Annotated in this window: 51 protein-coding genes (2 of these 51 cut by a window edge); 20 read left to right on the top strand and 31 right to left on the bottom strand. The window is 62.4% G+C overall.

What is annotated here, in order from left to right; genetic code table 11:
* The 5 genes from HX830_RS08225 to HX830_RS08205 form a co-directional block, all read left to right on the top strand.
* A protein-coding gene (locus tag HX830_RS08225) for an ABC transporter permease (RefSeq protein WP_152740188.1) crosses the window boundary here: on the top strand, positions 1–801 show its 3' portion. The gene continues 24 nt to the left of window position 1, outside the view; only the last 801 of its 825 coding nucleotides appear in the window; the start codon falls outside the window, past its left edge; its stop codon occupies positions 799–801.
* A 59-nt stretch (positions 802–860) separates the two neighbouring features.
* Positions 861–2,285: a gamma-aminobutyraldehyde dehydrogenase gene (locus HX830_RS08220; RefSeq protein WP_177099725.1), complete on the top strand. Its 1,425-nt coding sequence runs from the start codon at positions 861–863 to the stop codon at positions 2,283–2,285.
* Positions 2,286–2,386: 101 nt separating this feature from the next.
* Entirely contained in the window at positions 2,387–3,868 is a 1,482-nt protein-coding gene (locus tag HX830_RS08215; RefSeq protein ID WP_103494924.1) for an APC family permease, read from the top strand.
* Positions 3,869–4,070: 202 nt separating this feature from the next.
* A complete protein-coding gene (locus HX830_RS08210) occupies positions 4,071–4,397 on the top strand; it encodes a helix-turn-helix transcriptional regulator (protein ID WP_103494923.1) in 327 nt (108 codons plus the stop codon).
* Positions 4,387–5,688 (top strand): type II toxin-antitoxin system HipA family toxin, encoded by a 1,302-nt coding sequence (locus HX830_RS08205; RefSeq protein ID WP_177099723.1) that lies wholly within the window; start codon positions 4,387–4,389, stop codon positions 5,686–5,688. Before HX830_RS08210 ends, HX830_RS08205 begins: the two co-directional genes overlap by 11 nt.
* 134 nt (positions 5,689–5,822) lie before the next feature.
* Here the strand turns inward: HX830_RS08205 and HX830_RS08200 are convergent, their stop codons facing one another.
* The 5 genes from HX830_RS08200 to HX830_RS08180 all read right to left on the bottom strand — a co-directional run bounded on the left by HX830_RS08200 (position 5,823) and on the right by HX830_RS08180 (position 10,621).
* Positions 5,823–6,014 carry a hypothetical protein gene (locus HX830_RS08200; RefSeq protein WP_103494921.1) on the bottom strand — a complete coding sequence of 64 codons (192 nt, stop codon included), beginning with the start codon at positions 6,012–6,014 and terminating at the stop codon, positions 5,823–5,825.
* 186 nt (positions 6,015–6,200) lie between these two features.
* Positions 6,201–6,713: an AAA family ATPase gene (locus tag HX830_RS08195; RefSeq protein WP_177099721.1), complete on the bottom strand. Its 513-nt coding sequence runs from the start codon at positions 6,711–6,713 to the stop codon at positions 6,201–6,203.
* A 195-nt stretch (positions 6,714–6,908) separates the two neighbouring features.
* Complete coding sequence (locus HX830_RS08190) at positions 6,909–8,015, bottom strand: NADH:flavin oxidoreductase/NADH oxidase (protein WP_103494919.1); 1,107 nt, start codon at positions 8,013–8,015, stop codon at positions 6,909–6,911.
* A gap of 345 nt (positions 8,016–8,360) precedes the next feature.
* Complete coding sequence (recJ, locus tag HX830_RS08185) at positions 8,361–10,070, bottom strand: single-stranded-DNA-specific exonuclease RecJ (RefSeq protein WP_103494918.1); 1,710 nt, start codon at positions 10,068–10,070, stop codon at positions 8,361–8,363.
* A gap of 8 nt (positions 10,071–10,078) precedes the next feature.
* On the bottom strand, positions 10,079–10,621 hold the full coding sequence (locus HX830_RS08180) for a YaeQ family protein (RefSeq protein ID WP_100944687.1): 543 nt from the start codon (positions 10,619–10,621) through the stop codon (positions 10,079–10,081).
* Positions 10,622–10,759: 138 nt separating this feature from the next.
* Between HX830_RS08180 and HX830_RS08175 the strand changes: the two genes are divergently transcribed.
* Positions 10,760–11,959 carry a CaiB/BaiF CoA transferase family protein gene (locus HX830_RS08175; protein WP_177099719.1) on the top strand — a complete coding sequence of 400 codons (1,200 nt, stop codon included), beginning with the start codon at positions 10,760–10,762 and terminating at the stop codon, positions 11,957–11,959.
* Between the two features lie 51 nt (positions 11,960–12,010).
* Complete coding sequence (locus HX830_RS08170; RefSeq protein WP_103494916.1) at positions 12,011–12,910, top strand: TIGR02285 family protein; 900 nt, start codon at positions 12,011–12,013, stop codon at positions 12,908–12,910.
* A 162-nt stretch (positions 12,911–13,072) separates the two neighbouring features.
* On the opposite strand, the gene HX830_RS08165 is transcribed toward HX830_RS08170, so the two are convergent.
* Positions 13,073–13,363, bottom strand: a complete 291-nt coding sequence (locus HX830_RS08165) for a DUF3509 domain-containing protein (RefSeq protein ID WP_177099717.1) — start codon at positions 13,361–13,363, stop codon at positions 13,073–13,075.
* A 169-nt stretch (positions 13,364–13,532) separates the two neighbouring features.
* Here HX830_RS08165 and HX830_RS08160 point away from each other — a divergent pair, with 169 nt between their 5' ends.
* A complete protein-coding gene (locus HX830_RS08160) occupies positions 13,533–14,213 on the top strand; it encodes a response regulator transcription factor (RefSeq protein WP_177099715.1) in 681 nt (226 codons plus the stop codon).
* A 12-nt stretch (positions 14,214–14,225) separates the two neighbouring features.
* Here HX830_RS08160 and HX830_RS08155 read toward each other — a convergent pair whose 3' ends face one another.
* The 11 genes from HX830_RS08155 to ffh all read right to left on the bottom strand — a co-directional run bounded on the left by HX830_RS08155 (position 14,226) and on the right by ffh (position 27,754).
* Entirely contained in the window at positions 14,226–15,491 is a 1,266-nt protein-coding gene (locus HX830_RS08155; protein ID WP_177099713.1) for an EAL domain-containing response regulator, read from the bottom strand.
* A gap of 87 nt (positions 15,492–15,578) precedes the next feature.
* A complete protein-coding gene (locus HX830_RS08150; protein WP_442757369.1) occupies positions 15,579–19,184 on the bottom strand; it encodes an ATP-binding protein in 3,606 nt (1,201 codons plus the stop codon).
* A gap of 122 nt (positions 19,185–19,306) precedes the next feature.
* Entirely contained in the window at positions 19,307–20,716 is a 1,410-nt protein-coding gene (thrC, locus tag HX830_RS08145; protein WP_103494912.1) for a threonine synthase, read from the bottom strand.
* A gap of 30 nt (positions 20,717–20,746) precedes the next feature.
* Positions 20,747–22,051, bottom strand: a complete 1,305-nt coding sequence (locus tag HX830_RS08140; RefSeq protein ID WP_177099711.1) for a homoserine dehydrogenase — start codon at positions 22,049–22,051, stop codon at positions 20,747–20,749.
* 139 nt (positions 22,052–22,190) lie between these two features.
* Positions 22,191–22,922 (bottom strand): DsbC family protein, encoded by a 732-nt coding sequence (locus HX830_RS08135; RefSeq protein WP_177099710.1) that lies wholly within the window; start codon positions 22,920–22,922, stop codon positions 22,191–22,193.
* Positions 22,923–23,054: 132 nt separating this feature from the next.
* Positions 23,055–23,951 carry a site-specific tyrosine recombinase XerD gene (xerD, locus tag HX830_RS08130; RefSeq protein WP_152740180.1) on the bottom strand — a complete coding sequence of 299 codons (897 nt, stop codon included), beginning with the start codon at positions 23,949–23,951 and terminating at the stop codon, positions 23,055–23,057.
* A 228-nt stretch (positions 23,952–24,179) separates the two neighbouring features.
* Positions 24,180–24,530 (bottom strand): 50S ribosomal protein L19, encoded by a 351-nt coding sequence (gene rplS / locus HX830_RS08125; RefSeq protein ID WP_100944697.1) that lies wholly within the window; start codon positions 24,528–24,530, stop codon positions 24,180–24,182.
* A gap of 45 nt (positions 24,531–24,575) precedes the next feature.
* Complete coding sequence (gene trmD / locus HX830_RS08120; protein ID WP_100944698.1) at positions 24,576–25,328, bottom strand: tRNA (guanosine(37)-N1)-methyltransferase TrmD; 753 nt, start codon at positions 25,326–25,328, stop codon at positions 24,576–24,578.
* Positions 25,329–25,331: 3 nt separating this feature from the next.
* Positions 25,332–25,868 carry a ribosome maturation factor RimM gene (gene rimM / locus HX830_RS08115; RefSeq protein WP_103494908.1) on the bottom strand — a complete coding sequence of 179 codons (537 nt, stop codon included), beginning with the start codon at positions 25,866–25,868 and terminating at the stop codon, positions 25,332–25,334.
* Between the two features lie 5 nt (positions 25,869–25,873).
* On the bottom strand, positions 25,874–26,125 hold the full coding sequence (rpsP, locus tag HX830_RS08110; protein ID WP_017124058.1) for a 30S ribosomal protein S16: 252 nt from the start codon (positions 26,123–26,125) through the stop codon (positions 25,874–25,876).
* 252 nt (positions 26,126–26,377) lie between these two features.
* Complete coding sequence (gene ffh, locus HX830_RS08105; protein ID WP_100944700.1) at positions 26,378–27,754, bottom strand: signal recognition particle protein; 1,377 nt, start codon at positions 27,752–27,754, stop codon at positions 26,378–26,380.
* Between the two features lie 197 nt (positions 27,755–27,951).
* Here ffh and HX830_RS08100 point away from each other — a divergent pair, with 197 nt between their 5' ends.
* The 3 genes from HX830_RS08100 to HX830_RS08090 all read left to right on the top strand — a co-directional run bounded on the left by HX830_RS08100 (position 27,952) and on the right by HX830_RS08090 (position 31,558).
* Positions 27,952–28,764 carry a cytochrome C assembly family protein gene (locus HX830_RS08100; RefSeq protein WP_152740179.1) on the top strand — a complete coding sequence of 271 codons (813 nt, stop codon included), beginning with the start codon at positions 27,952–27,954 and terminating at the stop codon, positions 28,762–28,764.
* A gap of 15 nt (positions 28,765–28,779) precedes the next feature.
* Positions 28,780–30,015 (top strand): HlyC/CorC family transporter, encoded by a 1,236-nt coding sequence (locus HX830_RS08095; protein WP_152740178.1) that lies wholly within the window; start codon positions 28,780–28,782, stop codon positions 30,013–30,015.
* 226 nt (positions 30,016–30,241) lie between these two features.
* The gene (locus HX830_RS08090; RefSeq protein WP_177099708.1) at positions 30,242–31,558 is read left to right on the top strand and encodes an MFS transporter; all 1,317 of its coding nucleotides are present in this window, start codon (positions 30,242–30,244) and stop codon (positions 31,556–31,558) included.
* A gap of 175 nt (positions 31,559–31,733) precedes the next feature.
* Here the strand turns inward: HX830_RS08090 and purT are convergent, their stop codons facing one another.
* The 5 genes from purT to HX830_RS08065 form a co-directional block, all read right to left on the bottom strand.
* A complete protein-coding gene (gene purT / locus HX830_RS08085; protein WP_103497016.1) occupies positions 31,734–32,915 on the bottom strand; it encodes a formate-dependent phosphoribosylglycinamide formyltransferase in 1,182 nt (393 codons plus the stop codon).
* A 116-nt stretch (positions 32,916–33,031) separates the two neighbouring features.
* On the bottom strand, positions 33,032–33,499 hold the full coding sequence (locus HX830_RS08080; protein WP_103497017.1) for a VUT family protein: 468 nt from the start codon (positions 33,497–33,499) through the stop codon (positions 33,032–33,034).
* Positions 33,500–33,562: 63 nt separating this feature from the next.
* Positions 33,563–33,769: a DUF1289 domain-containing protein gene (locus HX830_RS08075; protein WP_103497018.1), complete on the bottom strand. Its 207-nt coding sequence runs from the start codon at positions 33,767–33,769 to the stop codon at positions 33,563–33,565.
* On the bottom strand, positions 33,766–34,290 hold the full coding sequence (locus HX830_RS08070; RefSeq protein ID WP_100944707.1) for a gamma carbonic anhydrase family protein: 525 nt from the start codon (positions 34,288–34,290) through the stop codon (positions 33,766–33,768). Before HX830_RS08070 ends, HX830_RS08075 begins: the two co-directional genes overlap by 4 nt.
* Before the next feature lie 40 nt (positions 34,291–34,330).
* Positions 34,331–34,930 carry a CoA pyrophosphatase gene (locus HX830_RS08065; RefSeq protein WP_103497019.1) on the bottom strand — a complete coding sequence of 200 codons (600 nt, stop codon included), beginning with the start codon at positions 34,928–34,930 and terminating at the stop codon, positions 34,331–34,333.
* 147 nt (positions 34,931–35,077) lie between these two features.
* Here HX830_RS08065 and HX830_RS08060 point away from each other — a divergent pair, with 147 nt between their 5' ends.
* The 8 genes from HX830_RS08060 to HX830_RS08025 all read left to right on the top strand — a co-directional run bounded on the left by HX830_RS08060 (position 35,078) and on the right by HX830_RS08025 (position 44,859).
* A complete protein-coding gene (locus HX830_RS08060; protein WP_103497020.1) occupies positions 35,078–35,632 on the top strand; it encodes an NUDIX hydrolase in 555 nt (184 codons plus the stop codon).
* A gap of 42 nt (positions 35,633–35,674) precedes the next feature.
* Positions 35,675–36,178 (top strand): L,D-transpeptidase family protein, encoded by a 504-nt coding sequence (locus tag HX830_RS08055; protein ID WP_177099706.1) that lies wholly within the window; start codon positions 35,675–35,677, stop codon positions 36,176–36,178.
* A gap of 174 nt (positions 36,179–36,352) precedes the next feature.
* Complete coding sequence (locus HX830_RS08050) at positions 36,353–37,084, top strand: GntR family transcriptional regulator (protein WP_152740173.1); 732 nt, start codon at positions 36,353–36,355, stop codon at positions 37,082–37,084.
* 19 nt (positions 37,085–37,103) lie between these two features.
* The gene (gene nagA, locus HX830_RS08045; protein ID WP_103497023.1) at positions 37,104–38,210 is read left to right on the top strand and encodes an N-acetylglucosamine-6-phosphate deacetylase; all 1,107 of its coding nucleotides are present in this window, start codon (positions 37,104–37,106) and stop codon (positions 38,208–38,210) included.
* Positions 38,191–39,213 carry an SIS domain-containing protein gene (locus tag HX830_RS08040; protein WP_152740172.1) on the top strand — a complete coding sequence of 341 codons (1,023 nt, stop codon included), beginning with the start codon at positions 38,191–38,193 and terminating at the stop codon, positions 39,211–39,213. The genes nagA and HX830_RS08040 overlap by 20 nt, the downstream gene beginning before the upstream one ends.
* A 13-nt stretch (positions 39,214–39,226) precedes the next feature.
* Positions 39,227–41,743: a phosphoenolpyruvate--protein phosphotransferase gene (gene ptsP / locus HX830_RS08035; protein WP_177099704.1), complete on the top strand. Its 2,517-nt coding sequence runs from the start codon at positions 39,227–39,229 to the stop codon at positions 41,741–41,743.
* A gap of 42 nt (positions 41,744–41,785) precedes the next feature.
* A complete protein-coding gene (nagE, locus tag HX830_RS08030) occupies positions 41,786–43,501 on the top strand; it encodes an N-acetylglucosamine-specific PTS transporter subunit IIBC (protein WP_177099702.1) in 1,716 nt (571 codons plus the stop codon).
* Between the two features lie 284 nt (positions 43,502–43,785).
* Positions 43,786–44,859 carry a scabin-related ADP-ribosyltransferase gene (locus HX830_RS08025; RefSeq protein ID WP_177099700.1) on the top strand — a complete coding sequence of 358 codons (1,074 nt, stop codon included), beginning with the start codon at positions 43,786–43,788 and terminating at the stop codon, positions 44,857–44,859.
* A gap of 106 nt (positions 44,860–44,965) precedes the next feature.
* On the opposite strand, the gene HX830_RS08020 is transcribed toward HX830_RS08025, so the two are convergent.
* Positions 44,966–45,277 (bottom strand): Nif3-like dinuclear metal center hexameric protein, encoded by a 312-nt coding sequence (locus HX830_RS08020; RefSeq protein WP_100944717.1) that lies wholly within the window; start codon positions 45,275–45,277, stop codon positions 44,966–44,968.
* 6 nt (positions 45,278–45,283) lie between these two features.
* Positions 45,284–49,180, bottom strand: a complete 3,897-nt coding sequence (gene purL, locus HX830_RS08015; RefSeq protein WP_177099698.1) for a phosphoribosylformylglycinamidine synthase — start codon at positions 49,178–49,180, stop codon at positions 45,284–45,286.
* Between the two features lie 286 nt (positions 49,181–49,466).
* Between purL and mltF the strand changes: the two genes are divergently transcribed.
* Positions 49,467–50,927 carry a membrane-bound lytic murein transglycosylase MltF gene (mltF, locus tag HX830_RS08010; protein WP_177099696.1) on the top strand — a complete coding sequence of 487 codons (1,461 nt, stop codon included), beginning with the start codon at positions 49,467–49,469 and terminating at the stop codon, positions 50,925–50,927.
* 169 nt (positions 50,928–51,096) lie between these two features.
* Here the strand turns inward: mltF and pdxJ are convergent, their stop codons facing one another.
* The 7 genes from pdxJ to lepA all read right to left on the bottom strand — a co-directional run.
* Positions 51,097–51,843 (bottom strand): pyridoxine 5'-phosphate synthase, encoded by a 747-nt coding sequence (pdxJ, locus tag HX830_RS08005; RefSeq protein ID WP_177099694.1) that lies wholly within the window; start codon positions 51,841–51,843, stop codon positions 51,097–51,099.
* A gap of 158 nt (positions 51,844–52,001) precedes the next feature.
* Positions 52,002–52,691 (bottom strand): DNA repair protein RecO, encoded by a 690-nt coding sequence (gene recO / locus HX830_RS08000; RefSeq protein WP_103497031.1) that lies wholly within the window; start codon positions 52,689–52,691, stop codon positions 52,002–52,004.
* A 229-nt stretch (positions 52,692–52,920) separates the two neighbouring features.
* Positions 52,921–53,823, bottom strand: coding sequence for a GTPase Era (gene era / locus HX830_RS07995; RefSeq protein WP_103497032.1), 903 nt, complete (start codon positions 53,821–53,823; stop codon positions 52,921–52,923).
* Positions 53,816–54,505, bottom strand: a complete 690-nt coding sequence (gene rnc / locus HX830_RS07990; protein WP_103497033.1) for a ribonuclease III — start codon at positions 54,503–54,505, stop codon at positions 53,816–53,818. The genes era and rnc overlap by 8 nt, the downstream gene beginning before the upstream one ends.
* Positions 54,502–54,879 (bottom strand): DUF4845 domain-containing protein, encoded by a 378-nt coding sequence (locus tag HX830_RS07985; protein ID WP_103497046.1) that lies wholly within the window; start codon positions 54,877–54,879, stop codon positions 54,502–54,504. Before HX830_RS07985 ends, rnc begins: the two co-directional genes overlap by 4 nt.
* A gap of 61 nt (positions 54,880–54,940) precedes the next feature.
* The gene (gene lepB, locus HX830_RS07980; protein WP_152740167.1) at positions 54,941–55,795 is read right to left on the bottom strand and encodes a signal peptidase I; all 855 of its coding nucleotides are present in this window, start codon (positions 55,793–55,795) and stop codon (positions 54,941–54,943) included.
* Between the two features lie 5 nt (positions 55,796–55,800).
* Positions 55,801–57,542, bottom strand: partial view of a translation elongation factor 4 gene (gene lepA / locus HX830_RS07975; protein ID WP_177099692.1) — the 3' portion only. It continues 58 nt past the right edge of the window; only the last 1,742 of its 1,800 coding nucleotides appear in the window; its start codon lies beyond the right edge, outside the window; the stop codon is at positions 55,801–55,803.

The raw sequence follows: 57,542 nt of genomic DNA, 5'->3' as shown, positions 1-57,542 counted from the left end.
GACAAGGCCTCCCTGGGTCTGCGCCTGGCCGCCTGGGGCGGACTGGTGTTCCTGCATTTTCCGATCCTGATCATCTTCCTCTACGCCTTCAACACCGAGGACTCGGCCTTCAGCTTCCCGCCCCAGGGCTTCACCCTGAAGTGGTTCAGCGTGGCCTTCGCCCGGCCCGATGTACTGGAAGCCATCAAGCTGTCGTTGCAGATCGCCGCGATTGCCACGCTGATCGCCATGCTGCTCGGCACCCTGGCCTCGGCCGCCCTGTATCGCCGGGACTTCTTCGGCAAGCAGGGCATCTCGCTGATGCTGATCCTACCCATAGCCCTGCCGGGGATCATCACCGGGATCGCCTTGCTGGCAACCTTCAAGACCCTGGGGATCGAGCCGGGGATGTTCACCATCATTGTCGGCCACGCGACCTTCTGCGTGGTGATCGTCTACAACAACGTCATCGCCCGCTTGCGGCGCACCTCCCACAGCCTGATCGAGGCCTCGATGGACCTGGGCGCCGACGGCTGGCAGACCTTCCGCTACATCGTCCTGCCGAACCTCGGCTCGGCGTTGCTGGCCGGCGGCATGCTGGCGTTTGCCCTGTCATTCGACGAGATCATCGTCACCACCTTTACCGCCGGCCATGAACGCACCTTGCCGATCTGGCTGCTCAACCAGCTCAGCCGGCCACGGGATGTGCCCGTGACCAACGTGGTCGCCATGCTGGTGATGATGGTCACGATGCTGCCGATTCTCGGCGCCTACTACCTGACTCGCGGCGGCGAAAGCGTGGCGGGCAGTGGCGGCAAATAACCCATTTCCAAAGGTTCGGTGTTTATCGAAATATCTGATTGCGTCATGAGGACACCCATATGCAAACCAAACTGCTGATCAACGGCCAACTCGTCAACGGCGAAGGCCCGGCCCAATCCGTATTCAACCCGTCCCTGGGCCGGGTGCTGGTGGATATCCACGAAGCCAGCGAAGCCCAGGTCGACGCCGCCGTGCGCGCCGCCGCCGACGCTTTCGAAAGCTGGTCGCAGACCGCGCCGAAAGACCGCTCCCTGCTGCTGCTGAAACTGGCCGACTCCATCGAGGCCCATGGTCCGGAGCTGGCGAAACTGGAATCGGACAACTGCGGCAAACCCCTGAGCGCCGCCCTCAACGACGAGATCCCGGCCATCGCCGACGTGTTCCGCTTCTTCGCCGGTGCCAGCCGCTGCATGAGCGGTTCGGCGGCGGGCGAATACCTGCCCGGCCACACCTCGATGATCCGCCGCGACCCGGTGGGCGTGATCGCCTCCATCGCGCCGTGGAACTACCCGCTGATGATGGTCGCCTGGAAAATCGCCCCGGCCCTGGCCGCCGGCAATACCGTGGTGCTCAAACCCTCGGAACAGACCCCGTTGACCGCCCTGCGCCTGGCCGAACTGGCGGCGCAGATCTTCCCCGCCGGCGTGCTCAACCTGGTCTTCGGCCGTGGCCCGACCGTGGGCAATCCGCTGGTGACCCACCCGCAGGTGCGAATGGTCTCGCTGACCGGTTCCATCGCCACCGGCTCGCACATCATTTCCAGCACCGCCGACAGCGTGAAGCGCATGCATATGGAGCTGGGTGGCAAGGCCCCGGTGATCATCTTCGACGACGCCGATATCGACGCCGCCGTGGAGGGCATCCGCACCTTCGGTTTCTACAATGCCGGCCAGGACTGCACCGCCGCCTGCCGGGTCTACGCCCAGGCCGGGATCTACGAGAAGTTTGTCGAGAAACTCGGCGCGGCGGTCAGCACCATCAAGTACGGTTTGCAGGACGATCCGGAAACCGAGCTGGGCCCGCTGATCACCGCGCAGCACCGTGACCGCGTGGCCGGCTTTGTCGAGCGCGCACTGGCCCAGTCGCATATCCGCCTGGTCACCGGTGGCAAGACGGTGCCCGGCAATGGCTTCTTCTTCGAACCAACGGTCCTCGCCGATGCCCAGCAGGATGACGAAATCGTCCGCCGAGAGGTATTCGGGCCGGTGGTGTCGGTGACGAAGTTTTCCGATGAAGCCCAGGTACTGGGTTGGGCCAACGATTCGGATTACGGCCTGGCATCGTCGGTATGGACCGCCGACGTCGGGCGCGCCCACCGTCTGGCGGCCCGTTTGCAGTACGGCTGCACCTGGGTCAATACCCACTTCATGCTGGTCAGCGAAATGCCCCATGGCGGGCAGAAACTGTCCGGTTATGGCAAGGACATGTCCATGTACGGGCTGGAAGACTACACCACCGTGCGCCATGTGATGTTCAAGCACTAAGTACCAACCCACCAAAACAATACCGAACCGGGACGGGCCGTCATGGCCCGGCCACGGTTTCGGACACCTGAAATCTGCCGATTTTCCGGAGCAATACCGTCATGACTGCACAACCCCATCTCGGCGCAGCCGCCGACAGCGATGCCGAACAGCTGCGCAAACTGGGCTACACCTCGAACTTCAATCGCAGCATGAGCCTGTGGGAAAACTTCGCCCTGGGCTTTACCTACCTCTCGCCGGTGGTCGGCGTCTACACCCTGTTCGGCCTGTGCCTGGCCGCCGGCGGCCCGCCGATGTTCTGGGCCTATCTGCTGGTGGGCTGTGGACAACTGCTGGTGTGCCTGATCTTCGGTGAAGTGGTCTCGCAATTCCCGATTTCCGGTGGCGTCTATCCGTGGGCCCGGCGCCTGGTGGGTAAACGCTGGGCGTGGATGGTCGGCTGGATCTACTCCATCGCCCTCTGTGTGACCATTGCCGCCGTAGCCGTGGGTGCCGGCCCTTACCTGGCGGCGATGCTCGGTTTCGAACCGAGCAACAATACCAATATCGTCATCGCCCTGGTGCTGACACTGTTCGCCACCCTGGTCAACCTCAGCGGTACCAAGGTCCTGGCGCGCATCGCCATGTTCGGCTTTCTCTGCGAACTGGTCGGTGCGGTGATCGTCGGCGTCTACCTGCTGGTGTTCGAGCGTCACCAGCCGATCAGCGTGCTGTTCAACACCTTCGATATCCGCGTCGACGGCTCCTACCTGCCGGCGTTCCTCACCGCGTCCCTGGCGGGCATGTTCCTCTACTACGGCTTCGAAGCCTGCGGCGATGTGGCCGAGGAAACCCCGAATCCGAGCAAGCAGATCCCGGTGGCCATGCGCATGACCATCTATATCGGCGGTATCGCGGCGATGTTCGCCTGCCTGGCGCTGATCCTCGCCGTACCGGACATGCAGGCGGTGATCAACGGCACCGACAAGGACCCGGTGACCACCATCCTCAACAATGCCTTCGGCAGCGTCGGTTCGAAAGTGGTGATGGGCGTGGTGATGATTTCCTTCATCTCCTGCGTCATCAGCCTGCAAGCAGCCGCCAGCCGTCTGCTGTACTCCTACGCCCGGGATGAAATGGTCATCGGCAGCAGCCTGCTCAAGCGGCTTTCACCGACCACCCAGGTGCCGGTGGCGGCACTGTTCGTCTCCGGCGTCCTGCCGGCGCTGATCATCGCTCTCGGTTTCTTCCTGCAGGACGCGGTGGCGACCATCGTCAGCTTCGCCGCCATCGGCATCTACCTGGCCTTCCAGATGATCGTTCTGGCCGCCCTGTTCGCCCGGGCGCGCGGCTGGAAACCCAGCGGCAAGTTCACCCTGGGCGCCTGGGGCCTGCCGGTGAATATCGGTGCGCTGGTCTACGGCGTCGGCGCCATCGTCAACATGGCCTGGCCGCGCACCCCGGATGCGGCGTGGTACATCAACTACGCCATGGTCCTGAGCACCGCCATCGTCATCGGTCTCGGCCTGCTCTACATGTGGCTGGGCAAGCCCTATGACCGTGGCACTGCGCCGGCGGGCGATGCCTGGAAAATCGGTCGGTAACGGCAAGCGTTGGTAAGTAGCCAAAAACCCCTTGGGTGATCGGTCCTCCGACCACCCGGGACCAGTAAAGAAAAAATCAATAAATGATCTTTATATAGATCTTAAAGCCACCTTAAGATCCATATAAAGATCATTTATTGTTAAGTCCGAGTAAATGTTCTAGGGTTAACGCTATCCATTCACTCCAGGCTTTACACCCCCGATGACCGTTCGCAGTTACTCCCCCGCCAGCCTTGATGCCCTGCAGGTCATGGGCCACGTCATCCGTCTCAAGCGCAAGGAGCGGGGACTGACGGTGCAGGCGCTCGCAGACAAGGCAGGCGTGTCGCGCGGAACGGTTCAGCGTATCGAACACGGTGATCCACGATGCGAAATCGGTGTGGTCTTCGAGCTGGCGACCCTCCTGGGCATCACACTGTTTTCCGATACGACCCCCTTGCCCCATCTGAACACCTACCTGGATGCCAAAATCGCCGTGCTACCGAAAAGGATTCGCACACCGACAAAAAAGGTAAGCAATGACTTCTAACACCGATCAATGCTTTGTCTGGCTGTGGCTGCCCGATGAAACAGAACCCGTGGTCGCGGGAAACCTGGTTCGTGATAAAAGTCGTTTCGTATTCGTGTACGGCAAAAGCTATCTGGCACGAAAAAACGCCATCGCGCTTAACCTGCGCGAACTGCCGCTGGGCACCGAGGTCATTGAGCCTATCGACTCCATGACCATGCCCAGTAGCATCCGTGATGGTTCACCAGACGCATGGGGGCGGCGAGTCATCATCAACCGGCTGTACGGCAAGCAAGGCGCAGCCGCTTATAACCAGGACCTGGATGAGCTTACCTACCTGATGGAGTCAGGCTCGGATCGTATCGGAGCTCTGGATTTCCAGACATCCGCCACCGAATTCGTCCCCAGAAACTCCAGATCGGCGACCCTGGATGAGCTGATGCAGGCAGCGGACCTGGTGGACAAGGGAGTGCCTTTACCTATCGATCTCGACCAGGCGCTCAACCACGGGACCTCCATCGGAGGTGCGCGCCCCAAGGCACTGATCGAGAGCAACGGGCACAAGTACGTCGCAAAATTCTCAGCGTCAAACGATCAGATCAACGTCGTGAAATCAGAATTTATCGCCATGAAGTTGGCGTCCCTGACCGGTATGAATGTCGCACCCGTGCGGATGGAGCGGGCTCTGGGCAAGGACGTGTTGCTCATCGAGCGCTTTGACCGAACGGCTACGGAAAAAGGCTGGACGAGAAAAATAATGGCGTCGGCACTGACGCTGTTCGGGCTGGATGAAATGCTGGCACGCTACTGCAGCTATGAGCAATTGACCGACATCATCCGTGCCGACTTTACCGATCCGAAAGCCGATCTCAAGGAACTGTTCTCACGACTGGTCTTCAACATTCTGTGCAGCAATACCGACGATCATGGGCGTAATCATGCTGCATTTTTTGATGGAAAAGCTTATCAACTGACGCCGGCCTACGATATCTGCCCACAGATGCGTTCGGGAACCGAGGCCACACAGGCCATGCTGATACTGGGCAACAATAACCAGAGTCGACTCTCCGTTTGCCTTGCCGCACGGGAAAAGTTTCTACTCGAAGAAGCCCAGGCACTGGAGATCATCGAACAGCAGCTGGAGGCGATAGCCATCTATTGGTCGAGTGTCTGCGCCGAATCGGGTATCAGTGAGATCGACCTTCAAGTCCTGAAAAGCCGACAGATGCTGAATCCTTATGCTTTTGAAGGGCTGTCCGGGAATGCCGAACGCGTGGCCAATCAAGCAGAACGTATTCGCCGCTCGCTCTAGCGCTGATCCAGCACCTCGCCAAAATGCCCCATATAACGATCATAAAATCACTTTATGATCGTTATATGGATCACTTCTGAAAAACAAATCAAATTTAGAACAAATCGATTCAGAGTAATGACGGCACGCTCAGCTCAAAACCGCGAAACGCCCTCCATCACATTCAACAGGCAGCCCAGCGCATTGCGGTCCTCTTCCGACAACGCGCGATAACGCGCCACCAGTTGCAGTTCCTCATCGCTGAGCTTGCGCACCCTGGGTCTGGGCGCGGCCCTGAAGGTCCAGAGAAACAGCATGAAACCGAAGATACTTCGCTGCTTTGACATGGACGCCTTCCCTCTGTGACAGGACCGGAATCGCCTGGAAAAACCGCCTCAGACTTAGCCTAAGGGTAGGAACAATCCGAATTCACCTAAGATCATTTCGAAATTTCCAGAAGGAAAATCTCCTTAACTGTGCAGGGCAGCCCACTGGTATCCCGATGATGACAGGTGAATATCCTCCGAGCGGGCTCATTCATACCGCACCACCTCAAATGCTTCCTCCACTGCCGGCGCTTCGAAATAGCGGGAAATCACCTCGAACTCGGCCTCGGTGGTCTTGAACGGGTGATCGCCCGTTTCATTGCGGACCTTCAGGCGCGCCTTGCACACGTCATCGCCCACATCGAGAAAATGCAGCCGATGGGCAACGCCCGCGCGCTCAAAGACCGATCGGGCCCAAAGCCGGCTGGCCACGGTATTGGACGGAAAATCGAGCACCACCGAGATCCCCGCTTTCAATAGTGCAACGAGATGCTCGGCCAAGGCCCCGCGCAAGCGGGTGGCGCAGCGCACATAGTCGGTGATCTCGCTGATTTCTCCCGGATACAGCCGCGCGAGCCAGACGTCCTCGCTGATCAACACCGTCGAGGGTGTCGCTGCCAGATGTTGCGCTAGCGTCGATTTGCCTGAACCGATCTTTCCACAGACCAGGTGCAGGGTCGGAACAGTATCATCAAGGCTACGGGTTTCAGGTTGCGACATTTCAATCTCCTTTTGACGTCCAGTAACCCAGAGAGGCGGCCAGAAAAAACCCGCCTCGGTGGGCGGGTTTCGGGTGTTTTCAGAACACGCGTCAGCCCACCCTCGGATCGAGGGTGGGAATAATCGAGATGTTCAGATGTGAGTTCATGAAACCGACCTTATTCGCTCAAACGCCTTACGGCAAGCTTCCAACCCTCAATCACGCAAATCCGACTCATGAATCGGCTGATCGCGATGGGTCGCACGCTGATACTGCGCCGGCCAGATCGCCTTGCGCCCTCCCAGGTCATCGTCGGCATGCAGCGGCCAGTAAGGGTCGCGCAACAACTCACGGGCCAACAGGATCATATCCGCCTGGCCGGTGCGCAGGATATGCTCGGCCTGGGCCGGTTCGGTAATCAATCCGACGGTACCGGTGGCGATATCGGACTCCTTGCGTACGCGCTCGGCAAAACGGGTCTGATAACCGGGACCCGTGGGGATTTCCGCATTGGCAGCGGTGCCGCCCGAAGACACGTCGATCAGGTCGACACCCAAGGCTTTCAGACGCCGCGCCAACTCCACCGTTTCGTCCGGATTCCAGCCGTCTTCCACCCAATCGGTCGCCGACACCCGCACAAACAGCGGCAACTCGTCAGGCCAGACCGCCCGCACCGCTTCGGTCACCTGCAATACCAGGCGGATACGATTTTCGAAGGAGCCACCGTATTGGTCACGGCGCTGATTGCTCAAGGGCGATAGAAACTGGTGCAGCAGATAACCATGGGCCGCATGCACTTCGACTACTTTGAAACCAGCAATCAGTGCCCGCTTGGCGGCCGCGACAAACGCCTGGATCACCTCGGCGATCTGGCTCTCGTCCAGGGAGGTGGGCGATGTGTGCTGCGGATCGAAGGCAATCGACGAAGGGCCGACCGGGGTCCAGCCTCCGTCCTCGGGCTTGACGCTGCCATGCTTGCCCAGCCAGGGTCGATGGGTGCTGGCCTTGCGCCCGGCATGGGCCAGCTGGATCCCCGCGACCGCGCCCTGGGCGGTGATAAACCGGGTGATACGTTGCAGCGGTTCGATCTGTTCGTCGTTCCACAGGCCCAGGTCCTGGGCGGTGATCCGGCCATCGGCGGTGACCGCGGTGGCTTCGGTGAAAATCAGCCCGGCCCCGCCCACCGCCCGACTGCCCAGGTGGACGAGATGCCAATCGTTGGCGAGGCCGTCGACACTGGAGTACTGGCACATAGGCGAGACCGCGATGCGGTTGAGCAGGGTCAATTGGCGAAGGGTATAGGGTTCGAGCAGCAGACTCATGGGGCACCTCTCAAATCAAGTGGGCTGGCTCCAGGGTTCTGTTAGAACGTCGGCAAGTGACAAGAGTGGTGGAGAACCGCCCCCCAGCGGGTAAAAAACAGGACGACGTCACAAGACCATTCAGACAGTGCTTACAGACTAGTCGACAACGGCACAGGCGGGAGGGTTCAGCGGATTTAAACCGGCTGAATCGCCTGTAACCTGCCCTCATAACATCGATCAACACGGTCCCTGTAGGAGCCGGCTTGCCAGCGATGGCGTCCGGGCAGGCGATGCAAGACCCAAAGGCCTCATCGCCGGCAAGCCGGCTCCCACGGAAGACGGACCGCATCCCCTCAACAGGTCTCAGCGCGGCTCGATATGGGCAATCATCAACTGCACGCTTTCCTTGCCACGGAACTCGTTGAGGTCGAGCTTGTAGGCCAGCTCCACCCAGTCGACCCGCGCGTTGGTCCACAGCTCCGGATCGATACCGAAGGCAATACCATCAAGCTTCAGCGAACCGCATTCGCTTTTCAGCACCACCTTCAGATGCCGCTCGCCGACGATGCGTTTTTCCACCAGTTGGAACACACCATGGAACAGCGGCTCGGGGAAATGCTGGCCCCAGGGACCGGCATTGCGCAGCGCCCGGGCCAGTTCCAGGTTGAACTCCTCGATGGCCAGCGAACCATCGGTCTGCAGGCGTCCGGTCAGGTCGTCTTCCGACAGCTGACGGCGCACTTCGGCGTCGAAGGCTTCGGCAAACAACGGGAAATTTTCCTGGGGCAGGCTCAGACCCGCCGCCATGGCGTGACCGCCGTACTTGCCCATCAGCTCCGGGTATTGCGCCGCCACCACGCTCAAGGCATCGCGAATATGGAATCCCGGCACCGAACGGCCGGAGCCCTTGAGCATGCCATCGCCCGCATCGGCAAAGGCGATGGTCGGACGGTGATAACGCTCTTTCATTCGCGAGGCGAGGATACCGATCACCCCCTGGTGCCAGTCCGGCTCGAACAGGCACAGGCCGAACGGCATCGACTCCAGCGGCAGGTCCTTGAGCTGGGCCAGCGCTTCGCGCTGCATGCCCTGTTCGATGGACTTGCGGTCCTTGTTCATCTCATCGAGCTGGCTGGCCATTTCCAGGGCCAGGGCCGGGTCCTCGCAGAGCAGGCATTCGATGCCCAGGCTCATGTCGTCCAGGCGCCCCGCCGCATTCAGACGCGGGCCGAGGATAAACCCCAGGTCGGTGGAGGTCAGCCGTGAATGGTCGCGCTTGGCCACCTCCAGGATCGCCTTGAGCCCCGGCCGCGCACGCCCGGCGCGAATCCGCTCGAGGCCCTGGTGCACCAGGATGCGGTTGTTGGCATCCAACGGTACCACGTCGGCGACGCTGCCCAGCGCCACCAGGTCGAGCAGTTCGCCGATATTTGGCTGCGGCGCGCTGGCGTACCAACCCAGGCTGCGCAAACGCGCACGCAAGGCCATCAGCACGTAGAAAATCACCCCGACGCCGGCCAGGGCCTTGCTCGGAAACTCGCAGCCCGGCTGGTTGGGGTTGACGATGGCATCGGCCGCCGGCAATTCGCTGCCGGGCAAGTGGTGGTCGGTGACCAGCACCTGAAGCCCCGCCGCCTTCGCCGCCTGCACACCCTCGATGCTGGAAATGCCGTTGTCCACGGTGATCAGCAATTGCGGCTCGCGCTGCAAGGCCACGGCGACAATTTCCGGAGTCAGGCCATAGCCGTATTCAAAGCGGTTCGGCACCAGATAGTCGACATGGGCCGCGCCCAGCAGGCGCAGGCCCAATACCCCGACCGTGCTGGCGGTGGCGCCGTCGGCATCGAAGTCGCCGACGATAAGGATGCGCTGACGCTGCTCCAGTGCAGTCACCAGCAGGTCCACCGCCGCGTCGATGCCCTTGAGTTGCTGGAAGGGAATCAGCCGCGCCAGGCTCTTGTCCAACTCGTCCTCGGATACCACGCCACGCGCGGCGTACAGGCGGGTCAACAACGGCGGCAGATCACCGAGAAACGGCAGTGTGGCGGGCAGCGGGCGGGGTTCGATACGCATGGGAATAATTAACCGCGCTCGCCCATCAGCCATTCCAGCTGGACTTCATGCTGGCCACGATCGTCGGTGACGAAGATCGTGCCTTCGCTGATCATCACGTCCCACTTGATCACCCGCGGCATGTCCTTGGCCAGGGTCTCGAGGATTTCCTGGGGCACGGCGGCGATATTCACGTTCTTCAGGTTCTTCACCGCGTCGACCACCTTGGTCTGCCAGACCCGCAGGCTGCCGTAGGCCAACAGGCTGGTACGCTCGGTACGACGGGAGCACCAGGTCAGGCGATCGGCGTCCGGCTGGCCGACTTCGATCCAATGCAGTACACGATCATCCAGGCTCTTTTCCCACAGTGCCGGCTCATCCACTTCCGACAGACCCCGACCAAAGGACAGCTGCTCGTTGTACCAGAAGGCGTAGGCCAGCAGACGCACGGTCATGCGTTCCTCGGTTTCCGACGGGTGGCGGGCGATGGTCTGGTTGACGCTCTCATAGACCCCGCGATCCAGGTCGGTGAGGTTCAGGTTGAATTTGTAGGTCGTGGACGGCTGGGCCATGAACAGGGCTTCTAAGGACGAGGAAAGGCGGCCAGTCTAACCGATACGCAGGGCAAGCAACGACTGCTCGCAGTTATGCGGATGGCGCCAGCCATGATAAAAGGCTCTATTGCCCCGTGTTGTCCTACAGGATCTACCATGCCGCTCACCGCCAAACCCCTTTCCGGCCTGAAGGTCATTGAGCTCGGTACCCTGATCGCCGGCCCTTTCGCCTCCCGCATCTGCGCCGAATTCGGCGCCCAGGTGATCAAGGTCGAATCGCCGGACGGCGGCGACCCGCTGCGCAAATGGCGCAAGCTCTACGAGGGCACCTCGCTGTGGTGGTTTGTCCAGGCGCGCAACAAACAATCCCTGACCCTGAACCTGAAACACCCGGACGGCCTGGCCATCCTCAAGCAGTTGCTGAGCGACGCGGACATCCTGATCGAGAACTTCCGCCCCGGCGTGCTGGAAAAGCTCGGTCTCGGCTGGGAAACCCTGCATGCGCTGAACCCGAAACTGGTGATGGTGCGCCTGTCGGGCTTCGGCCAGACCGGACCGATGAAGGATCAACCGGGCTTCGGCGCGGTCGGTGAGTCCATGGGCGGCTTGCGCTACATCACCGGCTTCGAGGACCGCCCACCGGTGCGCACCGGGATTTCCATCGGTGACTCAATTGCCGCGCTCTGGGGCGTGATCGGCGCGCTCATGGCCCTGCGTCATCGCGAAGTCAACGGCGGCAATGGCCAGGTGGTGGACGTGGCCTTGTACGAGGCGATCTTCGCCATGATGGAAAGCATGGTCCCGGAGTTCGATGTGTTCGGCTTTATCCGCGAGCGCACCGGCAACATCATGCCGGGGATCACGCCCTCTTCGATCCACACCACGGCCGATGGCAAGCATGTGCAGATCGGCGCCAATGGCGATGCGATCTTCAAGCGCTTCATGCAGGCCATCGGCCGCAACGACCTGGCGGACGACCCGGTACTGACCAGCAATGATGGCCGCGACAGCCGGCGTGACGAACTCTATGGCGTGATCGATCGCTGGGTGAACAGCCAATCGCTGGACGCGGTGCTCGCCACCCTGAACCAGGCCGAGGTGCCGGCCAGCCGGATCTACAGCGCCGAAGACATGTTCAGCGACCCGCAGTTTCTCGCCCGGGAAATGTTTATCCAGGCCAAGCTGCCCGACGGCAAGGCTTTCAAGATGCCGGGGATAGTGCCAAAACTGTCGGAGACCCCGGGCTCCAGCGAATGGGTAGGACCGGAACTGGGCGAGCACAACACCCCGATATTGGCTAGCCTCGGTTATGACGCCGCGCAGATTGCCCGCTTGCGCGATAGCGGCGCTATCTAGGGTGCCGTGGTGGCAAGACTTTGACCTGACTGCGCAGAAGGTATGGACCTCATGAGTCCTCGATTTCTCTGGCAACACGTGCTCTGTCGACGACCAGCCCTCGCCCTGCTGGCGGCGCTCGCCTGCGCCCTGCCGAGCGTTGCCGAGGCCAAGGACACGCTGATCTGGTTGCTGCGGGACCTGCCGCCACTGACCATTTTCGACGGCCCGCAAAAAGGCCTGGGCGCCATCGATCAGCTGCGCCAGCTGTTGACCGCCGCCATGCCCGAGTACGAGTACACATCCTTCCGGGTCAACCGCGCGCGGGCCATGCAGATGCTCGCCGAGCCTTCGTTCACCTGCGACCCGGTCCTGCTCTGGACCGCGGAGCGAACCAAGAAAATTGTCTTCTCGATTCCCAGCCTCGGCCTGGCCAGCAACGGGCTGGTGGTACGCCAGGAGGACCGTCGGCTGATCGAGCCGTTTGTCCAGGACGGTGAGGTCGACCTCGCCGCCCTGCTGGCCAGCGATCAGCTCAAACTGGGGATTGTCGCTGGACGCAGCTACGGCCAGTCGATCGACGATCTGTTGCAACGGACAGCCGCGACCCACCTGACGCCGCATTTCGGCAACGATGCCCTCGGCAACCTGTTGCAAATGCAGCGTCTCGGACGCTTGACCGCGCTACTCGGCTACTGGCCGGAAGTCCGCTACCTGGCCCAGCAACAAGGTATCGCCACCGAGAGCCTGGCGTTCTATCGGCTCAAGGGCACCGCCAAGTACCAGTTCATTCGCGTCGGTTGCTCGGACACGGAGCAGGGGCGCACGGCTGTCGCGCACATCAACCAGATCCTGCGTGAAGTGCGCCAGCATCAGTTGCTCGATTTCTATGTGCAATGGCTCGACCCGCAACAACGGGACAGCTATCGGGAAGACGCCAGGCAGTTTTTCCTGGCGCCTGAGGACCAGTGACAAACGCCAGACAAAAGAAACCCCGAGAAGTGGGGAAACGACTCGGGGTTAAACGTGGCCTACAAAGACCAGTACGACAAGCTACAAGCACCGGAGCACAATGCCTGATCCTGCCGTTATAAATCTGACACCCCTTTCGGAAAAAAGGTTCCCCAAAAAATTCTACACTCGAGCCGAGCGGAACATCTTGTCCTCAGCCGCATGACGCAAGGCCGCGATCACGCAGGGTTCCAGGCGTCCTTCGGCAATGCGCAGGTCGCGATGCAGCCCATCGACCACATCGGTCAACAAACGCTTGTCGTTGAGTTGCGCCTGGCTGATTTCACGGGTCAGCAGGATCAGGCCGGCGCGACTGTTCACCGTCAGCAGACACTCACCCTGACTTCCCGAGGGCGTCAGGGTGACGGGATAAGGACTCAATGCTTCATTCAGCAACAGACTGATACTTTCCATCTCGATCACCACTCAATAGTCAAAACCCGACAGGTCAAAAACAAGGGGGCTGGAGTCAAAGACCGCCAGTCAGAGAAGAAAGTTCGTCAAGCCAGCTAACCTGATATCGGTAGAAGCCGCGCCTCAAGACGCTGCGTCTACCGTTCCATTGCGAGCATGAACGAGAAAGATGACAGAGAGAAAACAACGAAATTCAGCGTCCCCGCCGCCTTTGCGCATCATCCTGGCAGACGATCATCCGATTTTCCTGATCGGCCTGCGCGCCGTCCTCGAACGCGATCCCGGACTGAGTGTGGTCGGCGAGGCCAGCTCGCCAGAGGATCTTCTGGAGCTTCTGCAACGTTGTACCTGCGAGGTACTGGTCACCGACTTCATGATGCCGGTCGAACAGCAGAGCGACGGCCTGCGCATGCTTGAAAGCGTGACTCGGCAACACCCGCAACTGCCGGTCGTGGTGGTGACCATGCTCAACAACGCCGGGCTGTTCCGCTCCATTCTCGATCTCGGGGTCATGGGACTGCTGAGCAAGGCCAGCCTGGCCGCCGAGCTGCCGGAGGCCATCGCCCAGGTCCGCCGCCGACGGCCCTATGTGGCCAACTCGATTCGCCAGACCCTGGCGCTGGCCGGCGAGGTCGGCGAACACCGCCTGGGCGACCAGGAGCAACTTTCACCCCGGGAGCTGGAGGTGACACGCCTGCTGGCGGCCGGGCGCACCGTCGGTGAAATCGCCACGCAGTTGTGTCGCAGCAAGCAGACGGTGAGTGCGCAGAAGGTCAGCGCCATGCGCAAGCTCGGCCTGTCCAACGATGCGGCGTTGTTTCTCTACCTGCAGGAACATGGCCTGGCCTGAGTGGGTCGGACGCTACAGATTGACGCTGTGCAGGGCGGCGTGTTTCAAAGGCCCGGCCAAGGGGTAAACCGGGCCGAACCCCGCCACTTCAAGCCAGGACAAGAGTTCGGCGCGGCTCATGGACACGGCGACGAAGTCCCCCTGAACCAGCGAGTCGCCCAGGGCCATGACGGCCTGGTAGTCGCTTTCGCTCTCGATCCCGCCGAGCACCACCTGCAAGTTCATGCCCCGCGCCATGCGCAAGGCTCCGGCGACAATCGCCGACTTACGTGAATCCGCGGCCATCCCGACCACGAAGGGCGCGGTGATCTTCAGTTCGGTGAAAGGCAGTTCGAGCAGGCGCTGCAGGCTGCCGCCGCCCATGCCGAAATCGCCGGCGGACAGCTGGCAGCCCAGCATGCGCAACCTCAGCAAGCCTTCAGTCAGCGCAACGCTGCTGCTGGACTCGGCGCTTTCCAGTACCTCAAGGGTCAAGCGCTCGGCGGGTAACTCGAAGCGCTCCAGCAAGGCCTTCAGCCGCTCGGCGAAGTCCAGTTGCTCCAGCAGGCTCCCCGGAATACTCACCGCCACCGGCAAGGCCTCATCCGTGGCGAAACGTACCTCGGCCGACAGACTCACCGCCAACTCCAGCACCTGCCAGATCAGCGGCTGCGCCAGCCCCGCGTACTCCAGCACCGGCATGAAACTGCCAGGCAGCAACAGGCCTTGCTCCGGATGCTGCCAGCGCGGCAACACCTCGACCCCGGCGACTCGACCGTCATGGGTCAGCTTGGGCTGAAAGTGCGCGGTCGCGTATTTTTCGATAGCCGAAGCCCCGGCGCAGGCCTGGAGTTCGTGCAGCGACAGCAACTCGCAGACCTGGGCCAGCGGCAGGCCAGGGCGCTGCCGGGCGAAACGTTGCTGGTAGCTTGCCAGCAAGTCCGCCAGGGCCGCGGCCGACGCCGGTTTGCGCAGGCAGCCGAGGACATGCAGCCCCTGCTGGCGTGCCATATGCGCAGCCCCCTCGAGCACCTCCTGCTCGGCACTGCTGAGAATGATCAGTGCCTGCGCTTCCCGCCCCTCGGCCAGGGAACGAATCAACTCCAGGCCGTCACCCGCCTCCAGTTGCAGGTCGCAGATGGCCACATCGATAGGGCCGCGATTGGCCAACGACTGGCGTGCACTCTCGACGTTTTCCGCCGTCAGCACATCAAATACGCCGGTGGCATTGAGCATCTGGTGCAGGGCCATCAGTTGAAAAGAGTTGTCTTCAAGAATCAGGACTTTGAGTGCGCGCATCGAGGGTCTCCACAAAATGAGGCGGTCGTGGTCCGCAATGACCCTCGACTTTAATCAACCGCCCACCCGCGCCCCATAGGACAAGTCCTAAAATGCCGGGATATCCGCCTGCAGATGCGGCTCGATATCCTCCAGCACCCGTTCGATGGCCTGCTTGAGTGCCTGCCAGTCCGCCGCCACCCGTTCGTTGGACTTGAGCCGCACGCAGCTGTCGAGGTCGGCGCAGGCATGGGCCAGGGCGATGGCATCGATCAGACAGGCGATGCCCTTGAGCCGATGGACCGCCACCGCCAGGCCTTCCCAGTTGTGCAACTCGGCCGCGACCTCCAGGGCCCCGCGCTCCTGTTCGAGATTCTTGCGCAGCTCCAGCAACATGCGGCGCATGACCTCGGCATTGGCACAGGTCATGGCGCTCAGGGCCTGAATATCAAAGGAACGCCCGGGCACGATGCTCGCCAGCAGTTGCGCCAGCTCGTCCAGGGAAACCGGCTTGACCAGCAGTTCGGTCATGCCCGCCTGCAGGCAGCGTTGGCGTTCGTCGCTCATGGCATTGGCCGTGCAACCGACCACCGGGCACGGCGGACGCCGCTCCTCGGCCTCGATCCGGCGTATCGCCTCGGCCAGCGCATAGCCGCTCATGTCCGGCATATTGCAATCGGTGATCACCAGATCGAACGGTTCCTGCTGCAAGGCCTGTAACGCCGCCTCGCCACTCTGGCAGGCAACGACCTGCTGGCCGAGAAAGCTCAACTGCTGCTTGAGCACCAGGCAGTTGGCGGACAGGTCGTCGACAATCAACACCTTGAGCGACGGCAGCCGAGGCCTGGACTCCTCCACTGCGGCAGGCGCGGCCGGGGCCTGCTCCACGGGCTTGAGCGCCAGCTCGATACGTACCCGCGTGCCGTCTCCCGGCCGGCTCAACAAGACGATACTGCCGCCCATCAACTCCACCAGTTGCTTGCAGATACTCAAGCCCAGGCCCGTGCCGCCATATTCTTCATCGGCCTGACCACGGATCTGGACAAAGGGCGCGAAGAGCGTCTTCTGCTGTTCGAGGCCGATCCCCTTGCCGCTGTCTTCGATGCTGATGCGCAGGGTTTCCAGGTCCGCGGTGCACGACACACTGCGCACGTGAATGTGCACGAAGCCCTCGGCGGTGAATTTCAGCGCATTGCCGATCAGGTTGTTCAACACCTGGCGCAAACGGAGCGGGTCGAACCAGTAATCCCCCTCCAGCCCTGGCTCCACCTCCAGGCTCAGCTCAATGCCCTTGCCCCGCGCCGCGGCCTCGAACAGTTGCAGCACGCTTTCCAGAAACCCGACCAGGGAACCGGCACGCAACGCCAGGTGCATGCCGCCGGCCTCGATCTTCGCCAGATCGAGGCTGTCGCCGATCAAGGCCGTCAGTTCCTGCGCCGATTGATACGCCACCTGCAGCGCCTGGGAGAGTTCCTGTCCATTGGCCCGAGCCTGCTCGCGCTCGAGTTCGAGCAGGCCGATGATGGCCACCATGGGGGTGCGGATCTCATGACTCATGGTGGCCAGGAACGCGCTCTTGGCCTGGTTGGCCTGCTCCGCCTGCTGGCGCGCTTCCATCAGCTGGGCCTCGAGCTGCTTGCGTTCGGTGATGTCGATCCAACCACCGAGCAGTCCCTGCAACTGCGCCTCCGCCGAGTAGAACGGCACCATCCACTGATAGATATCGATCCGGCCGCTGGCGAAGTCGAGCTGGCGGTCCTGGAACAGCGGCTGCTGGGTCTCGAACAACTGGATAAACTCGGCATGCAGTTGCTCCGCGGTGGCCTGGGGCAAAATATCCACTTCGGTGATCCGTCGGCCCTGTACCTGCTCCAGGGTGGTGGCAAAACGTTCCTCGTAACTGCGGTTGCAGGTTATCAGGCGACCGTCCAGGTCGCGCACGAAGATGGGATTGGGGATACCGTCCAGCAAGGCGCGCTGGAAGGCCAGCTGATCGCTGAGCTCCTGTTCGGCCCGGCGGCGCTGGCGAATCTGGACGTTCAGTCGGCGGTTCCAGGCCAGGGACACGCCCCCCAGCAGGATCATCACCGCCGTCAGGCCATAGACCCAGCGCGGCACCCGCTCCCAGACCGGACGCATCGGCGCCACGCCGATCGCGCCATGCCATTTGATCCGCAACGCGCGCAGCTCGGCCACGGGAAACGCCTCCAGGGCCTTGTTCAGGATACTGAGCAGTTCCGGCTCGGTCTTGACCACCGAGAAACTGTCCGCCGACCAGAGTCCCTCGACACTGCGCCCGACCTTCAGCCGTCCGGGTGGATACAGGTAGGCCCGCGTATCGCTCTGGATCGTCGCGGTCGCCTCGCCGCGCTCGACCATCGCCCTGGCCTCCTCCGGCGTCTTCACCGTGATCAGTTGGATATCCGGGTAGTTCTTGCGGATCATCGGCTCCAGCGCATGTTTCTCCGGCATCACCAGCACCCGCCCGGACAACTGCGAGAGCGAGCCGAGGGGCGAGTCGTGCACGCGCACCACGAACACCCAGGCGCTGCCGCCAAAGGCATAGGTGAAGTTCAGGAAGGTCTTGCGCTCGACACTTTCGGCCAGCGTGGTGCTCATCAACGCCTTGCCATCGTGAAGCAGATCGACGCTTTCAGCCGTGGAGCCGGTTTCGCGGAACTCGAACTGCAGGCCGGTCATGCGCGAAATGCGCGACAACAGGTCCGGATTGAGGCCGACCCAACGGTTGTGACCATCCTTGTAGATATGCGGCGGATACGGCTGGGCCACCACCGTGACCTTGGGGTGACGGTCGATCCAGGCCCGCTCCGCGGCGGTGAGACTGATGCGCTGCTGGGTGATGTCCGAGCCGAAGCCGGTGGTCCAGCGGGCGAGGATCTCCCGCCGCGTGGCGTTGTCGGTATTGTCCAGGACCCGCTCCACCAGAGCGCTGAGCACATGATCGGACTCACGCGTGGCAAAGGCGAAGCCAATCGGCGGCAAGTCGCTCTTGTCCTTGATGTGCACGCCCATGTAGGGCCGCAGGCTCTTGTAGGCGCGGACAATCACCTCGTTACCGATAAACGCCTCGACCTCGCCCTGGGACAACGCCTCCAGGGCACTGTAGAGGGTCGGGGCGAGGATGATTTCGCTCTGCGGGTAGGTGGCGTGTACCACCTGGGCGTCGGCGTAACCGTCGAGCAGCACCACCTTCTTGCCGTTCAGATCGTGAAAGCCATGACCGCCGACGCGGCCGACGATCACCGAACGGTCCGGCATATAGTCGCTGGAGAACGTCAACCCGGGCACGCCTCGCTCGTAACCATTGGCACTGGTGAGGATATCGATCTGCCCGCTGCGCAGGGCCTCGACCGCCTGGTCGCGCTCGCCGAAGCCGAGGACCTGGACTTCGACCCCCAGGCGATCGCGGATCAGCCCGACGTAATCGGCACTGATGCCCTGGTAGCGGTTACGATCGTTGGTGATGTCGACGGGTTCATAGTCGGCAACCGAAATCCCCACCCGCAAGGTCCGTTCGGGCCCCAGCCATTGCTCCTCCTCCGGGCTCAGGGACAGCCGGTCGACCTCGACGAACGATGGCGGCAGGCTGAACGGCAGGCCCTGGGCCGCCATCGCACTGACGGGCACGCAGAGCAACAGCCACCCGCACAGACTGGCCAGAACGGATTGTATGGATCGACCCAAAAACACCATGACGAACTACCTGCCCCCTTCGGTCCATTTCAGGAAATGGCAAAAAAACAAGGCAAGTTTGACATGCGAAAACGATAAAGCCCGCCAAGGGGCGGGCTTTAATGTGTGACCGTTCTAGTCTGTCAGAGCGGCTTACCACGGTTACCATGCTGGCTGACAAAGGCCTGGACGACTTTCAAGTCATTGGCCAAGACGGTGCAACGCTCATCTCGCTCAAACAAATCGGAAAGGTGTGCAGGTAGCTCGAGTGCTTTTCCTACGCCAGCCTTCTCCACAGCCTCAGGGAATTTGACCGGATGCGCGGTCCCCAGGATCACCATCGGGATGTCCAGGCTGCGCCGGCACTCACGGGCCGCGCGCACGCCGATGGCGGTGTGCGGATCGAGGACTTCACCGCTCTGGGCGAAGACTTCGGCGATGGTCTCGCAGGTCTGGGCATCATCCACGGCCAGGGAGTCGAACAGCTTGCGCGCTTCGCTCCAGCGGTCCTGGTCGACACTGAAACCGCCACCCTGCTTGAAGGTGTCCATCAGCCCGGCGATGGCCGCGCCGTTGCGCCCGTGCAGATCGAACAGCAGGCGTTCGAAGTTCGACGAGACCATGATGTCCATGGACGGCGACAGGGTCGCGTGCAGGGTGTCCTTGACGTACTGGTTGCCGCTCATGAAGCGATGCAGGATGTCGTTGCGGTTGGTCGCGACGATCAGTTGGCTGATCGGCAGGCCCATGTTGCGTGCCAGGTAGCCGGCGAAGATATCGCCGAAGTTGCCGGTCGGCACCGAGAACGCCACCGAACGGGCCGGGCCGCCCAGTTGCAGGGCGGCGTGGAAGTAGTAGACGATCTGGGCCATGATCCGCGCCCAGTTGATCGAGTTCACCGCGACCAGGCGTGTGCCCTTGAGGAAGCTCTGGTCGGCGAAGCTGTTCTTGACCATTTCCTGGCAGTCGTCGAAGTTGCCTTCGATGGCGATGTTGTGGATGTTGTCGCCGAACAGGGTGGTCATCTGCCGACGCTGCACCTCGGACACCCGGTTGTGCGGGTGGAGGATGAAGATGTCGACGTTCTCGCAGTGCTTGCAGCCTTCGATGGCGGCCGAGCCGGTATCACCGGAAGTCGCGCCGACGATCACCACGCGCTCGCCGCGTTTGGCCAGCACGTAGTCGAGCAGGCGACCGAGCAGTTGCAGGGCGAAGTCCTTGAACGCCAGGGTCGGGCCGTGGAACAGCTCCAGCACCCATTCGTTGCCGTTCAGTTGGCGCAGCGGTGCCACGGCGCCATGGGAGAAGGCGCCGTAGGTTTCCTCAAGGATCTTCTTGAAGTCCGCATCCGGAATGCTGCCGGTGACGAACGGGCGCATGACCCGGAACGCCAGTTCGTGATACGGCAGGCCGGCCCAGGAAGCGATTTCCTCCTGGGTGAAGCGCGGCAGGTTTTCCGGCACATAGAGGCCGCCGTCGCTGGCTAGCCCCGCCAGCAGCACGTCTTCGAAGTTCAGGGCCGGTGCCTGGCCACGGGTACTGATGTAACGCATGAAAAATTCCTCTTGATCGGCAGCGCCGGCTTAGTTCAAGTGCTCGACACGGATCCGCACGACAGGGCCGACCACGCCTTGCAGGGCCTCCAGCGCTGCGATGGCGTCGTTGATATGCTGTTCGCGCACGCGGTGGGTCAGCAGGATCATCGGCACCAGGCCGTCGTGTTCTTCGACTTCCTTCTGCATGATCGATTCGATATTGATGCCGCGCTCCGACAGGATGCTCGCGACCTGGGCCAGCACGCCCGGGTGGTCCTTGGCCTGGATGCGCAGGTAGTAGGCGCTTTCGCACTCTTCGATCGGCAGGATCGGGTGGGCCGACAGCGAGTCCGGCTGGAAGGCCAGGTGCGGTACACGGTTTTCCGGGTCGCTGGTCATGGCGCGAACCACGTCCACCAGGTCGGCGATGACCGACGAGGCGGTCGGTTCCATGCCGGCACCGGCCCCGTAGAACAGGGTCGAACCGGAAGCGTCGCCATTGACCATCACCGCGTTCATCACGCCATTGACGTTGGCCAGCAGGCGGTCGGCCGGGATCAGCGTCGGGTGCACGCGCAGCTCGATACCGGCGGCGGTGCTGCGGGCCACGCCCAGGTGCTTGATGCGGTAGCCCAGGGCCTCGGCGTAGTTGACGTCGGCGGTGGTGAGCTTGGTGATGCCTTCGGTGTAGGCCTTGTCGAATTGCAGCGGGATACCGAAAGCAATGGACGCCAGGATCGTCAGCTTGTGCGCGGCATCGATGCCTTCGACGTCGAAGGTCGGATCGGCTTCGGCGTAACCCAGGGCCTGGGCTTCGGCCAGCACGTCTTCAAAGGTACGGCCCTTCTCGCGCATTTCGGTGAGGATGAAGTTACCGGTGCCGTTGATGATACCGGCGACCCAGTTGATACGGTTGGCCGAGAGGCCTTCGCGAATCGCCTTGATCACCGGGATACCACCGGCCACGGCAGCTTCGAACGCAACGATCACGCCCTTCTCGCGGGCCTTGGCGAAGATTTCATTGCCGTGCACGGCGATCAGCGCCTTGTTCGCGGTGACCACATGCTTGCCGTTCTCGATGGCGCTGAGCACCAGCTCGCGGGCAACGGTGTAGCCGCCCACCAGTTCGACGACGATATCGATTTCTGGGTTGCTCGCCACTTCGAAGACATCGTGGGTAATCGCAATACCGGTGGTCTGGAACTGAGGCTTTGGCGTACGCATGGCAATTTGAGCCACTTCGATTCCACGCCCGGCACGGCGGGCAATCTCCTCGGCGTTACGCTGAAGTACGTTGAAGGTGCCGCCACCGACGGTACCTAACCCACAGATGCCTACTTTGACCGGTTTCACTCTGAACTCCCCATGAAACGGCCGACACGAGGTCGGCCGTGGAAAACAGCCGCTGGACTGCCAGCGGCTCGCTATTGATGACCCGGGAACCCTGTCCCGCGGGCCATGCTCGTCACAGGTTGAACGTGACGAGGCTGAATTACTTGGCGGACAGTGCCAGTTTGGCAACTTGTGCCGCCGGCTGGTAGCCCGGAATTACCTGACCATCGGCCAAAACAATTGCCGGCGTACCATTGACACCAATGGATTGACCGAGGGCGAATTGCTTGGAAACCGGGTTGGCGCACTTGGCGGCCTTGATTTCATCGCCTTCGACCATCTTGTCCATCGCCGCTTTCTTGTCGGCCGAGCACCAGACCGCCTGCAACTGCTCGTCGCCCGGCGAGCCGAGACCCTGGCGCGGGAACGCGACGTAGCGCACTTCAATGCCCATCTTGTTCAGCGCCGGCACTTCGGCATGCAGCTTGTGGCAGTACGGGCAGGTGGTGTCGGTGAACACGGTGATATGCGACTTGGTTTCGCCGATGGCCGGGTAGACCACGGTTTCGGCCACCGGAATACCGTTGATCAGCTTGGACACGCCCAGGCGTTCGGTTTTCTCGGTGAGGTTGACCGGCTTGCCGTCCTTGAGCTGGAACAGGTAGCCCTGCATGACGAACTGGCCGTCGGCGCTGGCGTAGAGCACGCGGCTGCCCTTGAGCCGGACCTCATAGAGACCGGCCAGGGGGCTGGCGCTGATGCTCTCCACCGGGGTTTCCAGTTGAAGGCTTTCGAGGCTCTTGCGAATCGCCTGCTCGGCGGTGTCGTCGGCCAAGGCCAGGGAGCTGACCAGGGCGAGGGCAGCAGCGGCGAAAATCTGGGTCAAACGCATGGGAACTCCTGAAGGCGGGCAAAGGGGCCGAGGCTGATACGACCGCGGGGAAACTGATCGGTTTCAAGCGCCCGCTTTGCAAACCGATAGAGCCTATCACATAAGCCCGGCGGGGCCGAACCCCTGTGTAGCTTAGCCGCGCGGGTGATGTTTGGCATGCATATCCTGCAACCGCGCACGGGCCACATGGGTGTAGATCTGCGTGGTCGACAGGTCGCTGTGGCCGAGCAACATCTGCACCACCCGCAGGTCGGCGCCGTGGTTGAGCAGGTGGGTGGCGAAGGCATGACGCAAGGTGTGCGGCGACAACGATTTACCGATCCCGGCGACCTTGGCCTGGTGCTTGATCCGGTGCCAGAAGGTCTGGCGGGTCATCTGCTCGCCGCGCTGGCTGGGAAACAGCACATCGCTGGGGCGTCCGCCGAGCAGTTCGATGCGAGCATCGCGCATATAACGTTCAACCCAGACAATCGCCTCTTCGCCCATGGGTACCAGCCGCTCCTTGCTGCCCTTGCCCATGACCCGCAACACGCCCTGGCGCAAGTTGACCTGTTCCAGGGTCAGGCTGATCAGTTCGGTGACCCGTAGCCCGCAGGCGTAGAGCACTTCGAGCATGGCCCGGTCACGCTGGCCGATGGCCTCGCCCAGATCCGGGGCGGCCAGCAGCGCCTCCACATCCGCTTCCGACAGGGATTTGGGCAATGGCCGCCCCAATTGCGGCATCTCGACCTGCAAGGTCGGGTCGACGGCAATCAGCTTTTCACGTAACAGGTAACGATAGAAGCCGCGCACACCGGAGAGAAAGCGCGCGGTGGAGCGCGGTTTATAGGCCTGCTCCAGGCGCCAGGCCAGGTGATCGAGGATCAGCTCACGGCCGGCCTTGTCCAGCTCCAGGCCTTTTTCCTGCAACCAGCCGTTGAACAGCGCCAGATCGCTGCGATAAGCGTCACGGGTATTGTCGGACAGACCTTTTTCCAGCCACAGGGCGTCGAGAAACTGGTCGATAAGCGGGTGATCGATGGCGGGCATAAGAGCTCGAAAAGCAAAAGGCGATAAGCAGATGAGCATTGTGGGAGCTGGCTTGCCGGCGATGGCGTCCGGATAGGCGCTGCACGTCTCAAGGGCCTCTCGCTGGCAAGCCAGCTCCTACAAGGTGTTCACTGCAACCCAACTGTGACAGCGGCAAGCGGCTTTTTCAAAACCCGAAATGCAAAAAAGCAGCCCGTAGGCTGCTTTTTTCTGCATCGGAAGCTGGACTTAAGCCAGTTTTTCCTTGATGCGAGCTGCTTTACCCGACAGGTCGCGCAGGTAGTACAGCTTGGCCTTACGTACATCACCGCGACGCTTGACAGCCATGCTGTCGATTTGCGGGCTGTAGGTCTGGAAAGTACGCTCTACGCCAACACCGTTGGAGATTTTACGTACGGTGAACGCGCTGTTCACACCGCGGTTACGCTTGGCAATTACCACGCCTTCGAACGCTTGCAGACGCGAACGGTCGCCTTCCTTCACTTTCACCTGAACGACAATGGTGTCGCCCGGGGCAAAGGTAGGGATCTCTTTGGTCATCTGCTCGGCTTCGAGTTGCAGAATGATTTTGTTAGTCATGCTGTGCTCCTAAGGTAAATCGTTCGATCTACCATCGATACGTTGTTAACTATCGTCCCGCTCGCGGATGTATTCCTCGAGCAGCTTCTTCTCTTCTCCAGAAAGCGAGCGGCTTTCCAGAAGATCGGCGCGTCGTTCCGAGGTCCTGCCAAGGGACTGCTTCAGACGCCAACGCCGGATATGTGCGTGGTTGCCACTGAGCAACACGTCGGGAACACGCTGATCCGCATACACCTCCGGACGGGTGTAGTGCGGGCAATCCAGCAAACCATCCGTGAAGGAATCTTCCTCCGCGGAGTCCGCATGCCCTAAAGCTCCGGGCAGCAGCCGTGTAACCGCATCTATCAGGACCATCGCCGGCAGCTCGCCACCGGAAAGAACATAGTCCCCAATCGACCACTCTTCATCGACATGAGCATCTATAAAGCGCTCGTCAATGCCTTCATAACGACCTGCAATGAGGATCAAGGCTTCCTCTTTCGCCAGGTCGCGTACCGCCAACTGATTCAGTTGCCGGCCTTGGGGCGACAGGTAAATCACCTTCGCCGCCTCCCCTGCTGCTGCCTTGGCCTGAACCAGGGCGTCCTCAAGGGGCTTGATCTTCATCACCATGCCCGGACCACCGCCAAATGGGCGATCATCCACAGTGTGATGTCGATCCGTCGTGTAGTCCCGCGGGTTCCAACAGGTCAGCTGCAAGAGCCCCTGTTTCACCGCACGACTGGTGATGCCGTAGTCGCTGATGGCGGAAAACATTTCGGGAAACAAACTGATCACTTCTACGCGTAGGCTAGCCATCGCTTAGAAGTCCGCGTCCCAATCCACCTTCATCTCGCCAGCGACCAGGTCGACAGCCAACACGCATTGCTCGGTATAGGGCAACAGGCGTTCGCGATCATCCAGGCTGCCCGGGCAAGGCTTGACCACCATGACATCATTCGAGCCAGTCTCCAGCAGGTGATCGATTTTCCCGAACAGTTGTCCGAGGGTGTCGATAACCTTGAGACCTTCCAGCTGGTACCAGTAGTACTCGCCGTCGGTCAGGTCTGGGAACAGGTTGCGCGGCACGCAGATCTCATAACCGGCCAGAAGACGCGCTTCTTCACGATCATCGAGATCCTTGAGCTTTGCGACCAGGAACTTGTCGTTCCCGCGTCCGCTGACCAGCTCCACCTGTTTCACGCTACCTTCGCGCCGGAGCGTCCAGGTTTTGTAGTCCAACAGGTTTTTAATTGGATCAGTAAAGGAATAAACCTTCACTTCGCCGCGAACGCCATGAACGGAATAGATCTTGCCGATAACGATCAAATCATCGGTAGAGGCCGGCGTCGCGTTCATATTGCTCAGGCCGCAACCTTAGCGTTTTCCTTCAGCAACTGAGCAACACGCTCAGAAGGTTGTGCACCAACGCTCAGCCAGTAGGCTACGCGCTCTTGGTTCACGGACAGACGAACTTCCTGACCACGAGCAACCGGGTTGAAGAAACCCACTTGTTCTTTGTGCGAACCGTCACGAGCGTTGCGGCTGTCGGTTACGGTCAGGTGGTAAAACGGGCGCTTTTTGGAGCCGCCAAGGGCAAGACGGATTGTTAGCATGTGAACATCGTTCCTGTAGTCGGTGCTGCAAATCTAAATGCACAGCGGGCATGGGTGCCCGAAAGGCCGCATATTCTAAGGAATATACGGACTTTTGCAAATGACTTTTTCCGGCGCCCGGCGCCGTGCAATCTGGATTTGCCATAGAGCCGTCGTTAAAACGGCAGGTCAGCTCCCGCTGAACGCGGGTTTACTGGCGATCCCCCGCATCCCTGCGAGGGTAGCGCCGACCGTCAGGTCGACGCGAATCTTTTACATTTTCGGCATGCCGCCGCCGGGCAACATACCGCCCATGCCGCGCATCATCTTGGCCATACCGCCTTTGGCGGAGAATTTCTTCATCATCTTCTGCATCTGCTTGTGCTGCTTGATCAAGCGTCCGATGTCCTGCACCTGGGTACCGGAGCCCATGGCGATCCGACGTTTGCGCGAACCGCTGATCAGCTCAGGGTCGCGGCGCTCGGCCGGGGTCATGGAGTTGATGATGGCTTCCATCTGCTTGAACTGCTTCTCGGCCGCGCCCTGGGCATTGCCCATCTGCGCCAGATTGACCCCGCCGATATTCGGCAGCTTGTCCATCAGGCCACCGAGGCCGCCCATGTTCTTCATCTGTTGCAGCTGGTCGCGGAAGTCTTCAAGGTCGAAGCCTTTGCCTTTCTTCAGCTTTTTAGCCAGTTTGTCGGCTTTATCCTTGTCGAGGGTCTGCTCGGCCTTCTCGATCAGGCTGAGCACGTCGCCCATGCCGAGGATGCGCGAGGCAATCCGCTCCGGGTGGAAGGGCTCGAGCGCTTCGCTCTTCTCGCCCATACCGATAAATTTGATCGGCTTGCCGGTGATGGCCCGCACCGACAGCGCGGCACCGCCACGAGCGTCACCGTCGACCTTGGTCAGGATCACCCCGGTCAGCGGCAGCGCATCGCCAAACGCCTTGGCGGTGTTGGCGGCGTCCTGGCCGGTCATGGCGTCGACCACGAACAGCGTCTCCACGGGCTTGATCGCCGCGTGCAGTTGCTTGATCTCGGCCATCATCTCGTCATCGATGTGCAGACGACCGGCGGTGTCGACGATGACCACGTCGATGAACTTGAGGCGGGCTTCCTTGATCGCCGCTTCGGCGATGTCCACCGGCTTCTGGCTCAGATCGGACGGGAAGAAGGTCACGCCGATGTCGCCAGCCAGGGTTTCCAGCTGTTTGATGGCCGCCGGACGGTAAACGTCGGCCGAGACCACCATCACGGTTTTTTTCTTGCGCTCTTTAAGGAAGCGCGCCAGCTTGCCGACGGTGGTGGTTTTACCCGCGCCCTGCAGACCGGCCATCAACACCACCGCAGGCGGCACGGCGCTGAGGTTGAGGTCTTCGTTGGCGGCGCCCATCAGGCTTTCGAGTTCGGCCTGGACGATCTTCACGAACGCCTGGCCCGGGGTCAGGCTACGCGACACCTCGGTGCCGACCGCGCGGTCCTTGACCGAATTGACGAAGTCCTTCACCACCGGCAGGGCGACGTCGGCTTCGAGCAACGCCATGCGCACTTCACGCAGGGTGTCTTTGATGTTGTCCTCGGTCAGCTTGGCCTTGCCGGTGACATGGCGCAGCGTCTGCGAGAGACGGTCGGTCAGGTTTTCAAACATGCGCGATCCTTTGAGGCCCTTATGGAGACCGAAGTGATGGCTGCCGGAACAAGGAAAAACAGCGCCTGGCGAGCCTGCGGCGTGGGCAGGTCGCGGATTATAGCGGAGACTGCATGCCGCCACTAGCGCCACGGTCTTTCGTGGACCGGGGGTTCTATGCCAAACTCAACGTCTTTCGGGCTTGCCTAACAGGACTTATGCTCCCTTTGTCACCCAGTTTGCTGACCAGCCTCGCCGCCGCCTTCATCTACGCCGCTGCGACCCTCTATCAGGGCACCCGCCTGCGCCAGGGCGCCAAGGCGAACAAACGCCTGCTGGTCGGACTCGGCGTAGTCGCCGTGATCGCCCACGCGGTGAGCCTGCTCACCCACCTGATGACCCCGATCGGCCTGGGCCTGGACTTTTTCAACGCCGCCAGCCTGATCGCCGTCGCCGTGATCGCCCTGACCCTGGTGGCCTGCTCGCGCATTCCGGTGGAAAACCTGCTGCTCCTGCTGTTTCCGCTGGGCCTGCTGACGGTGCTGCTGGCGCAGTTCGCGCCCTCGGGCACGGTGCAGATCATCGACGAGGAACCGGGGATCCTGGCGCATATCCTGCTGTCGATCCTGGCCTACGGCATGTTCACCATCGCGGTGTTCCAGGCGCTGCTCCTGCTGCTGCAGGACCGTCAGTTGAAAAACAAGCACCCTTCCGGGCTGATCCGCAACTTCCCGCCGCTGCAAACCATGGAAAGCCTGCTGTTCGGCTTCCTCTGGGCCGGCTGGAGCCTGTTGTCGCTGTCGCTGATCTCCGGCTGGCTGTTCGTCGAGAACCTGTTCGCCCAGCACCTGGTGCACAAGACCCTGCTGGCCTGTCTGGCCTGGGTGGTGTTCAGCGTGCTGCTGTGGGGGCGCAATCGTCTCGGCTGGCGCGGGCACAAGGCGATCCGCTGGACCCTGGCCGGTTTCTGCCTGCTGATGCTGGCCTATTTCGGCAGCAAGCTGGTCCGCGAATACATCCTGCACATCTGACGGGCACACAAGACCATGGACAACTTGCCCGCCGGGCCAATGCTCGCCGTATTGGCCCTGCTGATTCTCTGGTCGGCGCTGTTTACCGCCATTGAAGTCGCGCAGCAACAAATCGCCGCCCTGCGCCCGGCTTTACGCACGGGTGAAAAACCCACCGCCAGGATGAAGTTCCCCCGCGACAGCCTGATCCTGTGCAATACCCTGTGCCGGGTCGTGGTCGTGATCATCGGCACCCTGCTGTCAATCCTCGAGTGGGGCCAGCATGGGCCCTGGCTGGCCTGCCTCGGCGCCACGGTGTTGCTGCTGGTCTTCGCCGACTACCTGCCGCGCCTGCTCGCCGTCCGTTATCCCGAACCGATCCTGGCCACCGGCAATGCCCTCCTGGGCATTCCGCTGAAGATCCTCTACCCCGTGGCCTGGCTGCTCAACGGCATCGCCCAGTTGCTGCTGCGGCCCTTTATCAGCAAGGCCGGCACGGTCAAGCAGAGCGATGAAGACCAGCCGCCCCTCGATCCGGAAGATGAACCGGAGCACCCGCCACGCAGCCCGTCGCTGTCGAGTATCAAGGCGCTGGACAACATCACGGTCAACGACATCCTGGTACCGCGCAGCGAAGTGGACGGGATCAACCTCGACGACTCCATCGAGGAAATCACCGCGCAGTTGCTGAAGAACCGCCGTACCCGCCTGCCGGTGTTCCACAACGATATCAACCAGGTCGAGGCGGTGATCAATACCCGCCAGATCCTCAATCTGCTGTTCGATGCCAACCTCACCAAAGCCGCCCTGCTCGCCGCCTGCCACGAACCGTACTTCGTCCCGGAAAGCACGCCGCTGCAACTGCAACTGCTGAATTTCCACAAGCAGCAACGGCGCCTGGGCATGGTGGTGGACGAATACGGCGAAGTGCTGGGCATCGTCACCCTGGAAGATATCCTGGAAGAAATCGTTGGCGAGTTCGAAAGCGAGCACAGCCTCGACAACCCGCACATCCATCCCCAGCCCGATGGCCGGCTGGTGATCGAAGGGGCCGCGTCGATTCGCGAACTGAACAAGAGCCTGGGCTGGCACCTGCCCAGCGACGGCCCGAAAACCCTCAACGGTCTGGTGACCGAAGCCCTGGAAACCATCCCGGAGAGCGCCGTGTGCCTGAAGATCGGCCGCTACCGCCTGGAAATCCTCGAGACCGAGGACAATCGGGTCAGCCGGGTGCTGGTCTGGCACACCAGTTCGGTCCCGGTTGCGCCTTGATACAGCCTGCCCCCTTGTTTGATCGATAGACGCATTCCTATAATCGGGCGGGCTTATCCAGCCCCGCCGGAACGCCCGCTTACCCGCACCCGGCCTCCTCCGGCCAGCAATGCCTTGTCATGAATCCGCCGCCGACACTCACAGCCTGTCGCGCCGGAACCAGCCCTTATCCCTGGGCCTTCAATACTAATAATTCGCACGCGCAAGACTTTCAGGGACGCCCGCAATGACCTCCAGCAGCACCTTTGACACTGCCACGCCGAGCAAACCGCTGAATTCGACCTCGAGAGTGGCGACCGCCAGCTTTATCGGCACGGCCATCGAGTTCTACGACTTCTACGTCTATGCCACCGCCGCCGCCCTGGTGATCGGGCCGGTGTTTTTCCCGCAGACCGACGGCACCGCGCAGATGCTCTCGGCCTTCCTGACCTTCGGCATCGCCTTCCTCGCCCGCCCGCTGGGCTCGATCCTGTTCGGCCACTTCGGTGATCGCATCGGGCGTAAATCGACGCTGGTCGCTTCGCTGCTGCTGATGGGTGTCTGCACCACGCTGATCGGCGTGCTGCCCGGCTATGCGACCATTGGCGCCTGGGCGCCGATCCTCTTGTGCCTGCTGCGCTTCGGCCAGGGCCTGGGGCTTGGCGGCGAATGGGGCGGGGCCGCGTTGCTGGCAACCGAAAACGCCCCCGCAGGCAAGCGCGCCTGGTTCGGTATGTTTCCGCAACTGGGCCCTTCGATCGGTTTTCTCGCCGCCAACGGCTTGTTCCTGATCCTGGCCATGACCTTGAGCGACGAGCAGTTCCGCTCCTGGGGCTGGCGCATTCCGTTCCTGCTCAGCGCCGCGCTGGTGATGGTCGGCCTGTATGTGCGCCTCAAGCTTGAGGAGACGCCGATCTTCGCCAATGCCATGGCCCGCCAGGAACGGGTGAAAATGCCCCTGGTCGAGCTGTTCAGCCGCTATTGGGCGCCGGTGCTGCTCGGTTCGCTGGCGATGGTGGTGTGTTACGCACTGTTCTATATCTCGGCGGTGTTTTCCCTGAGTTATGGCGTGGCCAACCTTGGCTACAGTCGCGAGACTTTCCTGGGACTGCTGTGTTTTGCCGTGCTGTTCATGGCCGCGGCCACGCCACTGGCGGCCTGGGCCAGCGATCGTTTCGGGCGCAAGCCGGTGCTGATCATCGGCGGGGTGCTGGCGTTGCTGTCCGGTTTTACCATGGAGCCGCTGCTGGGCCATGGTTCGACCACCGGCGTCGCCCTGTTCCTGTGCCTTGAGCTGTTTCTGATGGGGATTACTTTCGCGCCGATGGGGGCATTGCTGCCGGAGCTGTTTCCGACCCACGTGCGTTATACCGGCGCATCGGCGGCGTATAACCTGGGCGGCATCGTCGGGGCCTCGGCGGCACCGTTCTTTGCCCAGAAGCTGGTGGCGATGGGCGGTTTGAGTTGGGTCGGCGGGTACGTATCAGGGGCGGCGGCGTTGAGCCTGATTGCGATTTTCTGCTTGAAGGAAACGCGCTACAACGATTTGAACAAGGTGGCCTGAAGATCGGCGCCACTTCTGCGCCAAGCACGATTATTGTAGGAGCCGGCTTGCTGGCGATGGCATCCTTTAGATCAATGCAGCATTCAAGGGCCTCTTCGCGGGCAAGCCCCGCGCCTACAGTTCAGTGGCGAACGCGGATTGTGCGCAGGGCACAAATCCGCGCTCGTCAGCGTGCTTACAGCTCTACCACAACCGCCTGAGCAGCACGGGTCGCCTTGGCCCGCGCCGCTTCGATCGACTCGTCCCGCGCCAACGCCACGCCCATGCGGCGCTGGCCGTTGACTTCCGGCTTGCCGAACAGGCGCAAGGCGGTATCCGGCTCGCTCAACGCCACACCGAGGTTGGCGAACGCGGTCTGGGTCGACTGCCCTTCCACCAGGATCACCGCCGACGCCGACGGGCCGAACTGACGGATCAACGGAATCGGCAAGCCGAGAATCGCCCGGGCATGCAGCGCAAACTGCGACAGGTCCTGGGAAATCATGGTCACCATGCCGGTGTCATGAGGACGCGGCGAGACTTCGCTGAACCACACCTGGTCGCCCTTGATAAACAACTCGACGCCAAACATGCCGCGCCCACCGAGGGCCTCGGTCACCGCCTTGGCGACCCGCTCCGACTCGGCCAGGGCCAACGGGCTCATGACCTGCGGCTGCCAGGACTCCTGATAGTCACCCTTCTCCTGACGGTGGCCGACCGGCGCGCAGAAGGTGGTGCCACCCACATGACGAACGGTCAGCAGGGTGATTTCGTAGTCGAAGTCGATAAAGCCCTCGACGATCACCCGACCTTTACCGGCACGCCCGCCTTCCTGGGCGTAGTCCCAGGCCTTCTGCACGTCGTCGACGCTGCGCAGCAGGCTCTGGCCCTTGCCCGAAGAACTCATCACCGGCTTGACCACACAGGGGAAGCCCAGGTCGGTGACGGCCTGGCTATAGGCCTCGAAGGTGTCGGCGAAGTGGTACGGCGAGGTCGGCAGCTGCAACTCTTCGGCGGCCAGGCGACGGATGCCTTCACGGTTCATGGTCAGTTGCGCGGCACGGGCGGTCGGCACCACGGTGAAGCCTTCAGCTTCCAGTTCCACCAGGGTGGCGGTGGCGATGGCTTCGATTTCCGGAACGATGAAATGCGGCTTCTCGGCCTCGATCACCGCCCGCAGGGCCGCGCCGTCGAGCATATTGATCACGTGGCTGCGATGGGCCACCTGCATGGCCGGCGCATCGGCGTAACGGTCAACGGCGATCACTTCGACGCCCAGGCGCTGCAACTCGATCACCACTTCCTTGCCCAGCTCACCACAGCCACAGAGCAATACGCGGGTCGCGGTCGACGACAGTGGAGTTCCGATACGGGTCATTTCAGGTCCTCAAGGAAGCAGATCAACGACGGCGCCTGGACAATCAGGCACCTGTCGGGAAGAAAGGCCGGCATTTTACATGAACTGAGCGGGACATGAACCGAACGGGCCTGACTTCAGCTGGAAAGCGCCGCCTTGCGCATCCGCCAGGCCATGGCCAGCCAGACGCAGGTCACCCCGGCGAATTTCGAGCCCAGGGCGGTGAGGATCACCCCCGGGGTCAGCGCGCCGATCAGGCCGAAGAAGATAAAGGTGTCCAGCGGGATGCTGAGGGCCGAACTTATCCACAGGCGATCGTGCAGCGGGCGCTTGGTGATGCTGAAGACCAGCCAGTCGATGCATTCGGAGATGGCGAAGGCGGTGGCGCTCGCCAGGGCGATGGCCGGCTCGGAGGTGAAGTAGGACAGCAGCAGCGCCGCGATCATCGCGACAATCGCGCCGTGACCGAAGCGGGTCTGGACCATGTCCCGCAGGATAAATACCAGTCCGCCCCAGGCGGACCAGATAATGTCCAGGTGCGGCGCCGCGGAGAAGGCGAAATTGATCAGTACGACGCTGGCGATGTAGGCGAGAAGAAAGAGCATGGAGTGCAGACGACCTTGTCTATGAGCCCTACAGGGTACTTCAGCCACCGCACGGGGCCAAGCTCAAGACTTTGTCGGGATCCACAGCAAGCCGCTGGCCTTGGCCCGCCCATGACAACGCGCCAGCACCTCGCGGCGCTCGTTGTTGTCCATGCGGCTCCAGCGGGTGATCTCCTCGACCGTACGCTGGCAACCAATGCAGATGTCCTGTTCGTCCAGCGCGCAGACACTCACACAAGGCGAGGCCACCGGACGTTCCGGCGTGCTCATGCTTCGTCAACCGCCAGGTCGCGGGCATAACGCTGGGCGTTGTGCACATAGTGGGCGGCGCTGGCTTCGAGCATTTTCTTCTGCGCCTCGGTCAACTCGCGGACCACCTTGCCCGGCGAGCCCATCACCAGCGAACCGTCGGGGATTTCCTTGTTCTCACCGATCAACGCATTGGCGCCGATGATGCAGTGCTTGCCGATCTTCGCGCCGTTGAGGATCACCGCGTTGATACCGATCAGGCTGTAGTCGTCCACCGTGCAGCCATGGAGCATGGCGTTATGACCGATGGTCACCCCGGTGCCGATGGTCAGCGGATAGCCCATGTCGGTATGCATCACCGTGCCATCCTGGACATTGCTGTTGCGGCCGATCAGGATCAGTTCGTTGTCGCCTCGCAACACCGCGTTGAACCAGACACTGGCGCCCTCCTCCAGCCGGACCTTGCCGACCAGGGTCGCATTGGGCGCTACCCAGCTCTGCGGATGCGTCTCGACCCGGGCATCGCCCAGACGGTATTTCATAGGGTTGTCCTCAAGGCTCACGACCACCTGAACGGCGGCTCTAGATGTTGATAAAACGTTCCGGGGGATTGTGCAGGCTGATCCGGGCGTCATACAACAGGTTGACCAGCTCGACGATCATGATCGCCGTCAGCCCCCAGATCTTGTACTCGCCAAAACGGTAGCTGGGCACGTACCAGCTGCGGCCCTGGTAGTCGATGCGATGGGTATGCTCACGCGGGTCCTGGCGGAAAAACTCCAGCGGTACATTGAAGACCGCGGCGATCTCGGCGTCATTGGCCCGATAGTCGACAAAATCCGGCACCACCCCGACGTAAGGCGTGACCTTGATCCCGTGCAGGGAGATCAACGGGCTGAGGGGCCCGATGATTTCCACCAGACCCGGCGGCAGGCCGATTTCTTCTTCGGCTTCGCGCAGGGCGGTGAAAATCAGGTCCGGGTCCTCCGGATCGCGGCGCCCGCCGGGAAAGGCCACCTCGCCGCCGTGGGTCGACAGACCGCTGGCGCGCAGGGTCAGCACCAACTCCGGCTCGTCACTGCGGGTAATAGGCACCAGTACCGCCGCCTCGGGAAAACGACGGTCCGTTTCCAGGGGGCGGGGCGTATGGCTGCTTATCCGTCGAAGTAACTCATCCAGCATGGCTGATCTCGATTTGCGACTTACCCGGCATCATGCACCAAAAGAAGTGACTGGCCCAAGTCCCGGACGTTGCCATGTCGCGAAAGCACAACTTGCCGACAGACCGCCACCCACGCGAAGATAGGCGCATTGCCAAGAGAATCCAGCATGAAGTTCTGTAGCCAGTGCGGCAAACCGGTGAGTCAACGCATACCCGAGGGCGACACGCGCCTGCGCTTCGTCTGCGACCACTGCGACACCATTCATTACCAGAACCCCAATATCGTCGCCGGCTGCCTGCCGGTCTGGGGCACCCAGGTCCTGCTCTGCCGCCGTGCCATCGAGCCGCGCCGGGGTTACTGGACCTTGCCCGCCGGTTTTATGGAAAACGGCGAGACCGTGGAACAGGCCGCTCGCCGGGAAACCCTGGAAGAGGCTTGCGCGCAGGTGCGCAACCTGAGCATCTATACGCTGATCGACGTGCCGCATATCAACCAGGTACATGTGTTCTACCGTGCCGAACTGGTGGACCTGGAATTTGCCGCCGGCGAAGAAAGCCTGGAAGTACGGCTGTTCGAAGAACACGAGATCCCCTGGTCCGAGTTGGCCTTCAGGACCGTCGGACGGACCCTGGAATGCTTCTTCGCCGACCGCCCGAACCAGCAATACCCGGTTCGCAGCGAAGCCGTGCCGCCCATGGTGCCACGCGGCAACGACCAATAACCCGATAATCAGAAACGCTTCACCTTCAGGGATACCGTTTTAATGCGCTGGTTGTTAGTAGTCTTCTGCCTGTCGTTCGCCGCTCTGTCCCAGGCCTCCGCCGCCGACCCGCTGGCCGGCAAAATCATCGAGAAAGTCCTGATCCTCAAGTCCGCCCATCAGTTGCAACTGATCAGTGATGGCAAACCCCTGAAGACCTACCGTATTTCCCTGGGTCGAAATCCCAAGGGCCAGAAACTCATCGCCGGCGACCGGCGCACGCCCGAGGGCTTCTATTGGGTGGACTGGCGCAAGACCAGCGACAAATACAATCTGTCGATGCACCTGTCCTACCCCAATATCAGCGACTCGGTCCGCGCCCGCCGCGAAGGCGTGGACCCCGGCGACATGATCATGATCCACGGCACCCCGGATTCCGAGGACTACCCGGAACAGCTGTTCCACACCCTGGACTGGACCGACGGCTGCGTAGCCATGCGTAACGTCGATATGCGCGAGGTCTGGAACCTGGTCAAGGACGGCACCCTGGTGGAAATCCGTCCCTGAGCCGAACCACCCTGATACCACTGATTTATCCGACGCCCGTCATGCCTCCCATGACGGGCGTTTTTATTGCACTCGCACGAAACCACTGGCATTGACATGGTATTCAAGTGGTATTACTTTCATCACCACTGTCCGAGTGCAAAATTTCCAACAAGCGCACAGGAAAAATCTTACATGAACGACATCCTCGCCCTGCGACCCGACGAGTCCCAGCCGACGCCGCTCTACCTGCAACTGGCGCGCAACCTGGAAGCGGCGATCCATGCCGGCCAGTGGAAAGCCGAACAGGCATTGCCCTCGGAGCGCAACCTGAGCGAGCTGTTGAGCATTTCTCGGGTCACCGCGCGCAAGGCCCTGGAGGTCCTCCTGGAACAAGGGCTGATCCGCCGCAGCCAGGGCTCCGGGACCTTTATCACCCCACGCCTGGAACAACCCCTTTCCCGCCTGTCGAGTTTCAGCGAACGGCTGCGGGCCAAGGGTTTTGTCCCCGGCTCGCGCTGGCTGGAACGCGAGATCGCCCTGCCGAGCCATGAGGAACTGATCCGCCTGGCCCTGTCGCCACGGGACCAGGTCACCCGGCTCAAGCGCCTGCGCACCGCCGACGATACCGTCATGGCCATCGAGATGAGCACCCTGCCCGCCGCCCTGCTGCCCGACCCCGAGGCCGTCGGCGATTCGCTCTACGCCTTCCTCGACAGCATCGGCCGTCCGGTGGTGCGGGCCCTGCAACATATTCGCGCGATCAACGCCTCGACCGAATTCGCCGCGCTGGTGGGCATCGAGCCCGGTACCGCGATGCTGCTGATGACCCGGGTCGGCTACCTCGAGGACAACACCCCCATCGAGCTGACCGACACCTACTGCCGTAACGATTACTACGACTTCGTCGCCGAACTGCGGCGTTAGCCTGTTCAGAGAGCCTGCCATGTCCGAAGACAACATTCTCACCCCGCAAGGCTGGATTCGCGGCCGCCTGCTGCACCAGCACGGCAAGGTCACGCAGATCGAGGGCACGCCCTGCGATCCGAGTGAAAACGACCTGCCGTACCTGCTGCCCGGTTTTATCGATCTGCACGTCCACGGCGGCGGCGGCAAGGACATCATGCAGGGTGGCGACGCCTTCGAGACCATCGCCCGCACCCACCTGCGCTTCGGCACCACCTCGCTGCTGGCCACCACCATGACCGCGCCGCCCGAGGAAATCAGCGCGATCCTCGGCCAACTCGGGGTCTATTGCGAACAGCGCCAGCCCGGTACCGCCCGGGTCCTCGGTGTGCATCTGGAAGGTCCGTTCATCAACCCCGGCAAGCTGGGGGCGCAGCCGAACTTCGCCCATACGGCGGTCAGCGCCGAAATCGAGGACTACCTGCGCCTGGCACCGATCCGGGTGATTACCATCGCCCCGGAAATCGCCGGCCACGCGCCGTTGATCCGCGACCTCAGCTCACGGGGCATCCGCATGCAGATCGGCCATACCCTGGGCAGCTACGAAGAAGGTGTCGCCGCCCTCGAGGCCGGGGCCACCAGCTTCACCCACCTGTATAACGCCATGAGCCCGCTGCATCACCGCGAGCCCGGCATCGTCGGCGCCGCCCTGGCCCACGCCCGCTACGCCGAACTGATCCCGGACCTGCTGCATGTGCACCCCGGGGCCATGCGCGTGGCCCTGCGCTCGATTCCCTGCCTGTATTGCGTCACCGACTCCACGGCGGCGGCCGGCATGCCGGACGGCGAGTACAAGCTGGGCAGCCACACCGTGACCAAATGCCTGGGCGGCGTACGCCTGGCCGATGGCACCCTGGCCGGCAGCACCCTGACCATGGACCAGGCCCTGCGCAACCTGGTGAAGATCGGCCTGCCCCTGGCCGAAGCCTCGCAACGCCTGTCGCAATTCCCCGCCGACTACCTTGGCCTGCCCGAGCGCGGACGCCTGCAAACCGGCAGTTGGGCCGACTGCGTGCGCCTGGACCGTTCACTGACACTGACCTCGATCATGGTCGAAGGAGAAGTCCATGACTTCCAGAATGCTTGAAGAGGCACTGTCGGCCCACGAGGCGGTCAGCCGCCAGTTGCAGCAGCTCGATACCCGGCTGATGGCCCTCGGCACCCGGCTGCGCGAGCAACCGCCACAGGTGGTGATGACCGTCGCCCGTGGCAGCTCCGACCATGCCGCCAGCTACTTCGCCTATATCGCCATGCAGCAGACCGGCGTCCCGGTGGCCTCCCTGCCGATGTCGGTGGTGACCCTGCAACACTCGCCGTTGCAGGTCAGCGGCCAGGCGGTACTGGCCTTTTCCCAGTCCGGCCAGAGCCCTGATCTGGTGGACAGCCTGTGCCTGCTGCGCGAACGCGGTGCCTTGACGGTGGCCCTGGTCAACGCGGCGGACTCGCCGCTGGAAGCCGCCTGCGAATATACGATCCCGCTGCTGGCCGGACCGGAACAAAGCGTGGCCGCGACCAAGAGTTTTATCGCCACCCTCAGCGCCAGTGCGCGGCTGCTCGGCCATTGGCACCAGGACCCGGCCTTGCTCGCCGCCACGGAGGCCCTGCCGGAAGGCCTGCGCCAGGCCGCGACCCGCGACTGGAGCAAGGCCATCGAGACCCTGCGCGATTGCGAACGGTTGATGGTGATCGGCCGTGGCGCCGGTTTCGCCATCGCCCAGGAAGCGGCGCTGAAATTCAAGGAAACCTCGGCGATCCAGGCCGAAGCCTTCAGCAGCGCGGAAGTCCGCCACGGCCCCATGGCCCTGATCGACGCCGGCTACCCGTTGCTGGTCTTCGCCCCACGGGGTGCCGAACAGGCCGGGCTGCTCAAGCTCGCCGCCGAGATGCGCCAGCGCGGGGCCCGGGTGCTGCTGGCCGCGCCGCCGGACGTGGCCGAACGCGACCTGGACCTGTGTTGCGCCGAGCACCCGGCCCTCGACCCGATCCTCGCGATCCAGAGTTTCTACGTGATGGCCGCCCACCTGGCCGTGGCCCGTGGCATGGACCCCGACCAACCGCGCCACCTGAGCAAAGTCACCCGTACCCACTGACGAGTACAGCGCCATGCATAACAAGAACAACATCACCCTCAGCGCCCCGCTGAGCGGCCCCGTGTTCCCGCTTGTCGAGGTCGACGATGCGGTATTCGCCAGCGGCGCCATGGGTCCGGGGCTGGCCATCGACCCGCTCAACGATTGCCTGCATGCGCCCTGTGCCGGCGAGATCATTCATATCGCCCGAACGCGGCACGCCCTGACCCTGCGCGCCGACAACGGCGCCGAACTGCTGCTGCACCTGGGCCTGGACACGGTCGAACTGCAAGGCGAAGGTTTTGCCCTGCTGGTCGAGACCGGCGCCCGGGTGCAGGACGGCCAGGCCTTGCTGCGGATCGACCTGGACCGGGTGGCGCGCCAGTGCAAAAGCCTGGTGAGCCTGGTGGTCCTGACCAACGCCGAACATTACGACCTGGAGCCCGTGGCCCAGGGCCAGGTCAAGGTCGGTGAGCCCTTGCTGCGAATCGTCCCGCGCCAGAACGCCGAACAGCAGGCCCCTACCCCGATGACGGACACCGACGAAGTCCGCGGCAGCGCCCGGGTCGCCCATCACGGCGGCCTGCATGCACGTCCGGCGGCCTTGCTGCGCCAGACCGCGCAGGGCTTCAATTGCAGCGCGCGCCTGCATCTGGGCGATAAATCCGCCGCCCTCGATAGCCTGATCGGCATCATGGGCCTCAGCGTCGGCGAACAGCAGGAAGTGCAGATCAGTTGCCAGGGGCCGGACCGCGAAGCGGCACTGCTGGCCCTGCTGAAGGTGCTGCGCACACCTTTGAACGATGCACACCATTCGGCACCACCACCGCTGCAGACGGCGGCGCCGCAACCGAACGAAGACGGCGTTCTCCAGGGCGTGTGCGCTTCGCCCGGCCTGGTCAGTGGCCCGCTGGTACGCCTGGCCGCCATCAGCCTGGCGCCGGACGCCGGCCAGCACAGCGCCGATGAGCAACTGCAAGCGCTGGACGCCGCCCTGGAAAAGGTCCGCTCGGATATCCACGGCACGCTGTTACAGGCCCGCCAGCGCAAGGCCGTCGAAGAAGAAGCGATCTTCAACGCCCATCTCGCCCTGCTCGAAGACCCCGCGCTACTGGATGCCGCCAGCCATGCCATCGAAGCCGACCAGGCGGCCAGCCACGCCTGGGACCAGTCGATCGAAGCGCAATGCCAGGTCCTGCTCAATCTCGGCAATCCACTGCTGGCCGAGCGCACCAACGACCTGCGCGACCTCCGGCAACAGGTGTTGCGGGCCCTGCTGGGTGAGGCCGCGCACTACGACCTGCCGCCCGGCGCTATCGTCGCCGCGCAGGAACTGACCCCCTCGGACCTGCTGCTGCTCAGCCAGCAACAGGTCGCCGGGCTGTGCATGGCCACCGGCGGTGCGACTTCCCACGTGGCGATCCTCGCCCGGAGCAAAGGCCTGCCTTGCCTGGTCGCGCTAGGGAGCGGGCTGCTGGACATCGCGCCCGGCCAGGGGGTGGTCCTAGACGCCGATCACGGCCGCCTCGAACTGACCCCCGATGCCGCCCGCCGCGAAGGCGTCGCCCTGGCCCACGGGCAGCAGCAACTGCGCCGCCAGCAACAACACTCCCAGGCCCAGTTGCCGGCCGACACCCGCGATGGCCTGCGCATCGAGGTCGCGGCCAATGTCGCCTCGGCCGCCGAAGCCGGTGAGGCCCATTCACACGGTGCCGATGGCGTCGGCCTGTTGCGCACCGAGTTCCTCTTCGTCGACCGCCGCAGCGCGCCGGATCAGGAGGAACAGCGCAGTGCCTACCAGAGCGTGATGGACGCCATGGGCTACCGACCGGTGATCATTCGCACCATCGATGTCGGTGGCGACAAGCAGCTCGACTACCTGCCGCTGCCGATGGAAACCAATCCGGTGCTCGGCCTGCGGGGCATCCGCCTGGGCCAGGCCCAGCCGGAACTGCTCGACCAGCAACTGCGCGCCCTGCTGCAGGTCAGCCCGCTGCAACGCTGCCGGATCCTGTTGCCGATGATCAGCGAAGTCGACGAACTGCTGCAGGTGCGCCAGCGTCTGGATGAGCTGGCCACTGAGATGGGACTCAACCTGCGCCCGGAACTGGGGGTGATGATCGAAGTACCTTCCGCCGCGCTGCTGGCCGAACAACTGGCCGAGCACGCGGACTTCCTGTCCATCGGCACCAACGACCTGTCGCAATACACCCTGGCCATGGACCGCGACCACGCCGGCCTCGCCGCCCGGGTCGACGCCCTGCACCCGGCCCTGCTGCGGCTGATGGCCCAGACCTGCGCCGGGGCCGCCCTGCATCAGCGCTGGGTCGGGGTCTGCGGCGCGCTGGCCTCCGATCCGCTGGCAACCCCGGTGCTGATCGGCCTGGGGGTCACCGAGCTGTCCGTGAGTACCCCGCAAATTGGCGAAATCAAGGCGCGGGTCCGCGACCTGGATGCCGCCGAATGTCGGCGGATCGTGCCGTCGCTGCTGCAACTGGGCAGCGCCGCGAAAGTCCGTGAAGCCTGTCGCCAACACTGGCCCCTGGGCTGATTGATCCAGCGCCTGCATACAACAACAAGAAGGAGACACGTCATGTACCAGTTCTTCATCGAAGGTCTGCAACGCCTGGGACGGGCGTTGATGCTCCCCATCGCCATCCTGCCGATAGCCGGCCTGCTGTTGCGCCTGGGTGATACCGACCTGCTGAACATCGCGATCGTCCACGATGCCGGCAACACCATCTTCGCCAACCTGGCGCTGATCTTCGCCATCGGCATCGCCGTGGGTTTCGCCCGCGACAACAACGGCACCGCCGGGCTGGCCGGGGCCATCGGTTACCTGGTGCTGATCGCCACCCTCAAGGTGCTCGATGCAAGCATCAACATGGGCATGCTCGCCGGGATCATCAGCGGCCTGCTGGGCGGTGCGCTGTACAACCGCTTCAAGGACATCAAGCTGCCGGAGTACCTGGCGTTCTTCGGCGGGCGACGCTTCGTGCCGATTGTCACCGGGTTCTCGGCGGTGGGCCTGGGGGTGGTGTTCGGCTTTATCTGGCCGCCGATCCAGAGCGCCATCAACAGCCTCGGCCTGCTGATGGTCGAGAGCGGCAGCCTCGGCGCCTTTGTCTTCGGCGTCTTCAACCGGCTGCTGATCGTCACCGGCCTGCACCACATCCTCAACAATATGATGTGGTTCGTGTTCGGCAGCTACACCTCGCCCGAGACCGGGCTGGCGGTGACCGGCGACCTGGCGCGTTACTTCGCCGGCGACCCGAAGGCCGGGCAGTTCATGACCGGGATGTTTCCGGTGATGGTCTTCGGCCTGCCGGCCGCCTGCCTGGCGATGTACCGCAATGCCCTGCCGGAACGGCGCAAGCTGATGGGCGGGCTGCTGCTGTCGATGGCCCTGACCTCGTTCCTGACCGGGGTGACCGAGCCGATCGAATTCGCCTTCATGTTCCTTGCGCCGATGCTCTATGTGTTGCACGCCTTGTTGACGGGTCTGTCGATGGCGGTGACCAACGCGCTGAACATCCACCTGGGCTTTACCTTCTCCGGCGGCGCTATCGACATGGCCCTGGGCTGGGGCAAGTCGACCAACGGCTGGCTGGTGTTCCCGGTGGGGTTGGCCTATGCCCTGCTGTACTACTTCGTCTTCGATTTCTGCATCCGTCGTTTCGATTTGAAGACGCCCGGGCGCGAGAATATCGCCACTGCGACCGCCACCCGGATACTCAGCGAAAACCAGCGGGCCGCCGCTTATATCCAGGCCCTGGGCGGGGCGGCCAACCTGCTGACGGTCGGTGCCTGCACCACGCGCCTGCGGGTGGAGTTGCTGGACCGCGACAAAGCCGTGGACGCCGAGCTGAAAAGCCTCGGGGCGATGGCGGTGGTCCGGCCGGGCCATGGCGGCAGCCTGCAAGTGGTGGTCGGGCCGTTGGCGGACAGCATTGCCGATGAGATTCGTTTGGCCTTGCCCGTAACCGGTTCGATCGATATCGCGGTGAGTAAGCCGGTGCGGGCCGAATCGACAGCGATCAGTACGGAACAGCTCCAGCAATGGCTGGACGCGCTAGGCGGAAAAGACAATGTGCTGGCATTGGAATGCGTGGCCCAGACTCGGCTGCGGGTGCAACTTGAGGATGGTCGACGGTTATCGGAGGCGGATCTGAAAACCCTGGGCTGCCAAGGCGTCAGTCAGGTGGAAGGTGGGACCTGGCATGTGCTGGTGGGGAATCCGGCCAGCGGCATCAGTGAAGCACTGGGGGCGCTATTGAATCGCCGGGAAACCTGTGCAGCGCCACTCTAGCTCCGCCGCTTGAGGTAGCGGCACCGCTGCGTTACCTCAAACTGCCTGGCTCCCCATGAATAGCGACTACCCAGCACCGGGAAAAGAAGCGTTACAAGTCTGGGAGCCCGAAGGCAGCTATCGCACCCGTGACAATCTACACTCAACATTCACTCTGCGGATCGAGGCTCCGCTCAGCGCAGCTTTCTCCCGCGAAAGTGATGAAAGGTGTCACGTCGAAGAATGTGTAGTCATGACGTATGTGATTCGGCATGGCTTGACCGTTCTGGATGAGGCACAAAATCATGAAAAAAGATGGCGGTTTTCTTCGGACGACTGCGGTCGCGGCGGTAGTGTTGGCAGGCGCGTGGCTGCCGGGCAATGGCGCATGGGCGGCAGGAACACCCCAGGGCGACGAGGAGCCCTGGTATCAAGCCTGGCTTCAGGTCGCGGCGGATACCAGCGTACCGATCCGCGACACCCTGCCCTCCTTGCACTGGCGGACCGACATGGACACGCTCTATCGGGGCGACACCACGGATCAGGGGCTTGAGGCCTTCCAGGTCGGGCTTCTGCCCAAAGCCGTGAACTTCCCCGAGAACGAGTGGATGTACGACTGGTTCCGCCACGGGGCGGGGGCGGGAAAGTCGGTCTATAGCAGTACCACACGCAGTCAGCGGATCGCCCAGAGCTTCGCCAAGGAGTGGGTGTTCGAGTTCAAGGCCCCCCATGGCATCGACCAGGAGAAATCCGGGGGAGCTATTGTCAGCGAGGAAGAGATCAGCTTCCCGGGCGGGGTCAAGGGGCGCTTTATCAAGCAGGCGTGCAAGAAGAACGACGCGGCTGATTGCGTCACGAACCCGGCCTACCGCGAACCCACCGGCCAGGAGAGCCGATTGGAGGTCGCGGCGACGTCCATCGACTGGAGCCAGCTGACACCTCCAGAAGGTCTGGCCTGGGTAACGAGCAATCAAACCCTCTGGGCGGTCGGCTCCTCGGTCATCAACCCCGTACAAGGGGCGGAGGCGCTTGCCCATGGGTTGCGGGCCTGGAACTCGCAGGCACCGAATTTGCGATTGGGCAGCAACCCGGAGTCGCCGGTCTTCACCAACTCGATCGTTGTGGCGTTTCGCGACTATACCGCGGCCAGGAACTGGGCGGTCGCGGATGCGCAGAACGGCGGCTGGGTCTATGAAGTCAAGCCCAACAGCGTGGCGGTGGACCTTTCAGGGCCTAGTACTGGAGGGCGTGAAGGCGCCGTCGCGTTCATCGGCGGTATCAAGAGTGAGTTACTGCTAGGCGCGTGCCGATTCGAGAAAGGTGCGAGTCTGCCGGCCGAGTGCGTCGGCGAGAGAAAGATGCCTCCAGTGCAAAACTAGAAGGGTTTTCCAACTCATGGAAGCTGCGGCAATCCGCTGGAAACGGCCAATGCCCAGACAAGCAAAACCCGCCGAGGTGGCGGGTTTTGTGAAAGCGCTGAAACGGTCAGAAATCCGCTAATCGCCAGACTTCATAAGCCGGCGTTTCGTAGGGATGGCTCTGCTTCAGAGCCAGCACCACCGCCTCGATCAGGGCGTCCGCCACCACCAGCTCAACCTTCCACTCCTCCACCTGCTCGACCACACCAGTCTGCCCGAGAAACGGCTGGCTGCCGTCCAACGGGCGAAACTGGCCCTGGCCCAGCACCTGCCATGCACACTGGTCGTAAGCACCGATCCGCCCGCCTCCGGCGGCGAATACGGCACTCTTGACCTGTTCCACATGGCTCGGCGGCACGAAAAAGCTGAGTTTGTACATCGTGGCTTAGTTAACCCAGACGCGGGCGTTGCGGAACATACGCATCCACGGCGCGTCTTCGTTCCAGTCTTCCGAGCGCCAGGAGTTCTGCACGGCACGGAATACCCGCTCAGGGTGCGGCATCATGATGGTGACGCGACCGTCGCGGCTGGTCAGCCCGGTGATCCCGCGCGGCGAGCCGTTCGGGTTGGCCGGGTAGGTCTGGGTGACCTTGCCGTTGTTGTCGACGAAACGCATGGCCACGCAACCCGACAGGTCGGCTTGCAGCAAGGCTTCCTCGCTTTCGAACTCGGCATGGCCTTCGCCGTGGGCGATAGCAATCGGCATACGCGAGCCCGCCATGCCCTGCAGGAAGATCGAGTTCGACTCCTGGACCTGGACCATCGCCACCCGCGCTTCGAACTGCTCGGAGCGGTTACGGACGAAGTGCGGCCAGAATTCGCTACCCGGAATCAGCTCGTGCAGGTTGGACATCATCTGGCAACCGTTGCACACGCCCAGGGTGAAGCTGTCGGTGCGCTCGAAGAAGCCCTGGAAGGCATCGCGGGCACGGGCGTTGAACAGCGCCGACTTGGCCCAGCCTTCACCGGCGCCGAGTACGTCGCCGTAGGAGAAGCCGCCGCAGGCGACCAGGCCCTTGAACTCATTCAGGTCAACGCGACCGGCGAGGATATCGCTCATGTGCACGTCGATGGCGTTGAAACCGGCACGGTCGAACGCCGCGGCCATTTCCACCTGGCCGTTGACGCCCTGCTCACGCAGCACGGCGACCTGTGGGCGAATGCCCTTCTTGATGTACGGCGCGGCGATGTCCTGGTTCACATCGAAGCTGGTCTTGTAGCTCAGGCCCGGGTTGCCTTCGTCGAGCAGGACATCGAATTCCTGGTCGGCGCATTCGGCATTGTCCCGCAGGCGCTGGATGCGATAGCTGGTTTCCGCCCACTGGCGCTGCAACAGGCGACGCTCGCCGGTGAAGACCGTCTCGCCGTCGAAGGTGATGCTGACTTCGCCGTTGTTCAACGGCTGGCCGATCACCGACACGCAGTCGCCCAGGCCGGCGGCACTGAATTGCGCCAGCACGTCCGGGGTGGAGTCCTGGCGAACCTGGATCACCGCACCGAGTTCTTCGTTGAACAGGATGGCCGCGAGGTCGGCGGAAGTTTCCGCCAGGCCGTCGAGGTTCAGGTGCAGGCCGCAGTGACCGGCAAAGGCCATTTCCAGCACGGAGGTCAGCAGGCCGCCGTCGGAACGGTCGTGGTAAGCCAGCAGATGACCGTCAGCGTTGAGGCCCTGGATCACCGCGAAGAAGGCCTTCAGGTCTTCGGCGTCGTCGACGTCCGGAGCCTGCTTGCCGAGCTTGCCGTAGACCTGGGCGAGGATCGAGGCCCCCATGCGGTTCTGGCCACGGCCGAGGTCGACCAGGATCAGGTCGGTGGTGCCCTTGTCCATGCGCAGTTGCGGGGTCAGGGTCTGGCGGATATCGGTGACCGGGGCGAAACCGGTCACGATCAGCGACAGCGGCGAGGTCACGCTCTTGTCGGTGCCTTCGTCGCTCCAGCGGGTGGCCATGGACATGGAGTCCTTGCCCACCGGAATGGTCAGACCCAATTCAGGGCAGAGTTCCATGCCGACCGCCTTGACGGTGTCGTACAGACGGGCGTCTTCACCCGGATGGCCTGCAGCCGACATCCAGTTGGCCGACAGCTTGATATCGGACAGCTTGCCGATCCGCGAAGCGGCGATGTTGGTCAGGGTTTCGCCGATCGCCATGCGCCCGGAAGCCGGGGCGTTCAGCAGGGCCAGCGGCGTACGCTCGCCCATGGCCATGGCTTCACCGGTGTAGACGTCGAAGCTGGTGGCGGTCACGGCGACGTCTGCCACCGGGACCTGCCACGGGCCGACCATCTGGTCGCGGGAGACCAGGCCGGTAATGGTGCGGTCGCCGATGGTGATCAGGAAGCTCTTGCTCGCCACGGCCGGATGATGCAGGACGCGCTCGACGCACTCGGCCAGGGCCAGGGTGCTCGGATCGAAATCGTCGCCCAGTTCGCTTTCGCGAACCGCCGAACGGTGCATGCGCGGGGCCTTGCCCAGCAGCACTTCCAGCGGCATGTCCACCGGGCTGTTGCCGAAGTGGCTGTCGGTGACGGTCAGTTGCGGCTCGGCAGTGGCCTCGCCGACCACGGCGAACGGGCAACGCTCACGCTCGCAGATGGCCTTGAAGCGTTCGAAATCCGCCGCGCCGACCGCCAGGACATAACGCTCCTGGGATTCGTTCGACCAGATTTCATGCGGGGCCATGCCCGGCTCGTCATTGGGGATATTGCGCAGTTCGAAACGACCGCCGCGGTCGCCGTCGTTGACCAGTTCCGGGAAGGCGTTGGACAGACCGCCGGCACCCACGTCGTGGATAAAGCTGATGGGGTTCTTGTCGCCCAGTTGCCAGCAACGGTCGATGACCTCCTGGCAACGGCGTTCCATTTCCGGGTTTTCGCGCTGTACCGAAGCGAAATCCAGGTCCGCCGAGCTGGTGCCGGTGGCCATCGAGGAAGCCGCACCGCCCCCCAGGCCGATCAGCATCGCCGGGCCGCCGAGGACGATCAGCTTGGAGCCGACGACGATTTCGCCTTTCTGTACGTGCTCGGCGCGGATGTTGCCCATACCGCCGGCCAGCATGATCGGCTTGTGGTAACCGCGCACTTCGTCGCCACGCGGGGTGATGATCGATTGCTCGAAGGTCCGGAAGTAGCCGGTCAGGGCCGGACGACCGAATTCGTTGTTGAACGCGGCGCCACCCAGTGGGCCTTCGATCATGATGTCCAGCGCGGTGACAATGCGCTCAGGCTTGCCGTACGGCACTTCCCACGGCTGTTCGAAGCCCGGGATCTGCAGGTTGGACACGGTGAAACCGGTGAGACCGGCTTTCGGCTTGGCGCCGCGACCGGTAGCACCCTCATCGCGGATCTCGCCGCCGGAACCGGTGGCCGCGCCCGGGAACGGGGCAATCGCGGTCGGGTGGTTGTGGGTCTCGACCTTCATCAGGATGTGCACCGGCTCCTGCACCGCGCCGTACTGGCGGGTTTCAGGGTCCGGGAAGAAACGTCCGGCCACGCTGCCGACGATCACCGAGGCGTTGTCCTTGTAAGCCGACAGAACGCCTTCGCTGTGCATCTGGTAGGTGTTCTTGATCATGCCGAACAGGCTTTTTTCCTGGCTCTGGCCGTCGATATCCCAACTGGCGTTGAAGATCTTGTGCCGGCAGTGCTCGGAGTTCGCCTGGGCGAACATCATCAGTTCGATGTCGTGGGGATTGCGCTTTAGACCGGTGAACGCGTTCACCAGGTAGTCGATCTCGTCTTCGGCCAGGGCCAGGCCCAGTTCGACGTTGGCTTTTTCCAGCGCGGCGCGACCGCCGCCCAGCAGGTCGATGGCCGTCAGCGGCTTCGGCTCGGCATGGCTGAACAGACCCGCGGCCTCTTCCAGCTTGCCCAGCACGATCTGGGTCATGCGGTCATGCAGGACCGCGGCGATCAGCTCGGCTTCGGCTTCGCTGAACTGGCCGGCCACGTAGAAGGCAATACCGCGCTCCAGGCGCTGGACGTTCCCCAGGCCGCAGTTGCGGGCAATGTCGCTGGCCTTGCTCGACCAGGGCGAAATGGTGCCGAAACGCGGCAACACCAGAAACAGACGACCGGTCGGCTCCTGGACCGGCACGCTCGGGCCGTATTTCAGCAGGCGGGCCAGCACTTGCTGTTCGTCGCCAGTCAGCACGCCAGTCACTTCGGCGAAATGGGCGAACTCGGCATACAAACCACTGACAGCTGGAACTTTTTGGCTCAGTTGTTCAAGCAGTTTGCTGTGGCGAAAGGCGGAAAGGGCAGGAGCGCCGCGCAGGATCAACATCTTCGGGACAGCCTCGGGAAGGGGTGTGCTTTGAGGCCGTGCATTCTAGCCTAAACCGCCCGCGACGGCACCCGAAACGGCACGCTTGCCTCACAGCACATGCCCCTCGAGGTCTAATAACCCATTCCTACAGATCATTAGCATTATTCATCGCCACTTTTTTATAAAGTTCATACGCTCTCAAAAGCCCATTCCTACAGCCTCCAGCCATTCCCGGGGATCGCTAGCAGACCGGCGCGATTCTGTCGAGATATGGCGGCCGGGGTCCTTTGCGTATACTGCGCAGATGTTCTCCCCAACTGCTTTCCGCCCGCGCTGTGCCAGGTGGCTCATCGCAACCGGACTCTTCCTGATGCTCGGCGCCTGTGTTGATAAACCCAGCACACTTGAGCGCGTAAAGGAGGACGGCGTACTGCGGGTGATTACCCGCAACAGTCCGGCCACCTATTTCCAGGATCGCAACGGCGAAACCGGCTTCGAGTACGAGCTGGTCAAGCGCTTTGCCGATGACCTGGGGGTCAAGCTCGAGATCGAAACCGCGGACAACCTCGACGATCTGTTCAATCAGCTGGGCAAACCCAACGGTCCGGTGCTGGCGGCCGCCGGCCTGGTGAGCAGCGACCAGCGCAAGCTGCAGGCGCGCTTTTCCCATCCGTACCTGGAAGTCACCCCGCAGATCGTCTATCGCAATGGCCAGTCCCGCCCCACCACACCGGCCGACCTGGTGGGCAAACGCATCACGGTGCTCAAGGGCAGCAGCCATGCCGAACAACTCGCCGAGCTGAAAAAGCAGAATCCTGCGATTGAATACGAAGAGTCCGACGCGGTTGAAGTGGTCGACCTGCTGCGCATGGTCGACGAAGGTCAGATCGACCTGACCCTGGTGGATTCCAACGAAGTGGCGATGAACCAGGTTTACTTCCCCAACGTGCGGGTCGCGTTTGACCTCGGCGATGCCCGCAGCCAGCGCTGGGCGGTGGCCCCTGGCGAAGACAACAGCCTGCTCAACGAGATCAACGCCTACCTCGACAAAGTGCAGCAGAACGGCACTCTGCAACGCCTGAAAGATCGCTATTACGGGCATGTCGATGTACTGGGTTACGTCGGCGCCTATACCTTTGCCCAGCACCTGCAGCAGCGGCTGCCCAAGTACGAGAAACATTTCCGCGCGTCGGCCAAGGAAGAAAAAGTCGACTGGCGGTTGTTGGCGGCCATCGGTTATCAGGAATCGCTGTGGCAGCCGGGGGTCACCTCCAAGACCGGCGTGCGCGGCCTGATGATGCTGACCCAGAGCACGGCCCAGGCCATGGGCGTGTCCAATCGTCTGGATGCGCGACAGAGCATCAGTGGCGGGGCCAAGTACCTGGTGTATATGAAGGATCAGTTGGACGAGCAGATCGAAGAGCCGGACCGCACCTGGTTTGCCCTGGCGGCGTATAACGTCGGCAGCGGTCATCTGGACGATGCGCGCAAGCTCGCCGAGAAGGAAGGCCTGAACCCGAACAAGTGGCTGGACGTGAAGAAGATGCTGCCGCGCCTGGCGCAGAAGCAGTGGTACAGCAAGACCCGCTACGGTTATGCGCGGGGCGGCGAGCCGGTGCATTTCGTCGCCAACATCCGCCGTTACTACGACATCCTGACCTGGGTAACCCAGCCGCAGCTGGAAGGCAGCCAGGTGGTGGACAGCAACCTGCATGTGCCGGGCGTGGACAAGACCAAGCCGACCGAGCAGCCGTCACAGCTCTAGCCAGCTGCCAGCCTGTGCTATTTGTAGCGCGCTCACGGGCCTCTTCGCGGGCAAGCTCCGCTCCCACAGTTTGACCGCGTCCCCCTGTGGGAGCGGAGCTTGCCCGCGAAGAGGCCGGAACAGGCGCAACAAAACTCCAGGTTGCGCCGCGATATGAAGTGCCCAGCCCTCAAGCCTTGGGCGCAGCCGCCAGAATCAGCTCTTTCATCTCCACCACCGCTGCCTTGAATCCGACGAACAGCGCATGGGCCACCAGCGCATGGCCGATGTTCAGCTCATTGATCCCCGGAATCGCCGCCACCGCCTCGACGTTGTGGTAATGCAGGCCATGCCCGGCATTGACGATCAGGCCCTGGGCCACGCCAAACGCCACGCCATCGGCAATCCGCTTCAGCTCTTCGGCAACTTCGGCCGGCGTATGGGCATCGGCATAACGTCCTGTGTGCAACTCGATGGCCGGTGCCCCGACACGCTTGGCCGCGGCAATCTGACGCTCGTCGGCATCGATGAACAGCGATACTTCGCTGCCGATCTTGCCCAGGCGCTCCACCGCCGCCCTGATCCGCTCCTCCTGCCCCGCCACGTCCAGGCCACCTTCGGTGGTCAGCTCCTGACGGGTTTCCGGCACGAGGCAAATATGTGCCGGCCGAATGCGCTCGGCAAACGCCATCATCTCTTCGGTCACGCCCATCTCGAAGTTCATCCGCGTCTGCAACACATCCTTGAGCAGCAGCACATCGCGCTCCTGGATGTGCCGGCGGTCTTCACGCAGGTGCACGGTGATGCCGTCGGCGCCCGCCTCTTCGGCATCCAGCGCAGCCTTGACCGGATCAGGATAACGCGTGCCCCGGGCCTGACGCAGGGTGGCGACGTGGTCGATGTTCACGCCGAGAAGGATACGAGTGCTGGTGCTCACGGAAAGACTCCTGAAGAGTGGAAGATTCGGTGCACAGCATACACGTCAGTCGTGGCCTGTACGGCCAGTTCTGTGTGTCGAGTGTGGATGCCGAGGGTTCACCGGGGATCACTGAAGCCGCCAACCAAACCTCGGCCCTGTCGCCAATGAGCCCGCCCTCAGGGCTTGCGAAACAACTCGCGACTGACCAGCGGCTTGCCGCCCAGGTGCACCGCCAGGGCCTGGCGCATCAGGCGCTTGGCCGCCGACAAGGCGCCCACCGCCGTCCAGTCGGCCTCGGCCATGGCCAGCAACTCGGTGCCCTGGAACAGGCCCGGTTGCAACAGGTAGACCCGCTCCAGGCCGGCATCGACCTGCAGGCGGTACAAGCCGTCCGCGGCCAGCGGTTCGCCGTGAATATCCTGGTCCAGGGAAAAACCATAACCGAGGTCGTCCAGCAGCCGCCATTCAAAGGAGCGCAACAGCGGTTCGAGGGGTCGGCCTTCGGCCAGGGCGAGCAAGGTCGCGGCGTAGTGATCGAAGACCGCGGGGTGCGGGTCTTCGGCGGGAAGCAGGCGGATCAACAGCTCGTTGAGGTAGAGACCGCTGAACAGGGCCTCGCCAACCAGCCAGGTGGCGACACCGGCGCTTTCCATCCGACCGACGTTCTTCAGTTCGCCGCGACCGCGAAATTCCACTTCGAGGGGCACGAAGGGCCGCGCCAGGGTCCCGGCCTTGCCCCGCGCACTGCGCAGCACGGCACGCAGCCGACCTTGCGGGGTGATGAAGTCCACCAAGGCGCTGTTTTCGCGATAGGCACGGGAGTGCAGGACGTAGGCCGGTTGGCCGGGAGGCGGGTTAGCGGACATGAAGCCGAGACTCAAAAGAGGAATTTACCGAAACCCTGTAGGAGCAGGGCTTGCCCGCGAAGAGGCCCTCAAGACCTCTGAAAGCTTTGTTGGTATACCGCTGTTCAGATACGACTGACTGGTATTCGGGATCATTCGCGAAACTTCTGGCGTCCTCAAGGGCCTCTTCGCGGGCAAGCCCTGCTCCTACAGGGATCGCGTTCCGCCAGGGAGCGCTCGAACAACCCGGTTACAGGTCGCCGTAACCCAACGAACGCAGTGCACGCTCGTCATCGGACCAACCGCCCTTCACCTTGACCCACAGGTTGAGCATGATCTTCGAATCGAACAGCAGCTCCATATCCTTGCGCGCCTCGGTGCCGATGCGCTTGATGCGCTCGCCCTTGTCGCCAATGATGATCTTCTTCTGGCCGTCACGTTCGACGAGGATCAGCGCATGGATATGCAGGGTCTTGCCCTGCTGCTTGAATTCTTCGATTTCCACGGTGATCTGGTAAGGCAGCTCGGCGCCCATCTGCCGCATGATTTTCTCACGCACCAGTTCCGCCGCCAGGAAACGGCTGCTGCGGTCGGTGATCTGGTCTTCCGGGAAAAAGTGCTCGTTTTCCGGCAGGTGCGTGGCGATCAGGCTTTCCAGGTGCTCGAGGTTGTGTCCGTGCTGCGCCGAGATCGGCACGATCTGCGCCTTGGGCAACTGTTCCTGCAACCAGGTCAGGTGCGGCATCAGCTCGGCCTTGTCTTCGATCCGGTCGGTCTTGTTCAAGGCCACGATCACCGGGCCTTCGACGTACTGGATGCGTTCCAGGACCATCTGGTCCTCGTCGGTCCAGCGGGTCCGGTCAACCACGAAGATCACCACGTCGACGTCTTTCAACGCCGCCGAAGCGGTCTTGTTCATGTAGCGGTTCAGGGCCTTTTCGCCGCCCTTGTGCATACCGGGGGTATCCACGTAGACCGCCTGCACGGTGCCTTCGGTCTTGATCCCGAGCATGTTGTGACGAGTGGTCTGGGGCTTGCGCGAGGTGATCGCCAGTTTCTGCCCGAGGATATGGTTCAGCAGCGTGGACTTGCCCACGTTCGGCCGGCCGACGATGGCGACGTAGCCGCAGCGTGTTGCCGTTGAATCAGTCATTACCATTCTCCACGCCCAGGGCAATCAGTGCCGATGCCGCCGCTACCTGTTCGGCAATACGACGGCTCACGCCCTGTCCTCGGCTTTTTTCATTCAATAGGGTGATCTCGCACTCGACGAAGAACGTCCGGCAATGCGGTTCACCCTGGATATCCACCACTTCGTAACGCGGCAGGTCGCAGGCCCGGGACTGGAGAAACTCCTGCAGCCGGGTCTTGGGGTCCTTGTTGGTGTCCACCAGCGTCAGGCTGTCGAACTCCGAGGTCAGCCAGGCCAACACCCGGTCCCGTGCCGCTTCCATGCCGGCATCCAGGTAAATGGCGCCGATCAGGGCCTCCAGGGCGTCGGCGAGAATCGACTCACGGCGGAAACCACCGCTTTTCAATTCGCCGGAACCCAGGCGCAGGTACTCGCCCAACTCGAAACCACGAGCCAGTACCGCCAGTGTTTCACCTTTCACCAGGCGCGCGCGCAAACGCGACAACTGGCCTTCGCGAGCCTGGGGGAAACGCTCGAACAACGCCTCGCCGGCCACGAAATTGAGAATGGCATCACCGAGGAATTCCAGGCGCTCGTTGTTGCGCCCGGCAAAACTGCGGTGAGTCAGGGCCAGGAGCATCAGCTCCTGATCCTTGAAGGTATAGCCGAGCTGGCGCTCGAGACGACTTAAAGACACGCTCACGGTTTGGCCACGCTGAATTCGTGGTCGAACTTGACCACCAGATCGATGTTCTGAATCAGCGGATCGCGCTGCTCATATTTCAAGTGCGCGAGGAACTTGTTGTTCTCCAACGTCACGCTTAACACCTTGTTCAAATCCAAATCCTGAATACTGTTGACCTGCATGCCGCGGGTAACGTGGGTATAGAAGTCGTTGACGGTGGTGATATCCGCCGCCTTGTCGGTTTCCACCGACATGATGATTCTCTTCATCGACATATAGTCGAGGTAATGCGGGACCACCTTCAGCGCCACACTGGCGGCAAAGGCCACCAACGCCAGGGTCAGCAACCAGCCAAAAAACGACAGGCCTTTTTGCGAGCGAGCAGAGGTCATCTTCATGGTACTGCGGCACCTGAAAAAGCACTCGGCGCTGTGTTCACAGCGCCGGGTTTGGTTACTTGATCAGACCGACCCGGGAAAAATTCGGGAAGTGGCTGAGTTTCGGTTCGGGCCAGCTCATCCAGACCGCGAAGGCCTTGCCGACGATGTTCTCGTCGGGAACCATGCCCAGCAGCTCCTTGGGAATATTCGGATCATCCCAGTAGCGGCTGTCGTTGGAGTTGTCGCGGTTGTCGCCCATCATGAAGTAGTGGCCCGCGGGGACCGTCCACTCGTGATCAGGCGGCGCGCGGTAGCGCCCCATCTCCTTGCGGATCAGGTGCTCGGCGGCGCCCAGTTGCTCTTTGTAGAGCTCGGCACTGCCCAACATGCCCGGCTCGGCGCCGACCAGCTGTTCAGCCACCGGCTTGCCGTTGACGAACAGCTTCTTGTCACTGGTGTAACGCACCACGTCGCCCGGCAGGCCGACTACACGCTTGATGTAGTTGACGTTGGGGTCGCTCGGGTAGCGGAATACCATCACATCGCCGCGCTGCGGATCACTCACCTGAATGACCTTCTGGTCGATCACCGGCAAGCGAATCCCGTAGGAAAACTTGTTCACCAGGATAAAGTCGCCGACATCCAGGGTCGGCTTCATCGAGCCGGATGGAATCTGGAACGGTTCCACCAGGAACGAACGCAGCACCAGCACGATGAACAACACCGGGAAGAAGGACTTGCCGTATTCAACCAGCAAAGGCTCCTTGTTCAGCTTTTCGACCACGTCGCCATCGGGCTGCGCCACGCTGCCCTGATAGGCAGCGATGGCGGAACGCCGACGAGGCGCCAGAAAGATCAGATCGAACAACGCCAACACACCACAGACGGCGACGGCGATGACCAGCAACAGCGGGAAATTTAGTGACATAGGACCTAACTATCCAACCTGAGCACTGCAAGGAAGGCTTCCTGTGGAATTTCCACGTTACCCACTTGCTTCATGCGTTTCTTACCGGCCTTTTGCTTTTCCAACAGCTTGCGCTTACGGCTGACGTCGCCGCCATAGCACTTGGCCAGTACGTTCTTTCTGAGGGCCTTGACGGTTGTCCGCGCCACGATCTGCCCGCCAATGGCGGCCTGGATGGCAACGTCGAACATCTGACGAGGAATCAGTTCTTTCATCTTCTCGGTCAACGCACGACCTTTGTAATGCGCGTTATCACGATGCACGATCAGCGCCAGGGCGTCGACCTTTTCACCGTTGATCAGTACATCCAGCTTGACCAGGTTGGCCGACTGGTAACGATCAAAATGGTAGTCCAGCGAAGCATAGCCGCGACTGGTGGATTTGAGACGGTCAAAGAAGTCCAGGACCACTTCGTTCATCGGCAAATCGTAGGTCACTTGCACCTGGGAACCGAGGAACAGCATGTCGTGCTGGATGCCACGCTTCTCGATACACAGGGTAATGACGTTGCCCAGGTGCTCCTGCGGTACAAGGATATTGGCCCGCACGATCGGTTCGCGCATATCCTCGATGGCCGACAGGTCCGGCAGCTTGGACGGGTTGTCGACGTAGATGGTTTCGCCGTTCTTGAGCAGCAGCTCGAAGATTACCGTCGGCGCGGTGGTGATCAGGTCCAGGTCGTACTCGCGCTCAAGGCGCTCCTGGATGATCTCCATGTGCAGCATGCCGAGGAACCCGCAACGGAAGCCGAAGCCCAGGGCGTCGGAGCTTTCCGGGGTGTACTGCAGCGAGGAGTCGTTCAGCGTGAGCTTTTGCAGGGCTTCGCGGAAGTCTTCGAAATCGTCGGAGCTGACCGGGAACAGACCGGCGTAGACCTGCGGCTGGATACGTTTGAAGCCCGGCAGCACGTCGACGTCAGGGGTGGTGCTCAGGGTCAGGGTGTCACCCACCGGCGCACCGTGGATGTCCTTGATACCGGCGATGATAAAGCCCACTTCGCCGGCCTTCAGGTCGACGGTGGCGGTGTGTTTCGGGTTGAACACACCGACGCTGTCCACCAGGTGCATCTTGCCGGTGGACTTGACCAGGATCTTGTCGCCCTTCTTCACGCGGCCGTGGCGCACGCGCACCAGGGACACGACGCCCAGGTAGTTGTCGAACCAGGAGTCGATGATCAACGCTTGCAGCGGATCTTCGATATTGCCGGTCGGCGCGGGGATGGTGGTCACCAGGCGCTCGAGCACTTCGTCGACACCCAGGCCGGTCTTGGCGCTGCAGGTGACGGCGTCGGTGGCGTCGATACCGATGATTTTCTCGATTTCTTCCTTCACGCGGTCCGGATCGGCCTGGGGCAGGTCGATCTTGTTCAGCACCGGCATGACTTCCAGGCCCTGCTCGATGGCGGTGTAGCAGTTGGCAACGGACTGGGCTTCGACGCCCTGGCCAGCGTCCACCACCAGCAACGCACCTTCACAGGCCGCCAGGGAACGGCTGACTTCATAGGTGAAGTCGACGTGGCCGGGGGTGTCGATGAAGTTCAACTGATAGGTGATGCCGTCGCGAGCCTTGTAGTACAGGGTAACGCTATGGGCCTTGATGGTGATCCCGCGCTCGCGCTCGAGGTCCATGGAATCCAGCACCTGCGCTTCCATCTCGCGCTCGGCAAGGCCGCCGCACATCTGGATGAAGCGATCGGCCAGAGTCGACT

Source organism: Pseudomonas gingeri (assembly GCF_013385425.1).
Taxonomy (GTDB): Bacteria; Pseudomonadota; Gammaproteobacteria; order Pseudomonadales; family Pseudomonadaceae; genus Aquipseudomonas; species Aquipseudomonas gingeri_D.
Note: the sequence above shows the minus strand (reverse complement) of the source record. Positions and strands in the feature narration are given on the sequence as shown.

Bases quoted from the DNA above. Each gene is read 5' to 3' on its own strand.
- nagA (WP_103497023.1), top strand. From the start codon at position 37,104: ATGTCCGAAGACAACATTCTCACCCCGCAAGGCTGGATTCGCGGCCGC.
- rplS (WP_100944697.1), bottom strand. From the start codon at position 24,530: ATGACTAACAAAATCATTCTGCAACTCGAAGCCGAGCAGATGACCAAA.
- HX830_RS08070 (WP_100944707.1), bottom strand. From the start codon at position 34,290: ATGAAATACCGTCTGGGCGATGCCCGGGTCGAGACGCATCCGCAGAGC.
- ffh (WP_100944700.1), bottom strand. From the start codon at position 27,754: ATGTTTGAAAACCTGACCGACCGTCTCTCGCAGACGCTGCGCCATGTC.
- purL (WP_177099698.1), bottom strand. From the start codon at position 49,180: ATGTTGATCCTGCGCGGCGCTCCTGCCCTTTCCGCCTTTCGCCACAGC.
- HX830_RS08165 (WP_177099717.1), bottom strand. From the start codon at position 13,363: ATGGAAAGTATCAGTCTGTTGCTGAATGAAGCATTGAGTCCTTATCCC.
- HX830_RS08050 (WP_152740173.1), top strand. From the start codon at position 36,353: ATGAACGACATCCTCGCCCTGCGACCCGACGAGTCCCAGCCGACGCCG.
- trmD (WP_100944698.1), bottom strand. From the start codon at position 25,328: ATGGCTAGCCTACGCGTAGAAGTGATCAGTTTGTTTCCCGAAATGTTT.
- HX830_RS08060 (WP_103497020.1), top strand. From the start codon at position 35,078: ATGAAGTTCTGTAGCCAGTGCGGCAAACCGGTGAGTCAACGCATACCC.
- HX830_RS08190 (WP_103494919.1), bottom strand. From the start codon at position 8,015: ATGAGTCTGCTGCTCGAACCCTATACCCTTCGCCAATTGACCCTGCTC.
- purT (WP_103497016.1), bottom strand. From the start codon at position 32,915: ATGACCCGTATCGGAACTCCACTGTCGTCGACCGCGACCCGCGTATTG.
- HX830_RS08175 (WP_177099719.1), top strand. From the start codon at position 10,760: ATGCCGCTCACCGCCAAACCCCTTTCCGGCCTGAAGGTCATTGAGCTC.
- HX830_RS08210 (WP_103494923.1), top strand. From the start codon at position 4,071: ATGACCGTTCGCAGTTACTCCCCCGCCAGCCTTGATGCCCTGCAGGTC.
- HX830_RS08150 (WP_442757369.1), bottom strand. From the start codon at position 19,184: ATGGTGTTTTTGGGTCGATCCATACAATCCGTTCTGGCCAGTCTGTGC.
- HX830_RS08080 (WP_103497017.1), bottom strand. From the start codon at position 33,499: ATGCTCTTTCTTCTCGCCTACATCGCCAGCGTCGTACTGATCAATTTC.
- HX830_RS08195 (WP_177099721.1), bottom strand. From the start codon at position 6,713: ATGTCGCAACCTGAAACCCGTAGCCTTGATGATACTGTTCCGACCCTG.
- HX830_RS08170 (WP_103494916.1), top strand. From the start codon at position 12,011: ATGAGTCCTCGATTTCTCTGGCAACACGTGCTCTGTCGACGACCAGCC.
- nagE (WP_177099702.1), top strand. From the start codon at position 41,786: ATGTACCAGTTCTTCATCGAAGGTCTGCAACGCCTGGGACGGGCGTTG.
- era (WP_103497032.1), bottom strand. From the start codon at position 53,823: ATGACTGATTCAACGGCAACACGCTGCGGCTACGTCGCCATCGTCGGC.
- HX830_RS08160 (WP_177099715.1), top strand. From the start codon at position 13,533: ATGACAGAGAGAAAACAACGAAATTCAGCGTCCCCGCCGCCTTTGCGC.
- rimM (WP_103494908.1), bottom strand. From the start codon at position 25,868: ATGAACGCGACGCCGGCCTCTACCGATGATTTGATCGTTATCGGCAAG.
- mltF (WP_177099696.1), top strand. From the start codon at position 49,467: ATGTTCTCCCCAACTGCTTTCCGCCCGCGCTGTGCCAGGTGGCTCATC.
- HX830_RS08055 (WP_177099706.1), top strand. From the start codon at position 35,675: ATGCGCTGGTTGTTAGTAGTCTTCTGCCTGTCGTTCGCCGCTCTGTCC.
- HX830_RS08025 (WP_177099700.1), top strand. From the start codon at position 43,786: ATGAAAAAAGATGGCGGTTTTCTTCGGACGACTGCGGTCGCGGCGGTA.
- HX830_RS08180 (WP_100944687.1), bottom strand. From the start codon at position 10,621: ATGGCCCAGCCGTCCACGACCTACAAATTCAACCTGAACCTCACCGAC.
- HX830_RS08075 (WP_103497018.1), bottom strand. From the start codon at position 33,769: ATGAGCACGCCGGAACGTCCGGTGGCCTCGCCTTGTGTGAGTGTCTGC.
- HX830_RS08095 (WP_152740178.1), top strand. From the start codon at position 28,780: ATGGACAACTTGCCCGCCGGGCCAATGCTCGCCGTATTGGCCCTGCTG.
- HX830_RS08040 (WP_152740172.1), top strand. From the start codon at position 38,191: ATGACTTCCAGAATGCTTGAAGAGGCACTGTCGGCCCACGAGGCGGTC.
- recO (WP_103497031.1), bottom strand. From the start codon at position 52,691: ATGTCCGCTAACCCGCCTCCCGGCCAACCGGCCTACGTCCTGCACTCC.
- rpsP (WP_017124058.1), bottom strand. From the start codon at position 26,125: ATGCTAACAATCCGTCTTGCCCTTGGCGGCTCCAAAAAGCGCCCGTTT.
- HX830_RS08200 (WP_103494921.1), bottom strand. From the start codon at position 6,014: ATGTCAAAGCAGCGAAGTATCTTCGGTTTCATGCTGTTTCTCTGGACC.
- ptsP (WP_177099704.1), top strand. From the start codon at position 39,227: ATGCATAACAAGAACAACATCACCCTCAGCGCCCCGCTGAGCGGCCCC.
- HX830_RS08100 (WP_152740179.1), top strand. From the start codon at position 27,952: ATGCTCCCTTTGTCACCCAGTTTGCTGACCAGCCTCGCCGCCGCCTTC.
- HX830_RS08205 (WP_177099723.1), top strand. From the start codon at position 4,387: ATGACTTCTAACACCGATCAATGCTTTGTCTGGCTGTGGCTGCCCGAT.
- thrC (WP_103494912.1), bottom strand. From the start codon at position 20,716: ATGCGTTACATCAGTACCCGTGGCCAGGCACCGGCCCTGAACTTCGAA.
- HX830_RS08155 (WP_177099713.1), bottom strand. From the start codon at position 15,491: ATGCGCGCACTCAAAGTCCTGATTCTTGAAGACAACTCTTTTCAACTG.
- HX830_RS08215 (WP_103494924.1), top strand. From the start codon at position 2,387: ATGACTGCACAACCCCATCTCGGCGCAGCCGCCGACAGCGATGCCGAA.
- lepB (WP_152740167.1), bottom strand. From the start codon at position 55,795: ATGTCACTAAATTTCCCGCTGTTGCTGGTCATCGCCGTCGCCGTCTGT.
- HX830_RS08065 (WP_103497019.1), bottom strand. From the start codon at position 34,930: ATGCTGGATGAGTTACTTCGACGGATAAGCAGCCATACGCCCCGCCCC.
- HX830_RS08090 (WP_177099708.1), top strand. From the start codon at position 30,242: ATGACCTCCAGCAGCACCTTTGACACTGCCACGCCGAGCAAACCGCTG.
- HX830_RS07985 (WP_103497046.1), bottom strand. From the start codon at position 54,879: ATGACCTCTGCTCGCTCGCAAAAAGGCCTGTCGTTTTTTGGCTGGTTG.
- recJ (WP_103494918.1), bottom strand. From the start codon at position 10,070: ATGCGTATCGAACCCCGCCCGCTGCCCGCCACACTGCCGTTTCTCGGT.
- xerD (WP_152740180.1), bottom strand. From the start codon at position 23,951: ATGCCCGCCATCGATCACCCGCTTATCGACCAGTTTCTCGACGCCCTG.
- HX830_RS08135 (WP_177099710.1), bottom strand. From the start codon at position 22,922: ATGCGTTTGACCCAGATTTTCGCCGCTGCTGCCCTCGCCCTGGTCAGC.
- HX830_RS08220 (WP_177099725.1), top strand. From the start codon at position 861: ATGCAAACCAAACTGCTGATCAACGGCCAACTCGTCAACGGCGAAGGC.
- HX830_RS08020 (WP_100944717.1), bottom strand. From the start codon at position 45,277: ATGTACAAACTCAGCTTTTTCGTGCCGCCGAGCCATGTGGAACAGGTC.